Origin of the sequence: Rhizobium sp. rho-13.1 (assembly GCF_007000305.1) — a bacterium.
Classification (GTDB): domain Bacteria; phylum Pseudomonadota; class Alphaproteobacteria; order Rhizobiales; family Rhizobiaceae; genus Rhizobium; species Rhizobium rhododendri.
Genome location: NZ_SCFL01000021.1, coordinates 1 through 47,707, shown reverse-complemented (window position 1 = coordinate 47,707; position 47,707 = coordinate 1). Strand labels below are relative to the sequence as shown.

Below are 47,707 nucleotides of genomic sequence, written 5' to 3'. Positions count from 1 at the left end.
TTCGAGGCGATTTCGCAAACCTGTCGGAGCGCAAACTTATGGAATGTTTGAGCCGACTTGGCTATGACATCGAAATTACCGTGAAGCCGACTGCCGATCCAGTCGGCCATCTGACGCTCGCTGTTGCTTGAGACGCAAGCGGTCAAATGGAGCTGAAAACTGCGCGTTTGCTGCCGATGAGCAGGCGGGTGACAAACTGGTCAAGGGAATGTCACCGTTAGAAGCTTTTTGTCAGTGCATTTGCTGCAAGCTCCGGGCCTGGAGGCGAAAGGCTTCCCATCGCTGTAGATTGCGACTCCAACAGTTCCTTTGAGTCCGCTGCATTGAGACATGATCGTGGAAATTCCATAATTTACAGGAGTGTGGATTTGCCGACTGGAAAGGTAAAATGGTTCAACGTCGCAAAGGGCTTTGGTTTCATCATTCCCCATGAGGGTGGAGCCGACGTCTATCTTCCTCTTAAGAGCGTCGAGGCAGCAAAATTACCACGGCTCGAAACAGGCGTGACCCTGAACTACGCCTTAGCTGAGAGCAGGGGACGGAAATTTGCCGACAGTCTCAGCATCGTCTCATCGGTCGCTGTTGAAACATCGCCCGGCAAAGCGAAGGGCGAAGATGTACAAAAGTCGCTGGACACTGACGACGAATTTGAGCGCGAACGGGGTCTGCGACCAGTTTGAGTTGCTGGCGTGATGATTGTTGGGCGAGTGCGCCCGGACCGCCTCTCCTATTTGCCCGGTTCCGATAAAGGGTTTTCGAATTTCTTGCGAAGGCGTTCTAGCACTTCCTCTGCTGCGATTGTTTGTCGAGGATCGTCTAAAGGAGCGGCTAGGCAGCAGCCAATATTGAGGTCGGCAACCGAACCGTGAATGTTGTCCCTTTCGGGCTACTGGCGGTCGCCAACGTACCGCCAAGCTGTTTTACAAAGGCTTCAACGAACCGGGAGCCGAGACCGGAACCTTCAACCTTCAATGCAAGGCCTGATCCATTATCGCTGACCGTGAGCGTGACTTCACCATCTCTCCTGTGAAAACCGAGATTAATTTCGCCCTTACCTTTTGGGAAGGCATGCTTTATCGCATTTGTCGCGAGTTCATTTGCAATTAACCCAATGGCGACAGCGTGGTCAGGTAGAATGCTGAGGGGCTCTGCTGCCGATGTTACGGTAATGTCGGATGATTGTCCCAACAGGCTGAATTGGACACTTGCACTTATGCCCTCAAGGTAGGAAGGCATCGGCACCGGCCCAAGACTGCTCGATTGGGCGATTACATCGTAGAGCTGAGCGACCGCAGAAATTCGTGCCTGCATTGCCTGGTAACCTAGAACACAGGGTTCGCCTGCCCGCTTCAGTTCAAAGGCAACGAACGCGGAAATGATCTGAAGACTATTTTTGATCCGGTGCGCCAGCTCGGCTGCCAACATATCGCGGTGACGGTCAAGCAGGACCTCGTCCGTCGCGTCTTCGAACACGACCAGCAACCGTGTCATATGATTGCCTGGACGATATACCTTGCGGGCGTTCACTTTGAAGATACGGCGACCAATTCCGGGAAAATCGTCCTCGAGCAGGAAGCCGTCTATTGCTTCTTCGTGAGGAACCACACGCTCCAATGATTTGCGCAGGGCAAAGGTATCCCACTGTCCCTGACCGAGGGCTTCGAGCTTTCTCCCGACAACCTGGCTTGCCGTGGCGTTGAAGAGAGCGAGGAAAGAGCGGCTTGCTGTCACCACGGACATATCGGACTCGAGGATGACCAATGGATCCCGGATCGTGTCAACGATATTTTGGGCGATGCGCAAATTTCGCTCTGCCTCGATCTGACTGACCCGCGCCTCTGTCACGTCATCAATTGCCAGCAGTAGAAAATGAGAACTATCTCCCGAACAAACCACCTTTCGAGCATTCAAGAGCATCACCTTGCGTCCGAGGCCGGTAAATACGTGATCGACCTCGAACCCTTCGACGGAGTTTTCCGTGGGGAGAATGTCCTCAAGCAAACGCTTCAATGCATCGATATTCCATTGTCCATTTCCCAGATCGTAAAGCTTGCGACCAACCGTGTCCGGTTCGCTCACCTTAAACATCGCATAGAATGCGCGATTGGCTGAAATGACCGTGAGATCGCTGGTTAGGACCAGTAGGCCATCTCGTAGAGTGTCGACAATGTCTTGAGCGGAGATAGCGCCCATCGTGAAGTCCTGCATAATTTCTCTCGGCGTTGAAACGAAGCAACCATATGATGGCGGATTTTGGATACGCGCAAATGACACCTCACCTTTTTCATACTTGGTGGAGGACGCCGGCGCTTTCTTGTCGAATTCGGCTCACGAGCGCCAAGGTCTCTTTTAACGGAGGTATTCAGGCGATGAGGGTTTTCCAGCCGCGTCAGCGGCCGGAGTGAGTTCGTGACAAATGCTGGGCATTTGGGCTCGAAGGAATGCAGCAGCCGGAGGCAACCCGCGCCCCCAAAAGCGCTGTAGGGTTTGCCGGAGGCTCGTGGGAAACCTGATCAACGACGCGGATTGCAATTGCGTCACATGCCGATCTCCAGGCATATTCATTGCCAGAGACAATAGGGCGCCCATTGTAGGCGTCAGATCTTCGGAGGCATCCCCAGATACGACCTGAGCGCCCGTTCAGTGATCTCACCGGCCGTCGTCTTCCGTTTCAGCGCCTCCAGCTTTGTAGCGATGATCACCGTGCCGGAGAGACATATCTGAAACCGCTCCGGCTTGTCATCGACCGTGTTAGGATGGGCTTGGATCGTTTGCGGTGGCGGCTCAAAAGATTGCGGCTCGCCCACCGCCGCGTTGGACTTCGGTGGTCCATGCATTTCTCCATAGGAAGCCATTTTCCCGATGGAGTCGGCGATCAGGGAATCCAGATCCGACAGGTTCCGACGCGATTTCTGCAGTGGCGGAATTTCGCTCAAGGTCTCCTCCGTTTGCTCATTCAGCTTCGCCTATGGCCTTCGTAATGTCGGCGATGACGCTGACGATGTTGGCGCGTGCCTTGGCGACCTGATCGGCTTTGCCAGGGTCATTGCCGATCCGCGCAAGCGAACCGGCCTCTTTCGAAAACTGCTCGTAGACTTTTCGGGCGCGAACGAAGGTGGGAAGGGCTGGAAGCTTGTTGTCACGGATCATCTGGACAGCGTCCTGGAATGCTGTCGTCCTGGTGTCGATGCCTTCGACGCGATTGAGAAGGAGCTTGAGAGGCGCGCGTTTGAGGCTGGCTTTCGCCCATTCGAAAAGCTTTACGGTCTCGATCATTTCCATCACGTTGGCCTTGGCCGGCACGAGCGTGATGTCGCTTGCGACAATAGCGGCAATCAGGAGATCGTTGATCGAACCCTGGACGTCGATGAGGACGATGGATGCGGTCGCCGTCGTGAGGGCGAATTTCAGGTCATGCGGCGAGGATGCTGTGGTGACCCACAATGACGATGGAAGCGTGCCGACGCTGTTGCAGCGGTCTACCCATTGACGACAGGACTGCTGGGGATCGGCATCGATGACGAGAACACTGGCACCGTTCTCCGCGAGTTCGGAGGCAATCAGGAGGCACAGGGTCGATTTGCCGACGCCGCCCTTGGAATTTGCCAAAGCGATAATGGTCATTTTCAGGATCTTCATGTCGCGGTGAATTACTAGTTATATAGCAAATACAGATAGGCGATCGCTTTTGCAAGCCTGCTCGCTTGCACCACTGAACGCAGCCCCCGCGCCTAAGCCAGTGGAAGGCGTGGGAGCACGACCAGCAGTGCTGCAAGTTTGCGGAGCAGACGAGGGGTCTAAGTAGGGGCAGTTGTCTCCGTGACCCCGCTTCCGGTCGTTCAAGAGCTTTGACGAGATCCGCCACTTCCTTGAGTGGCGAAAGGGGTGATCGTCCTCGAACTGACGGGACTGACACAAGTGGCGTGCGGACCGGAAGTGAGAGAAGTGGCGTGAGGGAAACAGGTGGAGAAGGTGCCACAAGTGGAGCCACTGCTAGAAGTGTGCAAAGTGAGGCAAGTTGCATAAGCGCTTGTATATGAACGATAAAAGGGAATTATATGGTTGGCAGGATAGCAGTTTTCGGTGTACGAAAACCGGCATGTGCCCGATGGGCTGACGGGCTCGTCCGGCAGTCGCCAAGGGCGACCGGAGCGAGAAGGGATGAGCAAGACCTCGATTGCACATAGGCGGCCAAGCCGGAACAGATCGGTGCGCGTGAGATTGTCGGAAGCGGAATTTGCAGCGCTGACGAAGTTCGCGGAAGAGGCTGCACTCCCCACCAGCGAAGTGCTGCGGCGATTGGCGCGCGAAGCCGGAGGCTTTGGGCCAACCTTTGAGGGCGAGGTGGCGCAGCGGCTCAAGGCGACCGTGGTTCAGCTTCGGAAAGTGGGGGTTAACCTCAACCAGATTGCGCGGGCACTGAACAGTGGTCGCGTGCCCGGATATGAACATCTGCATGGCGGTGTGGAACGGCTTGCCAGGCTTGTCGTACAGCACGAGCGGGAGATTGACGCGTTGCGTGCAAGCAGCCGCGCGCGTGCGCGGCGCCTGGTGGGCAGTCATGTTTGATGTCGATGCTTTCCTGGGTGTCCTGGACGATATCGAGCGGCGGCGGAAGCGGCGTGCGTCCGCCACTTTCCAGGATCAGGATTTCGATGGCCTTGCTATCCGCAAAATCCGCCAGAAGCCCGGACCAAAGCGCAAGCGCCGCAGGGGCGATGGGACGCCCTATACGGGCAGCAGGCCGCGTACGGGGTTCATGCCCGTACCGATGGAGTTGGAGGATGAAGGACGCAAGCGCCGCGTTAGCGGGGGAGGCGGAGGGTTGGGCACCCTGGCGGCGGGACATGCCAGCTCACCTGCGAGGGCAAAGGCTGCTCCTGGCTCAAATATCGGCGAAGGTGCTGCGAGAGCCGCGCCGATCTGGACTACCGGCCTGGCCGAGCGCCTGGGCGTTGCGGCAGGGTCACAGCCGGCAGTGGTCAAGCTGGTGAGTTTTGCTGCCGGAAGTGCCCGTGTCCGCAAACTTCTTGCCTATCAGAGCCGTGATGGCGAATTGACCGTCGAACGCGAGACCGGTGAACAGGTTGCAGGCGCATCTTGGATCCAGGCGCTTGCCGACGAATGGGCAGAAGAATACGGGCGTCAGCCGTCAAAGGATGTGCTGCGGCTGGGATTGTTCGTACGATCGCACTCAGATGAGGCTGTGGGCGAGGCGTTGAAACAGGCGCTGCCTGGCCACCGCATCGCATGGCGGAGCGAGCCCGATGCTAAAGGGAAGGGACGATCTGTTGAAGTGGTTCTCAGCGCTGCAGCCCGTCCCCATCCCGGTGAAGCAAGCGCGCAGCGTATCTACGACAACCGAAAATCCCTGAGCAAGCTCGACAGGCTGCTGCAAGTGTCGTTCGGCGCTGGCGGACAAGTAGAACTCTATGGCTTTGCGCACGGAGTGGAAGGCGTTAGTCGCTACCTCGCTCAGGTTCGCAAGGGAATGCACCACGCCGTGCGCGCGGTTCGCCTGAACAAGGACGGATCGTTTGGCGAGGATGTGGTGGTCGGTGCCGGTGCAAGTTCGCTGGAGGAGGCGAAGGACTGGAAGCGCGACCTCCGTTCGCAAGAGCGCCGTGACGTCGCCCACGTCATTTTTAGCGCCAAGCCGGGGACGCCAAGGGATCGGTTCGTCGATGCCGTGCGTGCAACGCTTGCCAGGGAATTCGCCGGGCATCGCTATGCCTTCGTGCTTCACGAGGATCGGCAGCATCTTCATGTTCATGCCGCCATCAAGATGCTCTCGGACGCCGGCCAGCGTCTTCACCCGCGGATCCAGGATTTCAGGCGCTGGCGCAAAACTCTGGCCGAAGAGGCGCGTGAGCGAAACATTCCCATGGACGCGATGAGCCGGTTCGAGCGGGCAAACCCTCCCGGGTATAAGCTGAAGGACATCCAGCGCGTGGAAAGAGGCGTCGCATCGCAAAACGTGCGTCGGCGCGTCGAGGCGGCAAGGATGGGTGCTGTCCACATTCCGATACGGGAAGAAGGAAAGCGTCATGCTGTAGCCGCAGCCAGCGGCTGGAGCGACGTGGCGGCCATGGCTTTGCGGTCGCCTACGCAATTTGCACCAGATCCAGGCGTGTTGCGGCTCTACCGGGCGGAGCGACCTGGAACGCGGTCGTCGGTGCCACTCTTCACCCGCGATCTCTCGGCTGCCGCGGAATTGGCACGTCGGGATGGCGGAACGCTCGGGTTTGTCGATGTTCGGCCGACGGAGATGCATCGGATCACGCCGGCGCGCCGTCAACCCGCACTGGGTGGCGGTAACGACCACTTCGTCGTCGCGCGAGACCTTGCCGACAGGATGCGCCCGTTGGTGCCGGCGGAAGTGGTAACGGCAAGCGTCCTCCATTTCCGTGACCGCGGTGAGATGGCGGTGCGTGCGATGGCGCCGGAGTTCGAGGAGTATCAATCCATTTCATATCAGAAAGGCGGAACGCCAAAGGAGACAGACGACATGGCAAACCTGAAGGTAATGACTGCTTCATTTGCGGAGATGGACGCCCAGATGGAGGTGATCAAACAGCATCTTCCACCAGAACAGCAGCCCCAGATCGAAAAGCTCCACGGTAAGCTTCGAGAGGCCCAGCAGGATATGCTGGCGACGCAGGAGCGCATTGAGAAAAAACGGGGTTTGGTCCAAGGCGAGACCTTCGTGGCACCTGTCAGACATGAGTTCCGCGAATTCGTGGCCGAAGAGCACGGCGAGACAATCCGCTATAGTCATCGCAACGATCGCGGCAGGGCCGGCAGTGTCGCTTTCACCGATCACGGCGACAGGGTGGAGATTGCCGATTGGAAGGATCGGCAGGTGGTTTTGGCCGCGATGCAGGTTGCGTCCCGCAAATGGGGGGCGCTGACCATCAATGGCACTGAAAGCTACAAGGCGCTAGTCGTCGAGCTTGCTGCAGAATACGGATTTAAGATTGCCAACCCCGAGCTGCAGGACAAGCTGGCCGCTACCCAAGCACAAATGACAAGGGACCGCGCTGATCGGGGCGGCAATTCGGCTGGCGTGAGTACCGATGAGGCCAGTATCGAGGGGCAAGTCAAGGCTCAAGCTCAAACCCAAGCGGTGGGACGGGCGACCCCACAGCCGCCCCTCACTGATCCCAAGGCGCCGATTGTCGAGAGCGAGAAAATAAAGCCGGCCGATCGCGATCGTGAATCGATGCTGGCGGCGATGCGCGAGGCGGCAAGGAGGTGGGACAAGATCACGGTCAACGGATCCGAGCGCGAGAAGGCCCTCGCTGTCGAGCTTGCGGCCGAACATGGCTTCAAAATTGGCAATCCCGAGCTACAGGACAAATTGACGGCCGCGCGGGAAAAAGTGGAGGAACGTCGGCGACAAGAGAAGGCTGGCGAAGAAAGTCGACTTGGCCTTGCCGAGGGCTCCAGAGTCCAAGGGCCAGGTCAAAAGACGGACATAGAAATCGCGATCGCCCTTCAGACAATACGCGAGCGCACCGATGTCGAGGCCGAGCGGGAGGTGCGCCAAGCCGGACGCACCGCAGCCACCAACGAGCGGCCGATCGACGGCGGCGGAGACGACCACGCATATAGAACGCAGGCGGAAGCAAATGCGGCTGCGCGGGCCAAACAGGCTATCGACCAAAACCCGTCGACGCCCATTCCAGCCGACGTGACCCAGTCGCCTGAAATCGAGCGCCAACGGCAAGCCCAGCAAGAACTTCTGGCAGAGAAGGACGCCATCGCTAAGATGCAGAAGGAAACGCAAAGACATTCGCACAAGCCGCGTCAGCGGTAGTCGAGTGGTCCCGGGGGAGATGCCTTCAGGTATTCGCAAAAGGGACCCTCCGCGAACTGACGGATGGCCGTCTATCTATGCACAACTTGGCTTGGCGTTGAGCATTCGTTAGCCGGTTGGGCAGCTTGTCTGCGGCTCGCTCGTTCTCGACAGCGATATTTCTGAAGTGCCGCTCGCTGCCGAGCTATCCACATTTTGGAAACGTCGTCGGACTGGCCAAAGGCCAGGTAGCTGATTGCGGGCTAAAAATTCGGGAAACATGTAGTCTTCCGTGAGAAAATTCCACCCATTGAACAGAAATATTCAACGAAATCAGGTACATAAAGCTTCATAGAATCTTCATTTGCCAATTCACGAATTCGTGATCAGATTTGGTATGTTGCAGCGCAATACAGTAGCATGGGTGAAATATGCGACAAAATTGGGGTTTATTCGCCAGTGGCGTAAGACGACTGATGTCTGGCTCGGGGAGCCAAAAAAGCACGAAGTTCAAGTACAGCAAGTTGCTTCCTGATCAGCTTCCCGATGAGCGAAAGGGAGATCTCGGATTTCTTGATGGCAAACCCTGTAAAGGCAGCGCTGAAGAAGGGCTAGCGAGCGGAAATAGATCATTCGATCATGAATGTGCCTTCCATCTCAAGTGGTGAGGTTATCCTCGTACTACATGGTCAAAAAATCATTTTGTAAAAGAGTCGAATCCCCGCCGCTTTGTCTAATACTTCCGGCGCTGGTTTGAACATTGTGACCTAAAATCTGGTGCATACAGCGCCTAAAACGAACGGATGCCGGGTCAGTCTGTCTTGTGACAACTAAACCGGGACAAGGAGCATATCTTAAACCCACAAGAAATTTACCCTCTCCATCTCCTAATTTTAACACACACTTTGATTGATGACGATTGGAGATTCAAATGACTACAAGAACAATAATCACAATACCTGACCCAGCACTACGTCAGATTTCGGATGCGGTTGACCCCCAGGCCGCAGAGACGGCCGTTTTAATCGATGACATGCTGGAAACCATGTACAACGCATTTGGTGTGGGGCTGGCGGCTGTGCAGATCGGCATTCTGAAACGCGTTGTAGTTGTCGACGTCGGGGTCGTCCAGGAGGCGCGTCGGGATGCCCGGGTTCTCATCAATCAAGTGATTGTCGATACGTCCACGGAATGTTCGACTTTCAGGGAAGGCTGCCTTTCGCTTCCTGGCACCATGGTCGACATCGTCAGGCCAGCGAGGATTACCGTCGAATACGACACGCTGGGTGGCGGCAAGGAGACTCTCGAAGCCGAAGGCCTCCTTGCCACATGTCTTCAGCACGAGATCGATCATCTCAATGGGACCTTGATAACGGACCATGGTGCGCCAGTACCCCGCGAACCGCAGGAATCTGCGTGACGCAGAAGGCCTGCTTGCGCGTGTCAAGATCCGCCCCCTATCTCTGACGGTATGTTCGGCGCAGTCTCCCTATGGTCAGGAGAGGTGCCTGACATGTATCGTCGGCCGTGAGTGGACACACACAGAGCCAATTTTACAGTCTTGCACCGCGGTTGATGGACCGATGAACCGCTCTAATGACATGCCAATGCGGGCCCATCACCGCCATCTACCGAGTGCTTTGACATCTTCTCTCCATTGCCCGGCGACAAAGATGTAACCAGCCAGGTCGCGCTGCTGATTTCCAAATGAGATGAAAATCGCGCCACGATCAGTGGGGATAACGGCTGGCATTTGCGGTTGGGAAGCGACAGCTTCCATAACAGCGTCCCCTATCAGGTGAGTGCGATATCGCAGCCTCACTTTGCCAGAGTCACGGCCGCTCTTCACTCCCCATGGGATCTTACGGAAATCCTTGTCCGGGACTTTGTGAAACCTGCACCGCACATCAGGCAGAGCGCGTCAACTCCAAAGGGCGCGCTCGTGAAAGCTGGCTGAAGCGCGAAGCGCGTCACGTCAGTCTCCACTCTCAGGCGCGTGTCAACATCGCAAAAACTTCACGGACGGGCCATTCCCCTGAGCCGAGCGGGACCTACTTTTCAACTGTCAGAACCGAACATATTCCAGCGTTTTGTTGCGGAGGGCATTCGAAATGCTCCAGTCTCTTATCAGTCTTGAAAACCATGAAATTGAGGCCGTTATAGCGGCTGTGACCGCCTATTGCGACGAACGCGGCGCGCGCATCGATAGCGCGCATGGACGCAGGGCGATCACAGCCGCTGTCGACCTTGTCTCCACGCACCCACTAATCAATCTGCTTGCCGAACTGCGTCGTATACTTCCAGGCGAAGACGGTTTCGCTGGTTTGAGGCGTTTGTGATCCGACCGGTTGCCTGGTCCCTTGCTTAAAAAAGAAAAGACCCGCGCGAGGGCGGGTCAGTAAGGAACTCGAGATAGCGGGGAACGGAAGGTAACTATCTCGTTCGCTATCGATAGCCGACTTCCGTTACATCAAGATGTCAGCCGTCGCGCTTGCCATGCCTTTTTGACTTTCTTCGTCTTCATTGTGAGCGTGGTCATCAACGCCGAGTGATGCGAGCCTGCATTTGATTGCCAAGGCGTAATCGGTATCGAGGGTGTTCTTGTCGGCGACATCAGGATCGGAAAGGACAAAGAGCGAGGCCTTGACGATCCGTTTGCCCGAGGTCTTCGGGCAGCGGTCGACAACGTATTTAGAAAGGCCATCATCCTTACAGGAGAGGATCATGAAGCGCTCCAAGTCAGCGTGCCAGCTTCACCGTTTCGTTTCCATCCACGACTCGAATAGCAATCTATTTAACGTTCCCCGCTATGATATTCCATTTGCGCACCACCGCGAACTGCGATCAGTAGCCATGCAAACATGGCGCCAAATCGCGTGCCTGACGCCGCATAAGTCAGACCCTCAGGCCCATAGAACGGTGTCACGGCTTTAAGTTTACAGTGCCGCCCGCCATCCTACTCCTTATGGCTGACAACCGCCATCGCGGCGTCGGTTCCGCACGCCGACCTCAAAATCAGGGCCCTCCAGCATCGCGGCTACGGTGACTGGCATTGCGTGGCAAACCTGTTTAACCGATCAGTCCCACGGAATGATCGCCATGAGGCTTTCGTCATCCTGGCCGGGATATCGGCCGAGATTGGCATTGAGCTTGCCATAGCCGGTGTTGACGGTGAGGGTGAAGTAGTCGCCGCCGTTTTGGTTCTGCTTCTTCCAGATACCACCAATCTCGACCCGTCGACCACGCGGGCTTGTAGAGAACAAGCGATAAACCGGCGCTTTCGGATGTTCGCTTTTGTAGGGTTCGCCGGCAATATCGATGTCATAGGCGATCGAAGCGATGTTGCCTCGCAGGATTTTTCCATCGTTGGCAAACTCAACGTAATTCGTCATTTCTGATACGTTCGCAGGCATTTGGGATCTCCCTCTTTGTTTGGATTGAATAGATGCGGATAGTGGGCAAGGGCTGTGCTCCCGTCACTCACGTCTGGCGGGATTCGAGAACAGCACATGATTGGGATACGGGATGTCGGGGTAAGCCCAGAGCCCGGCACGCGACTGCTGCGCAATCCCTTCCTCAATGCCGTAGGGCATATAGACTGCCTTGCCGCTGGTTGTGAGCGCGGCAAAAGCAAACCCCTGCGTGATCAGCATGGTGCCGACGTCGAGCGCGTTGCTGCCGACATGCGCCGAGCAGATGACGAGTATGGTCGAGTGCTGGCTGGAGGTAGGGGTTGCTACCTCGGCGAGCGGAGCACAGGTGGGTTTAGTATCCTGGAAGATGGCTGCCAGCATCGCCAGAGAGACTGCACCACAGTCCTGCTTCTGGCCTGATTTGTCGGTATAGGTGGTTCCACGGATGCACGCCTGGACGCCGTAGAGGCGCATCGTCTGGCCTGCCTGTTGCCAACTATCCCCGGTCAGAAAGGTGACGCCGGTCTGCGGAACTGCAAACACATGGGATGACGGCTGGGCCGCCTCAGCGGTCACCATGGAACGCGGTATCGCCATCGAGATGCTCAGGGCAACCAGCAGTATCTTGGCGCCCGGCCTTGTCCCTGTCATTCCTGCACCTCCTTTGCCGAAATCGGCGCGCAGTCTACGCCGTCATCGGAGTTGGTGATGCAGCCGACATTGTAGCCAGCTCCGGAGATGAGGTAGGCACAGACACTGGTGCCGGCGCCGTCGCGCGTGCCGGCCGCGCTGCAGTCGAGACCGGATTTTGCAAGATTATAGAGCTTGCCCCCAGTGCCGCAGCCGAACTGACAGGCCTTGAGGATCGAGGACTGCGAGATCGTGGCACAAGTGCCCTGATAGCAGACCTGTTGCCCGATCAGGCTGGTCATGCCATTTTTCTGGGCGGCATTCCATTGGCCGCGTTGATAACGCTCCCAGGCGGCGACCTGCGCTGAAGGGTTGTTCAGAAAATCCTCGCGCGAACCGTCCCAATAGGCTTGCAACGTCCCGCTGTCGCAGAACTGAAATGCACCATAGCAGCGCGTCCCGTTGACGACGGGGGAAACACTGTTGAAATTCCCTTCGCTATGACTGACGTTGGACGCGTATTCGGCACATCCAGCCGGCATTCCGGCGTTCAAGAGACTGAGAGCGCTTTCGCCGGCAAATGCCAGTGATGCTGCAAAACCGAGCGACAGCCCAAGATTTGCCAGGAGATCCTGTCTGTTGGGCTGCCAGTTGTTGGCAGCCGGGGAGGGGGCAACAGATATCATCGAATTGGCTCAACCTGATATATGCCGATAAACGCCTTCCCGTCCTCGCCAATTTCCGCGGTTGTGAGTGTGGCGGCATCAGGCGACAGGACAGCGGTGCCACCGAGCGGCATTTGCGGATTTGCCATCCGCTCCGGTCGCACCGGTCGCGGCAGTTGCGCTGCTTGCGTATCGGGTCTGATCAACACCAGAAGGGCCGTACACATGCCTTGCAAATTGCAATCGCCGTTTGTCTGGGACAACAGCCAGGTACCCGAGGGCGTGGTGATACGCGCAGTGTAGATTTTGGCCTGTCCAGTGAGCTGGCGAATGCTGGCAAGATCGTCGTCGGTCCAGATGCCATCAGGATCATGCTTGGCATCCCTGGTGGTGAGTTTAAGCGCCAGCGTGTGACCACCCTGTGCCGTGGCGCGGTCGGTGGAGGTAAGGGCGAGGATCAGGAGCGGAGCGAGGACAGCAAGGGTACGTTTCATCTGGGAGCCTCAAGAGGATGTTTAGCGCGTCAGACGCCGGCAGAGCGCTACGGACTTGTCGAACATCGCGTCGACGAACGCTGTAAGAGCGCGCACCAGGAGGATTAGTTGGATCAGAGCCGTGCGGATAAGCCGAAGACTTGTGCTGGCCGAGGCGTAGAGACCTTTGAGGATACAGAGCGCCGCCGCACAGCAGAGCCCGACGAGCACTGCATTGAAGAGCAGATAAAGAGCCAGGACCAAAAACGTGTATGCGAGGTTGTCCATCGGGTGGGCGTAGACGGATTTCGCAGCCGTTGTGACCCATATCCCGGCGATCGTCGCCGTGCCGCTGATTGCAATCGTGGCAGCAACGATCTCGATCGGCCCCAGGCGATGAAAAAACCAGATCTCCTTGCCCATCGGCGTACTCCTTTCAAAACCAACTCCGGCGAAGCAGGCGCGCCCTGTCTGTCACTTCTGCAAATCAAACCATGCGCGTGTGGACGTGCCGTCTTTTTGCCTGATGTCGAAATACCAGGGTCTGGCCCTTCGCGGCCGTGGCTGACGATCGATCTCGGTCCGCTCGCCACGCTCGATCGTGTACTTGGCGCAATAGCTTGCCAAGTCACCGCCATGGCCGGATTGGTCGTCTGCCTCGACATAGCCACTCGGGCAATCCTCGAACGCCTCAAAGCCAGGCGCGCCGGTACCGGCTGCCTTGCAGGCCGGCCAGGAAAAGCCGGGCAACGCCATTGCGGCAATCAGCTTTTCCATTGGCGGTACACAGTAGGAGATACCATGCCAGCTCGGCGTCTGCGCTGCCACGCAAAGGACGATCTGACAGCCCCAATCCGCATCCGCGGCGTCAGCCGCGACGTTCTGGGAAAGCCAGACGGCAAGAACGGATGAGGCAAAAATGCCGCATCTGGCGATCGATGACATCTGCGCTCCTGGCATTTTACAAAGGCACTTGCGTTGTTATCATGTTTTTATATATATGCACTTATAACTCGGGAAACGCAAATGTCCATAGCCCCCATGCGCACTGCGATCGTTGTCGTGAACCTCGTCTTTCCCTGTCTGGCTTTGGCCAACGATGCATCGCCCAGTTCGGGCGCGTTCACAGTCAATGTCTCTTCCGACTGCGCTGACGGTGCGGTGGATGCAAAGACCATTCGCCAGCTCATCACCAGGGAAACGTCGCGCCAGGGGGTCGACGCCAGGTTGGCACTGGCAATTGCCGATCAGGAGTCCGGCTTCGGCGCCCACGTCAATTCGACCGCGGGAGCGCGCGGTCCCATGCAGCTCATGCCAAGGACCGCCGCGCGCTATCAGGTGACGGATATTTGCGACGCGGCCGAGAATATTCGGGGCGGCGTCAGCTACCTCAAGGATCTGACGGCGGCCTTTGGAGGCAACATTATGCTCGTGGTTGCGGCCTATAATGCCGGAGAGGGTCGTGTCGTTGCCGCAGGGGGCGTGCCGGATATTGCCGAGACCGTCTCCTACACGGCACTGGTTACCAACGCCTATTACGGCTTTGACAATTACCTGAAGGGCGGCAAGCGGGCCGCCAAGGCCGCCGCTGCGGGCAGTCGAGCCGTTGCTGCTGCCGGCGTGGACCTGCTGGCGCAAACGCCAGCCTCCGAGCAGCCAACCCCCATCCATCAAACCAGACTGCAAGCCGGCGATCACGACTGGATCGGCGGCTCGGTTCTGTACGTGCAGTAGTCAGGAAAGAAAGGAGCCCCAGATGAAGACAAGGCTATACAATCTCGCCCGATCGGTGATGTCGACCGGACGGATCAACGGAAACATCTTGGTGTTGGCAGGGGTCGCCGGCGCTGTGATGATGGGCAATGTCGAACTAGCCTATGCCGCCGGCGATATCTTCCAGCCGATCAATTCGGTGTTCACGACACTCCTCAATTTCATGACCGGAACGTTCGCGACGACAGCGGCGACCATCGCCTGTGCTGCCGTCGGCTACATGGCGTTGACGAGCCGTATCCCCTGGAGTTGGTGCTTTTCCATCATCGTTGGCATCGCCTTCATCTTTGGCGGCTCGCAGCTCGTGCAGTCCATGTCTTCCGGATTGGGTGGCTGATGAGCGAGGCAGAGGTAAGGGCGGAAGTGGCGCCGCTGGTTCTCGGTCTCACGCGGCCAAGAATGTTCTGGGGCGTGCCGATCGGCGTCTTCGTCGGCGAACTGATGATTGTCGTCATGACGTTCCTCAATACGAAGAACCTTGCGATGTTCCTTCTCTTCCTGCCCCTGCATGCCGCGGCTTACGTGATCACGGTTCGCGATCCGCACCTGGCGAACGTCGCTCTCGTGCGGATCGCCAAATGCCCCTGGACGAAGAACCGTCACTTCTGGGGCGGTAATTCCTATGAACCGTAATTCTTGGGAGCCAACCTGATGGGGGCGGCGATGCAAAAGTCCATCCGCAAGGATCTTCGGTTCGGAGCTGAAAGCGCCCGGGAAAAGCCGATCTCGGCGCATGTCCCCTACCTCAGGCATGTCGACGAGGAAACACTGCGAACCAAGGACGGAATGCTGCTGACGATCATCAAGATCGATGGCTTCTGTCACCAGACCGCCGATCAGCAAATCATCGATGTCGAGGCGACCGCGCGCAACACGCTGGTTCGGGCCCTCGCAGACAGCCGTTTTGCAGCCTACGCCCACATCGTGCGGCGTCGTATTCCCCCTCAACTCGGTGGTACGTTCGATATCCCATTCTGCAGGGCTCTCAATGATCGTTACATGCTGAGCCTAAAAGACAACAGCATGTATTTGAACGAGCTCTACCTGACGATCATCCGGCGGGGCTTCCAGGGCAAGGTCGGACTGGCGGACGAGATCTTATCGCGCTTGCGCAAGGCGTCCGGTGTATCCGAGCGGGCGATGGATCTGGAGGCCCGCCAGGAGCTGCGCGAGCATGTCGCCAACATCGTCAAGGGAATGGAACATTACGGCGTCCGGGTCCTGAAGGTGGTGGCGCGGGAGCGGCACGTGGCGTCCGAGCCGCTCGAGTTCCTGGCGATGCTGCTTAACGGCGGCGAGCCAGTCGCCATGGCCTTGCCGCGCATGCCTCTCGACCAATATCTGCCGACCCGCCGTATCACCTTCGGCCGCCGTGTCTTCGAAATGCGCGGCGCCAGCGACATCGAAACCCGGTTCGGCGCAATGTTGTCGATCCGCGAATACCCACCCTACACCGCGGCTGGCATGATCGACGGGCTGCTGAAGGTCCCAGGCGAGTTCATCCTGTCGCAAAGTTTCGCCTTGCAAGATCGTGCGCCAGTCCTGTCGGAGATGGATCGGATAGAGCGTCAGATCAGTGTTTCGGATGAGCGTGGCACGAGCCTTGGAAGTGCTATCTCGATTGCCAGGGATGAGTTGGTCAACGGCCGCGCCGTCATGGGCTATCACCATCTGTCGGTGATGGCGTTAGGGGCTTCGATCAAGGAGACCGAGGCCGGCGCCCAGGCCATCACCAAGGAATTGCAGAATGCCGGTATGGTGGTCGTGCGCGAGGATCTGAACAGCGAGCCGGTCTTTTACGCCCAGCTACCGGGCAACTTCTCCTATATCGCACGTCGCGCGCTGATTTCGTCGCGCAATTTTTGTGGACTGGCGTCGTTTCATAATTTTGCTCTTGGAAAACCCCGTGGAAATCACTGGGGACCGGCTGTTTCCTTGCTGCAGACGACGTCGATGACCCCCTATTTCTTCAACTTCCACAAGGGTGAGGTCGGCAATTTCATCGTCACCGGCCCGACGGGTTCGGGAAAGACCGTGGCGCTCCTGTTTTTGCTGTCGCAGGCAATGCGGGCAAGACCCCAACCTCGATGCGCCTTTTTCGACAAGGATCGTGGTGGGGAGGTCTTCATTCGTGCCTGCGGTGGTCAGTACGAGGTGCTGCAACCCGGCGTTCCAACCGGTTTCAATCCGCTGCAACTTCCAGACAGTCCTGATAACAGGGCGTTCGTCTATGACCTCCTCAGCTATCTCGTTCGCCCAAAGGATGATGCCGAAAAGCTGTCGGCCGAGCAGGAGAAAATCCTCTACCGAGCGGTCGAGCAGATCTTCAGCGTGCCGGTCCGGGAGCGCCTGTTCTCGGACGTCGTCCATCTGCTGCGAGGGGGCGAGGCCGCCGGGCGCGACGATCTGGCGTCGCGTTTCGAGGCCTGGTGCGATACCCGGGGATGGTTGTTTAACAACACGGTGGATCTTTGGGATGGCGAGCGCGGCATCTTCGGCTTTGATCTGACCGCCGTCCTCGATGATCCGGAAGTCCGCACAGTGGCGCTCGGCTATATCTTCTTTCGCATCGGCCAGATGCTGGATGGCGAGCGGCCGATGATGCTCTTCGTTGACGAAGGCTGGAAACTCCTGAGCGACGACCGGGCAGGCGCCTTCATCAACGACCAGCTGAAGACCATCCGCAAGAAGAACGGTATTGTCGGAATTGGCACGCAATCTGCACGCGATATCACCACATCGCGGATCGCCCATACGCTGCTCGAGCAAAGCCCGACGACCATCTTCTTCCCCAACCCGAAGGCGGATCGGGAGAGCTATGTCAAAGGTTTTGGACTTTCGGAAACCGAATTTGAGTGGGTGAGGTCGACCGCGTCGACAAGCCGTCAGTTCCTGGTCAAGCACGACCACGACAGCCTTATCGCGCGGCTTGATCTCTCCGCACTCCCGGACTTCATCAAGGTGCTGTCCGGCAGGGCTGAAACGGTCGCCGAATGCGAGCGTCTGCGTCGTCGCTACGGCGACGCCCCGGAGCTCTGGCTGCCCTATTACTGTGGCTGGAGCCAGGAGCCTGACAATCCTCCGGACGCAAGAGGTGATATGAGATGAGCGTCCGGAACCGAAATCTCAGCGCTTCTATGTGCCTGGTGGTACTGGTGGCGATGTCGGGGATCTCGCCGACGATGGCACAGGTGCCGGTCAACGACGCCGCGCGAACGACCGAAGAGACGAAGACGGCCGTCTGCGTGCAACGCGCACGGACCTTCAAACAGTCTTCCGTGGCACCGTCGCGAGGTGTCACGTCGAGTGTCACGGCGAAGGGGGATCTTGCCGGCATCCCACCGATCTCAGGTGCGGCCATCTCCGGGTCACCGCTTTCCGGGACTGCAATTGGCACTAGCGACCTGTCGATCCTTCTGGCCACCGGTTCAAGCGTCCAGGCCCTGAAAACCAGGAATATCGGCCAGGTGGTGAGCGCGCTCGCCGCAACGGCCGCCGCGATCAGCGCCAATACCTCGACACTTCAAAACCAGGCAGCGACAATCGGCAATGCCAACTCCCTGCAGGGCGCCTTCGACCAGAACACCACCGCGCGCCTGTCGAGCGCCCAGATCTGGAACCAGGCGATCCAGTCGGCGACGACAACGGTTCGATTGCGAAACCAGCGACTGGTCGACCAGGCAGCAGCGGAAAGCGCTGCATCGAAAGTCATGACCTACGATCCGGGCTCGGTATCGTTCATCAACGGCAATGAGTAGGAGAGTTCAGATGATGAAGCCATCCAATATCCTGTCCAAGCCCGCCTTGGCTCTGCTCATGGCGGCGGTTCCCTGCGGCAGTGTTTTTGCGCAGGTCCCCGTCATTGATGAGGCGACCCTATCCCAGGCAACGAAGACCGCGTCGAACACCGCGCAGATCATGTCGTCGAACAGCGATATCCTGCAAACGGTAAACAGGACACTTGCAGCGGTCACCGGAAACCGGTCGACCAGCGAAATCGCCGGTGCTGCCCTCGGCTCCGGGTTTTCGATCGGCAATGCACCCGATTTTTCCTCATTGCTCAGCGGTCAGATGTCCTGGGGCAATCTTGGTTCTTTCGGCAATACGGCCGCAACGATCCTGAACGGTCTCAATCTCGTCAGGTCCTTGTCGGGTGAAACAGCAAGCACAAATTTGACGCGCGGCGACAAGGCCTATCAGGGGTTGGTGAACACGGCGACAGCGCTGACGGCGTCGATTGCGGGAACGCAGAACAGCGCACAGCAGCGATCGTCCGCGTTTCAGGCTGTCCAGGGACAAATCGGATCGGCACCCGACATCAAGGGCTCCATCGATCAAAACTCGCAAGTACAGACCCAGACCGCACAAACGGTCAACGAACTCGTCGGGGCTGTCAACGCCGGAAACGCTGCTCTGAACGCCGAACAGATGCGCCAGCTGGCAGCGGAGGCGGCAACATCTGCATTCATGACCTACCATCCGAATGAGGTCTCCTTCGTTGGGCAGTGAAAGGGAGATGATGACGCGGGTGGGCCAAACCGTTTGCCTCGCGCTCGTGGTTGCGGCCTTTGCCGCGTTGCCCGGATGTGCTGGCCATAAGGAACTCAAGGCGCCGTGCTCGGCCGGGATAGGCTCCATCCTGTTCTCTGAGGCCTATGCCGGTGGCATCGACGACGATCATTGCGGACCGATGGTTCGTCAGCGCGGCGTTGTCGGAAACGATGATCGCAGCGGGGTGACCATGCTTTGAGCGGCGCGAGAGCATGAACCCCTTCGATATCCTGTTCGGCAAGATCGACGCCATGGGCATCAGCGCCGTGCAGTCCATGTACACGACGCTTGCCGGCTATCTCGGGCCATTGTTCCTAGCAGGGCTTACTGTCTATGTCGTCTGGTGGGGTTATGAGATGCTGTTCGGGCGCGCCCAGATGACCGCCGGGACGTTCGTCTGGAGGTTTGGTCGGGCGTTCATCTGCTACAGCCTGATCGTGTCATGGGCTACCTATCAGCCTCTGATCGTCAAGCCCTTGCTGGAAGCGCCAGATGGTATGGCGACCATTGTTTGCCAGTCGACCGGCGGCAGCGATTGCGGCGGGGACGGCAGTTCAGGTTCGTCGGTGACGCAGGGTCTGACCGACATCTGGAATAGCGGGATCGCCGTCGTCAAGACCATGGTGGATGCCGGCGGTATCACAGCCGTTGGCATGTACATCCTTGCCATCGTCGTGCTTGCGGTCGTCTGCATTCTTTGCGCCATCGCCGTCACGCTGCTGATGATCGGTAAGATGACCATGTTCATCCTGCTGGCGATCGGCCCGATCGTGCTGTGTTGCGCGCTGTTCAATCTGACGTCGCGGGTGGTGGATGGCTGGATTGCCAGTCTTGCGGGTTACGCGCTTCTGCCGATCATCGTCTATGTGATCCTCGGATTTATGTTGACGCTGCTGAAGGCCAGGGTGGATGCGCTGACTGCCGATGCCAGTGCGGCCAACATGACGACGCTGGCTCCTTTCATGCTGATGTCGATCGTAACGGCCTTCCTCTTGACCCATGCGATCTCGATCGCGTTGGCGATTGCCGGCGGGGGACCGAGAATTGACGCCCTCGGTGCGGCGGCGGCGGTAACGACGGTGAGGCTCGCTTGGAGAGCGGCTGCCATGTCCGGACAAGGCATCGCTCGGGCTGGCGGATATCTGTTCAACCAGCGGCCCGGTGCGCCGGCGACGATCGGAGATGGTGATCCCGCCGCAGCCCAGGTGCGAGCCGCCGCCGCCAATGCCCGCAAATAAGCATCCCTGGAGAGACATGAATGGGTAAGAACGACATCAGGGTGGGGGCGCTGGACGCGCCACTTGGAGGGATTGATCCCCGCTATTATAGTGAGGGAGACCGATGGGAGCGCTCGGTCTATCGGTCGGTCGCAATGTCTCGCGGCGTCTGGAGGACGGTCGCCGTGCTGCTCGGCGTCGCCTTGGCATCGTCGATCGGCCTGCTCTGGATGCTGCTGCCGCTCAAAACCTTCGATGTCGTCGTCCTCGAGGTCGACAAGACCACGGGCTACGTGGAAGTCAGCCGACCGCTGCAGGAGCGTGGTGATCTCACGCAGAATGAGGCGGTGACACGGGCCAACATCGTACGCTTCATCCGCGCTCGCGAAACCTACGATCCAAAGGAATTGCGGGACAATTTCGACTTGGCTTCGCTCTATTCGACCGGAAAAGCATCCGCCGATCTCGCAAATACCTATTCCAGCTCGAACATCAACAACCCTGTCAAACTCTTTGGGCCCAACACCGAAATCACCGTGTTCGTCAAAAGTGTCATCTTCCTCAACGACAACACGGCCGCCGTCCGCTTTTCGACGACACGCTCCGGCACGTCAGGGCCTGCTGTCACGGACCATTGGGTCGCCAATGTCCGCTTCAAATATACGTCCGAGCCGATGCGCAACGACTGGCGCTTCGACAATCCCCTCGGGTTCCAGGTGACCGAGTATCGGCGCGACCAGGAGACAGTGACAGCGGGGGAGGAGGCCCAATGAGGACACGGCATCTTCTTATCGGCAGTATCGCTGCGATCACCATGCTCGCGCGCTCACCTGTCGTTCTGGCGGAAGTGCAGCCGCAATCGGTCAGGGCGGACTCACGCATTCGTACCGTGCCTTTCCAGAAGGACAACGTCGTCTATCTCGCCGGCATGATGGGCGTGTCGACCATGATCGTCTTCAATGACGACGAACAGATCGCAACGGTCGCCATGGGCGACAGCCTGGCCTGGCAGGCCGTTCCGGATCAATCCAAGCGCTTCCTGTTCATCAAGCCGCTTCAGCCCGACGCACAGACCAACATGAACGTCGTGACGTCGAAGCGGGTCTACACCTTCTTCCTGAACGGCGCCAAACCCGGCAACACCAAAGCGGCGGTCATTAAGCTGCGTTTTTCATATCCCGACGACACCATGGACGCCAACCTCTTGGCCGCCGCCCGACAGAATGCCGCCATGCCCAACATTCGGGCGGCTTTGGCAAACCCCGGCCGGATCAACTATGACTATGGATACAAAGGTGCTGTCGATGCCAGGCCGACGTCGATTTTCGACGATGGCACGAAGACGTTTTTCCAGTTCAGCGGTGAAGTTCCGGCGTTCTTTGCCGTCAAGTCCGATGGCAGGGAGTCTCTCGTGAACTACCGGCGCGAGGGCGACTACATCGTCATCGACAAGGTGGCGCGCCAATGGACCCTGCGATCAGGCACTGTTGCGACCTGCGTGTTCAACCTGCAGCATCCGATCGGCACGCCGCCACCGCAAGAAAACAAGTGGTCAGACGGCCAGCCGCAGGAGATCAGCCATGGCCATTGATTTCGAAGAAGAGGCGCGTATTACCGAGACTGTTGCGCGGTCCCCCGATGCCAGCAGAGGCAGGTTGATCCCGGTGCTTCTCGCCTCCGTTGCCCTGGTGATCCTTGCCTATGCCGGCTATGTCAGCTTCATCAAGCCAGATAAAGCGAAGAAGACGGATACAAACGAAGCGTTCAAGACGGCGAGCCACGCCGCGCATCTGAACTTCGACACGGATAATCCGCCACCAGCCCCCACTGACAACAGGCTGGTCCTTGCGCCACCACCGCCACCCGCACCTGCAGTCGTCCAGCCACCTCCCATTGCCGCCCCTGTCGTTACACCACCGGCCATAGATGAGGCGGCGGCGCGGCGGGCCGCTGATGAGGCCGAGCGGGCAAAGAAACAAGAGGAGTTGCGCCAGGCGCGGCTCCGCTCGAACATGCTGGTCGTCGACCAATCTACCAGGGGTGAACGTGGCACGTCTGCTGCTGGCATCTCATCGGCGCAAAGCGCCGGGAACAGCGCAAGTGCCGACGAGAACCCGAACCGCAGGTTCGCGCAGGCCGTCGGGTCCGAGGATGTCGAGACCGTGACGGCCTCCCGCAACGATCGCATCGACGCCCTGATCCCGCAGGGAACATTGATCCGCGGAGTGCTCGAAACGGCAATCCAGTCCGACCTTCCCGGCATGGTCAGAGCCGTAATCTCGACCGATGTCTATTCCTTCGATGGCCGGCGGATCCTGCTGCCGAAAGGAACCATGCTGACGGGCGAATATAGAAGCGGTATGGCCCGCGGCCAGACACGGGTGCTGATCGTCTGGACGCGGGCGCTGCGCAGTGACGGAACGTCCGTTGCACTCGGGTCCTATGGAACGGACGACCTTGGGCGTTCGGGGCTCGCGGGCTCCGTCGACAAGCATTATCTCGAGCGCTTCGGTGCGGCAGCCGTGCTCAGCATGGTCGGAGGCGTCTCCTCCTTTGTTGCAGGCTTGAACAGCGACGGGTCAAGCAGTTCTGCATCCTCCTCATCAGGCTCGAACGCGCAGAGCCAGGCGCAACAAACCCTGTCCCAGACCATGGCGGAGATGGCCAACATGGCGCTGAAGGATTCAATCAGCATCCCTCCCACGATCTATGTCGACCAGGGAACCGAGATCATGGTGTTCGTGCGCAAGGATCTCGATTTCTCCTCGCTCTATCCCGATCCGGTCCGGCAAGCCGTCAATGACCTTCGCCGCGCGCAGATACGCCATTCGGTCGCAAAGCCCGGTCCGTGACGTGATAGAGCCTCAACCGCCGCAGGCCGAACGCTCGAAGTCCATGTGGGACAGCTTGCCCATTTACGTCAGGCAGACTGCTCAACCCATTCGCCGCTGGCTGGAGGATCCAGCCGTGATCGAAATCATGTGCAATCGCCCAGGTGAGATCTGGATTGAGAGTCTCGACAGCTGTCATATGAGCCGACACGACGTGCCAGCTCTCGATGCAAAGGCGATCACCGCACTGGCGCAGATGATTGCGGGAACGACGCAGCAAAGCGTCAACGAGGAAACCCCGCTTCTGTCAGCTGCCATGCCCCATGGCGAGCGGTTCCAGGCAGTGCTTTCTCCCGTGGCCGTCATGGGCGGCGCCTTTGCCATCCGCAAACAGGTTATCCGCGACATGACGCTTGACGACTATCTCGCGCTCGGCGGTCTCGATGGTATCCAGGTGAGCGGGGTCGGGGTGCCTGATGGGGAGGGCTTGAGCGATCTCGAACACGAGTTGGTCGCGCGCATGGTGGACCCGTCGCCGCAAGCACGGCGTGAGTGGCTCCGTTTTGCTGTCGAAAATCGCGTCACGATGTTGATTTCCGGAGGCACGTCGAGCGGCAAGACCACATTTTTCAACGGGCTGCTGAAGGACGTGCCGGCGTGGGAACGGCTGATATCGATTGAGGATACACGTGAGCTCAAACCCTCGCAGCCGAACTATCTGGCGCTGGTCACCTCAAAGGGTGGACAGGGCAGGGCCCGCACGACCATTCAGGAGTGCCTCGAGGCAGCACTTCGCCTGCGGCCCGACCGCATTTTCATGGGCGAGATCCGCGGCGCCGAGGCCTTCAGCTTTCTGCAGGCGGTCAACACCGGGCATCCAGGCTCCATCTCGACTCTGCATGCCGACAATCCACGTGGCGCCTATGAGCGCCTGGCAATGGCCACCATGCAGGCAGGCCTTGGCCTGACCAAGGTAGAGCTGATGGAGTTCGTGCGCTTCATCGTGCCGGTCGTCATCCAGGTGGCTCGCGATCCCGTCACCATGAAGCGCGGCGTTCGCGAGATTTATTTCAGCAAATGGAGCGATCGATGAGACGCTTCGAGAAGGTGGTGGTCCTTGTCGCAGGACCGATCGTGGGTGTCGGGGCCGCCTTCTACGCCTGGTCCGCCAGCTACGCCGCAGCCTCATATTTCTCCCTGAAAAGCTCGGCCATGTGGAAGAGTTTTGCCGGTGGTGACGTGCTGATGCCGGCAAGACAAGCCTGGTTCTATTTTGGCAATCCTGTTGTCACCAAGCTGGTGTCATCAGCAACGATGTCGACGCTGACCTTGAGTGCAGTCGTCGCTGTCGGGATAACGCTCGCAATCAAGCGACCCTGGCAAGTCCGGCCTCCCGCCGACGGATCGCGCTTTGCAACACTGAAAGATCTTGAGCGCGCGGGGCTACTGGGCGGCACGCCTGGCAGGTCCGTCCTGCTCGGCACCTTCGGCAAGGGTAACTCGGCGGTGGACGTCCGCTATAGCGGCGAAAGCCACTTCTTCGTCAACGGGCCCTCTCGCTCTGGCAAGGGTCGCGGCTTCGTCATGCCGAACCTTCTCGAATACGAGGGATCGGTCGTCGTGCTCGACGTCAAGCTCGAGAATTACACGCTGACCGGACCGGCGCGTCTGAAGATGGGACAACAGTGCTTTGTGTTTGCGCCGGGATCGGCCCGCTCTCATCGCTGGAACCCGCTGGACTTCGTCCGTGGATGGCCTGAGCGCTCGACGGATCTGGTCAATCTGGCGGCCAGCCTCTTGCCGATCGGCGACAGGGAGGAGGCCTATTGGAAACAGACCGCGCGTGGACTGCTCGCAGGCGCTCTCGGCTACGTGCTGGAGTCCCGCACAATGGAGGGCAGGCGAAACTTACGTTCCGTGCTGCGGCTCTTCTCGACCGGCCGGCCGTTCTCGGACGTGCTGAAAGACATCATCGACAATGAACCGAAGCTCGATCAATTTATTCTCGGCAGCTTTCGCCAGCATCTTTCACGTGACGAGGAACAACGGCCCTCGTTCGAGAGTCACGTGACGACGGCACTGGCGGCGTTCAACAACCTTTTGATAGCTGAGGCTTGTTCGGCAAGCGATTTCGACATCCGCGACCTGCGTCGCAAGCCGTTCTCGCTGTTCATTGCAGCCCCTGTGTCGGACTTCGCCACGGTCGAGCCGATCATCCGGCTTTTGATCCAGCAAATCCACGATGTGATGCTGCGATCCCTCCCGGCGCCCGATGAACCGCATAAGATCCTGATGATGCTTGACGAGTTCTACCAGTTTGAGCGCCTGCCGGAGATCGTCAAACGTGCTCCCCTGGTTGCGGGCTACGGACTGACGATCGCCCTTGTCGCCCAGAACATTCCACAAATCGATGAACGTTATGGACCGCAAACCCGAAATGCGCTGCTCGGCAACATGGACGTCAAGCTCAGTATCGCTGTTGGTGATGACGCAACCGCCAAGATCGTCTCCGACAATCTTGGCCGCAAATATGTGGAACGTGAAGGCTGGGGAAGACAGACAGGGCTTCTGTTCGGTAAGCAGGCGTCGACCGGCCGGTTTGAATTGGTGCCACTGATGGATCCCGGTTCCGTCCAGCGGCTGGATGATGACAGTACGATCTTGCAGGTGCGCAGCGGCTACGGCGCCATCCTGAACAAGCTCAACTTTTACAGCGATGCGCGGTTTGTCGCGCGACGGCGGGACGTCGCGGGATGGAAGAGCAAGCTTGTGATCCCAGAGATCAGGATCCACGCCGAGTGGCCGCTGTTTACGCCTCAGCCGGCGGAGCAGGCAGCGGAATTGCCTGCAGCAAACACCGAACAGCGGGAACCCGTGGGGGTTGACCACGAGATGGTCGTGCTGGAGCACGCGAGCGCCGTATTCGTCGAACCCGCGCTGCTCATGCATGTCTTTCGATCAGCGGTATCGGCCTTGGACGACCAGCCGACGGCCGATCTTTTGTTTCGGCTGAGAACAGCACCTCAAACGATTGGAAAACTCAAGGGTGGGAAGGGGCGCTTGGGCCGTCGGGACAGACGCATGAGGGAGCAGGCACTGGCGTCGGTCTGGCCACTGCGCAATGCGATCTCTGAGGCGCGCTGGGCTGTCATCGCGGCCCGACTTTCCGAAACGGCGGAGCATGAGGGCTTGTCTTTTACGCCCGGCGACAATTCATCCGAGGCGAGTGATATCGAGGACGACGAGCGAGAGGACGAGGCCAACCGTCTGCGGTTGGGGTTTTCATCGGCCAAAGAGGTCGTCGCCCAGGTTGCGGATATTGCGGAGGCCGCGACGAACAGCAAGCAGGTGAACGATCCAAACGCGCTTGCGGTCGCGCTGACCAGTTTCAAAGGCGCATTGGACCATTCGATGACGGAATTTGAGGAAGAAAACCGGCTTCCTATTTTCTGAACGGCAGTGGGCCCATAGCGGCCGTGCGTCCGATGTTGGCGCTATCCGGCGTGACAGCATTCCTCAGGGCATCATCTATATCGGAGTGGAGAGTGCAACTGACCGCTTAATTTTTGGCCAGTACCTTTGGCCGCAACAAATACAATGCATATAAAAAATTGGGTAGCAGGAAAAGCGGAGCTACAAAAGCGTATGCTGGCAGTGGCTGATTTGGGCTCCCGCCACCGGTATGGCTCGCAACCAGCAGCAGCGAACAATCCCACACGGCATGCAGAAGTATGACCGGATAAAGCGAACCAGTTCTCAAACGAAGCGCCATCAACATAAAGCCAGTCTGAAACGCCGCCACCGCCTGAAGGGTTGCGACTGTCCATTGCCCAGTCGGTAATGCATTCAGGACGTGAATGAACCCGAAAAGTCCACAACACACCCAGAGAGATGGCCATAGCCGGAGCTTCGAACGCAGCCCGGTAAACAATATTCCTCGGAACATCACTTCCTCAGACATACCGACAATAACCGTGTTGATGCCAATGAAAATCGCGCTACGCAGCGGCGGCAAACCGACTATTGCGACTAGGACCCCAAGTGCGGCCAGGTAGACCATGGGCAGCCAACTCAGCTTGAGCGACGTTCTCATCGAGAACGCAGAAAAACCCAGGTCCCACCACCGGAACGTGGAGATTACTATCGCCATAAAAACCACTGCGAAGACCATTGGCCACGCGATGCCTTGGCCGAAAAATTTGACCACAGAACGTTCGCTGCCCGCGCTTAAATGGGCAGCGACGCCCGTTATCACGAGCCATCCCAGCAATGTCGCCAGAGATAGCGGGAGCCGGTAGCGAACCCCGATACGCTTGAAATATTCGATCCTAAAAATGGGGTCTCCGTTCTTTTCCAGATGCTGAAAGTTTCACGTTCTATGATGAATCCGATTCGCGGAGACGGAGCAAATGACGCACTATTCCAACTGCCGCTTTTCAAACATAAATCGGCCACCAGTGTACTGCAGACGCCCTATCCAGTCTCCGATGAGGAATTCCCGTTGAAGTACAAACTGCCACTCGCCATTGCCGCGTCTGCCATCGTTCTTCTTGGCGTAGGTATCGGATACATCTGGGATCGCAACGGAGCCTACGGTCTCAACCCCATCCTGAGACGAGGCGGAACCTATTGGATCACCATCAATAAAGACGACCCTCGTCTTTCGCCGTCGATGCGTTTGGCTCTCCAGGACAATCCTCCCATCGGTATCGCTGGCGCTTACGAATGGCGGGAAGTGGAACCACCTCGGGGAAGATTTCAAGCTCGGGCTGGCATACCCTTCATAATCAGCGTAGAAGGCGGGCTCGATCTTCTTCTCTTTTCGTGGCCTTGCCTGGTCGTAGCGACGCCCCGCGACGTCATCGAGTGAGGTGTCGGTCATCATTGTATCCTTTGCCAGTTGCAGGAGTCCTTCGACAGATATGGAGACGCCAGCGGCGGTCTTTGCTCTGAGGGCATCGACGATGGCGAGACTATGCTGAGTTCGCGCGAGCCGTTCACGTAGGGCAACGTTCTGCATGTGCAGCATACGGTCGAGATCGGTCGCTTGCCCAGCCAACAGCCGCGCGATGTGCTGCAGACTCAGGCCAAGCCGCTTCAACGTAAGGATTTCGTTCAGCCGAGCGATTTCGCGGGCTCCGTAGAGCCGCCAGTTCGCGTCTGTCCTACGGGGATGAATGAGGCCAGTTTGCTCATATAGCCGTAAGGCGCGAACCGTTAAGCCAACACGTTTCGCGCATTGCGCCGCAGTCAAATGTATCTTCCTCGATGTCATTCCGCATGGTGGCTCCCAAATAGTCCTACCTGATCTAAGGTATGACGTTGGGTATGGTTCAAGCGGAAATTTTCGAGCTTTTGCGGCGGCCATGTACGCTTATGGCGCAGAGCTGCCAACATGTTGGGCGGCTGTCGGCCTGAAGCGGCACTCGACCCAGCGCCCTCAGTTGCGATAAGGTCGAACAACAACCTACAACGGACGTAACGAATGGCCTACGGAATCAGTGTTAAAAGCTGCAACGCCACGGCGGTTGAAATCAAGAAGCTTTGGAACGAAGCGAGGACCTTCGAGCCTTCCGCCTCCATGCAGGAATTAGGGTACCCGCCCCATCTGACGCTTGCAGTTCTAACTCAATGGCCTGTCGACATAAGCACGATCATGACGGCGGTGTTTTCAACGCAAGAAAAGTTGTCAATTACCTTTGACGCCGTGAAATATTTCGATAACGACCCTATGGTTCTATGGGCAAAACCGCGCCCGGATCAAGTGTTATCGCGCCTTCACGAGAGGTTGCACGACCATTTAGACCCGCTTACTTGTCACGAACACTATCGCGTCGGCCAATGGGTTCCCCACTGCTCCCTCGCAATCAAAGTACCGCAGTCTGCCAAACCGGCCGCTATTGAGTGGGCAAAGACCCGGAGGCTCGCGTTCACAGTCGAGTTCGATTTGGCGGATTTTGTGCGATTCCCGCCAGTCGTGGTTTACGAAGAGCTTCGGCTATTCTGAATGGCCGCTCTTGGAGATTCTGCCAAGCGCGGTGTCAGCTTGAAGCGGACGCGGCCCGAGGCTAAGCGATCTTGAGAGCGGCTAGGTCACCATTGCTCAAGGATGTCAAATTGACTTCAATCTTCTCGATCGGCCAATCCCACCAGGCAATTTCGAGGAGGTCGCTTATAACGTCCGCCGGATAACGCATTTTAATGACGGCGGCCGGATTGCCACCAACCATTGCGTACGGCGGCACGTCGCGAGTAACGACCGAGCTTGCGGCCACGATTGCGCCCGCACCAATGCTCACGCCGGGCATGATTGCTGCGTCGTGGCCAATCCATACGTCATGGCCGACGACCGTATCTCTGACAGGCAGGTCCTTGTAGCCAAATGTCTCGGGCTTGAAGACCCGAAATGGATATGTCGTGAAACCAGTCATTGGATGATTGGCCGAACTGGTTATGAAATAGCTGCCCCGAGCAATCTGCACAAATTTGCCAATCACCAGCCGCTCGCGACATGCGTGACCGAGATAGGGTGCAAGTGTCTGTGCCGTTTCTTCCGGTTTTCCAGAATGCGTGAAATAGCTGAAGTTGCCGACCTCAATACGCGGGTGGTCAATGACGTTCCTCAGGTAAACCGTGTCTGAGTAGACTCTGCCGTCAGGCAGAGTGATTGGGTGCATTGCGTCCGAATCAAGTAGCGACATGGAGAACCTTTTCGAAGGGCCGATTGCCGCGCAACGGGGAGGTCTCGGCAGGATGGACAAGCTTGAATAATCTGAGCCGATCAATGATATCGCTGCCAAGCGGCCAAATCCAGCCTTCTGGCTTCATCGCTTCCATGAATAGTTTTAATGAGACGTTCCGATTATATTGACCTCAATGACCACTTCTGGCGCGATGTTGTCAAAGTCTTATGTCCGATTTCGGGCCGAAGCGGCCATAGACACTCGGCCCGCCAGTCGTGTTAAAAAGTCTATCGTTCAGGTGATAGACCGTTTTTGGGGGTGCCGTGCAGAAGATCACATTCCAATACAAACCAGACGACGATCATCATGGTGAATTGACCGCTTTCGTCCAAAGCGGAGACTTCTCCGGAAAAAGCGCTGCATGGTTTAGCCTTGCCGAACTTCGTAAATTCGAGATGTCCCTTGGGGCATATCCAATAGGCCAAGGCGACGCCCCAGCGTTATTAGAGGGCGGCTTCTTCGAAGGTGACTCGATTGATCAGGCGCATCTCAGCCTCCAAATCGTTCCGATTGGCCTGAGAGGATTGCTGAGTGTGAAGGTCCTCTTGGCTACACCCGCACGGGAAACCATGCAGATTGAGCAAGGGCGGAATACAATCAGCGCCGAGTTTTCTGTAACTTACGGGGACCTTTCGCGTTTTCAGTCGTCGCTTCAAAGACACCTCAATGGAGAACGTGACGACGCCGTGTTAAAGCAGTCGTCGACTTAGGATGACAGAAGCTTTCGGCAGCGCGGTCATGCCCGACAAATCGCTTGCTGACGTGCAAGCACCTGTCATCGTCCAACTGACAAAGGGCAACGTCGTGGAAACATTCGCTGCTGTACTTCTGGGAGTTGGATGTGGGATCGCTCTGCTCGCAATAGCTTTTCGAGTTGGTTTCCGTAGAAAAGCCACAGAGATAGGGCCACGCCGCTCCGTACAGAACCATGACGTATTCGATAGAGACCCGAGCTTCTACAGTCCATTGGATAAAGATCATGGTGATTAGGTAGATGGGCTTGAGCAGGTCAGTTGGCATGGTTCGGACCCCAGGATTTCCCGTGGCAGCTGTTGTCTTGCGGGCCGGATGTCCAACCTATATGACTCGAGGAGCGAATATCCGCTCCCTCCTTTCCAATTGGCTTGGCTCCTGGCTTCAAGATCAGCATGACATCACGCGAAAAATACAACGCCTATCGTCGGGCCTGGTGGGCTAAATCGCTCGGTGATCACCTGACCGAATCTCGAGTATTCCTTCCACGGGACGCCCACGAATGGGTTATGAGTTTCGCGGCGGAGGTTGAGGAGCGAATGCCTGTCGTCCTGGGGAAGCTGGTTGTCGCGCAGATTGCGGCATCTGAGGGACGGGCGCAGGACAAACCCGTCGTTTCCGACCAACCGCGGGCTGAGTCTGCTGAAACCGTGAGCAGCGTCGAGGTCGGCTCAGCCGACAATCTTCACAAGCTATTTTATGTCGTGCTGGCTTCGCGTTTCCCTGATGATACAGGATCTACGCGTCTGCGACAGGTTGGTTTCCTGGCAGCGGTGGCGGCAGAGGTTGCCGCCGGCCGGAAGCCTACCGCCAGCTCGATTGCCAATTGCTCGGATAACCACGTCTCGCAGATCACTGGACTTGCAAAGACGATGAAGGAGAGGGGCGTCATTGACGTTAGGAGTGCCTCCTCGGTTCGAAAAGGCAAGGCCGCGAAGATCTTCAGTATCCGTCAGGACGCACTTAAAGCCTTGCACGCCGCTCACGTCGAGGTGACGGGACAAGCGATCGACGACATCACGCCTCCCTGATCCAATTGTTCAAGCTCAGTATGCTGACTCATCGACTGCGGGGCCCATGTCACGCGCTTGTATTCACCGCATCGTTTGTTATATTGCTCATTTAAGCGAGCTACCTAAGCCGCTTAAATTGAAAGGCTCCAATATCAACGATTTATGAGACCAGTCGCTCCCTTGGCGATTCGATCAATCAGGTGAAAGGATAGCGCACGGCAAAACGAAAACGACCTCGAAAGTTGCCGCTTTCAAGGTCGATCCGTCAAAGCTCAATGCTTGGATACGGGGTTGATCACCCACAAGAATGTCGCGATCATCTCCAAAAACCCTATTGTTGTCAAGCATCGACGCCATTTGGCGATCGGTTTTCTGTTGCCGTGTCCTTGGAAGAGGACGCGAATGATAAGCACGCCCAATTCTCATCATGAACGTACACATCGGCGGGTGAGTGCCGCCAGCATCAAGACTGACCGCATCCTCACGGCTTACCGAGCGGAAAAAGGAAGTGGGTGCAGCAAGAGCCATCCGTCGCGAACACAGGCCCTCCAGGTGGCCAAACGCTTTGCATCGGCAATCGGGTTGAAAGCCGCAAAGATTGCCCTCATCGACCAGCTGTTTGCATTCACCAAGGCCGTGGATTGGTCGGACATTGGGATAGATCCTGTCGTCTGGCCTTCGAATGAACTGTTGGCCCGGCGCCTCGGCATAAAGATATCGACGCTGAAATACCACCTTTCTGGCTTGGTCGACGTCGGTCTGATTTGTTACTCGGACCATCCCACATATCAACGGCGCGGCCGGCGCTGTGAAGGCGGCCATATCATCGAGGCCTATGGTATCAATTTATCGCCAATTGCTGCTCGCTACCGCGAATTGGTCGATCTCGCGGATGCCGCGGAGTTTGAAGCAAGGCAGTGCAAGGTTCTTTCTTATCGGCGCACGTCGCTCAGACGGTCCATTGCGGCAATCGTGGAGGCGGCGAGACGGGAATTGGGATCGCTGAACGAGACTTGGAATGCGCTGTTGGCCCGCCTTGACCGACTACGCGAGCGGCGCGCCCAGGGATCCCTGGAACTGACCGAGGTCGTGGACGCGCTCGAGGCCCTGCGCATTGAAGCGTTCGAACTCCTGGAGGCTCTATATGGGAGCCGAGATTCTAACACCGTGCTGGTGAAATTTCGGCCCCTACAAACTACAGCCGAAATTCTAGATTCTGAATCTTGTAGTGATCTGAGGAATTGCTCCGACGCGAACCGCATCAGCGAGGTCGGCGACATTGGTGCGAGGGCTTTTGAGAAAAAACCTTCGGAAGCAGCGGCTCTAAGAGAGCAAGGAAGGCAGCCGGTGGGCCGGGATGACGACGTGGTCTGCGTTTCATTGTCGCTCTTGCGGTCGGCATTTTTGCAACTATCGGAGATGGTGCCCGAAGTGTTCAGCCATTGGGAGGTGTTCCGTTCGTCAGGCGGGCTACTTTGCCGCCTTTGTCACGTCGACCCCCAGGTCTACCATGAGGCGGTAGAAGTGCTTGGGCAAGATCTCGCGATCGTGGCGCTGGCACTGACTGCTGAGCGGAGTGCCAATGGCTCGGTTTGCAATCCGGGTGGGTATCTACGGGAACTGGTCAAGCGGAGCAGGCGGGGGACACTCAGATTAAGTCGATCACTTTTCGGGATGGCCGCAGCAGGGCGGAGGGTACATTCGTAAGAGCACGAGGCGTTCCGGCGACTCGAAGTTGATCGTACGCAAGTTCGCCGGGATCGCGTTGTAGGCCAGATGAAAGGGCTACTCGTAGCTCTCTGCCTTTTGAAGCCGGAGAACGACCTCGTAGCCAAATGTTTTGAGCAGTATCCCCGCCGGTTCGTCCGAGGGAATGGTGACGTCGATAGAGTCGCTTTCACGGACTTCACCAGAGATCTGCAACGCCTGATCGAAGCAGTGAACCGACCATTCTGCAAATGATTGATAGCCCTGCTGTCTAGCAAATTGATCAAGTGCGAAGCCCCGCGCGCTGTGCTTGCCCAAACCGACATGGGGAACACTCACGACGATGTTATTACCGGCATCTTCCATTCGAACTCATTTCCTTCGTCGTCATTGATAGGCTGAGGCAAATCCGCCGCGGTTTTCGCCGATTTGTGGTGGTCGTTTAACGGTCCAGGGCTAGAGAGTTGTGATAGCTAGACAAGACGTCAACGTCTTGCCCACTTCGCGTGCGCGCCAGTTGATTTAAATGCTGTCTTGAGACCACTAGAATACCGTCCCCACGAGTTGAACAAATGCGCTCCAACATCTGAAAGTAATGGCATTGCGTTGTGCTGGACATATATATCCGTAAGGAACGCGGTCGCAAGAGTGGAATAGTTGCATATGAGCAAAAATAGCTCGAATGACATTGATATTATCGAAAAACGCTCAGATGGGTTCGACGGCGAACCCGGTCTTGCCGCGCGGTGTATTGCCGCCCTGTTGGTTCGTCACGGCATTCCAAAATATCGCCATGCGGTTACAGTTTCAGAAATTCTTGGGCTATCCTATTCAGCCGCCAATCGCCGTCTGACCATGAACGCTTCCTGCTCCTTGGAGGAATTGACACAAATTGCCGGACACTTTGGGGAAACATTGGAAGAGCTCATCAGTCTCGACACCACAGACGCACTGATTGACGCTTCGATTGTTATCAACAGTCACATCGTGCCCTGCCGGATCCGATTGGGAAATGCTGTGGGGCAGGTGCCTCCAGGCACTTTGATTGCAACCGAGATCGATGGTGCGTGGCGCGTCATGCCATCAGATGCCAAATCGACTATACCGGCACACGCTGTGACCCGTCTGTTGATCGAACCGACGAACTCACGTCGTCGGGTGGCGGTTCTCGACGATCACGTCGACACCGCAGAAACAATTGTCCGCTATATGGAGACGTCAGGTCTTGATGCGGTGGCTTTCAACGAACCTGAAGACTTGTGCGATCAGAGCGGGTTCGACGCCTATGTGCTTGATTGGATCATCGAGCGTGATGCACGCCGCCAGACGGTGCTCGAGTTGGTCGAAAAAATTCGCGCGCGTAATGCCCGCTGCCCAATCATCATATTGACGGGGCAGATCAGGACAGGCAATGCCGATGAAGCAAATATAGCCGCGGCTCTGGCGCGGCACGATCTGAAATTCTTCGCGAAGCCAGCGAGTATGCCGATACTCATCGCCGCCTTGAATGCCAGTTTCAAGAGTGCATGATCGCCAGCAACTGCTGGTCACGTACCGGTTTATCCAATATGGCGTCAAATAGTGACAGGTCATGCTGGGGGCGATGCCTTGCCGCTGTTATTGCGACCAATCTGGTCCGACGGTTCGGATCTAACTTGCGAATATGCGATGCCAGCTCACATCCTGTCATGACCGGCATGTCGAGATCGATCAAGATAATTGAATAACTGTGTGCGGCAAAAAAATTCAATCCCATCATGCCGGAAGCGGCAGTGTCGGCCGAGAATCCATGGTCCGCAAATACGCTTGAAAGCCCTTTCAAAACTTCGGGATGATCGTCGACAATCAGGACTCGTTTTTGGTTGTCAGATACCTTGTTGGAATGTTCCGGCGCTTCAACAGCAGGTATTTCCAGCTCGAAGCTAGTGCCGCCACCCGGCAAGCCTTTAAGTGCCATGCGTGCACCGAGCTGTCGCAACAAAGTCTGGACAACCGACAGGCCGATCCCTCTCCCGCTTCCAAGGCTCAGCAGGCCCTTTGCATTGATGCTGTTCTCAAGCACTCTGGGTGGCAATCCAGGCCCTGTATCCATCAATCGCAATATCAGCTTGCCTACCTTCTCGTCGAAAGGGGCGAGATCAACCTGAACATACCCGGACGGCGTATATTTAACCGCATTTGATATGAGGTTATGCAGCAATTGTGCGACGCGCTCACTATCGGCGACGACAAAATAGGCCTCATCGGGAAAATTTAGCCGCAACTCGAGGTGCTTGGCTGCTGCAGCGGCCTGATAATCGCCTACGACCCCTCGAACGAGTTCCCGTATCTCAAATGCGGCTGGTTGCAGCTCGATATACCCGCTTTGAGCACGGGCTAGCGTCAGCATGTCACGAAGCTGGGTAGTCAGGCTGTTTGCCGCCCGACGAATGCGCGCAGTCGTTTCGTCCCGGGTCCTTACGTCTTGAGGTCTGTCGAGAACATCCAACGCCGAGACGATAACCTGAAGCGGTGTTCGAAGCTCGTGGCTGATCATTGCAAGGAAGCTCATCTTGTCCTCGACAGCGGCTTCCGCTGCCTCTACCGCGCGCGTCTTTGCCAAGATCGCCCGCCAGTAGAATATTGAGATGATGAGAGAGGACAAAACGGCGCAAGCCAGCAGTGCGGCGATAACGAGGATAATTGAATGTGCGGTCCGGATGGTTTCGAGGGACTTTTCCTTTAAGCGGCTGTCTTGGTCCCAGGCTTCCTTGGACAATCTCAGCAAAAGATTGCCCACATCCACAAACGTTGGCATCAATGCTTTAGCAGCCGATGCCGATATTCCCGGCTTAATCGAAGGCAGAACGCGTGTCGCGAACTCGACTAGAAGCGGACCATCGCGTGAAAATTCGGCGATTTTCCGGTATCCGTCGTTTAGTTCAGAAGGCCGTACAATGATATCGATGCCGGATATGAGGACGTTGACGTGAAATGATACCCTTTCCGGTTCGACGGTAGATCCGTCGGCAATTGTCTTCAAATCCAGCCTGACGGTTTCGAACTCTCTCATGACCTGCGCTGTCGGCCAGTAGAAATACATTGGGTTCCGTGTGCTCATCTCGGACCACGGCATGTATTCGGCTCTCAGTATGCTCCAGTGAGAAGCGACGATGCCGACGGATACGGCGACGATCGCTGCTGGGAAACCGAACCACGCCAGATGAAGAGATTTCATTCCACCTCGATCCCGCATAGTTGCCAGACCATATTTGATGCACCGACCGGTGTGTCCAGCTCCGTCCTAAAGCGATCACGAGGAAACATGACGAAGATCGGCCCGAAATCTCTCACAGTCATGCGTACTCCGTCCTTGGTGGTCGCTAATATGGTGCCAAACTTGCTAAGGTAGTCCGCGTCCACCTCGACGCTGAAATCATCGAGCGCCATGAGGCGTATATTATTTCCCTTCGCTGCGACTACTTTGAGCAAATCGCTGAGTAAGGGCCCGACGAATTCGCTTTTGGGGGTCCAGGGTGTTGATGTCGTTACTGTGGATGTCGGTAAGGCAAGAAATTCACGCTCTGACAGTTCATAGGTTCTGTCGATATTATTTGTAGTTTTGCCAATCCTGCCGCTGATCGTCAGGAAGACGCCTTTTTTGCATCCGTTGGGGGTCAGAGCGGTCGCACCTGCCCCAGGTATATTCAGCATCAAGCCAACCGTCGCCAAAACGGCAGACATCATCGGCCTAAGCATTCTCTTCGGTTCTATGCAGCTCTCCCGGCGGCAGGTTGAGGGCAATTTCGCAAATATCATACAAATCACGAGCTATAGTAGGGCTGGGTCGAGATCGGGTGATAGCGGCCAAATCTCCCAAATGCCATACCTAAATTTTATTCATCTGTGTTGTGATCTGAGCTTGATACGCTTGGATAGATCCAGTATGTCGCATTATATGACTGAAAATAGGACATATTGACAGGAATTAGCGTATTACGCTTATACACAATTTTTGCCGCGTCCTTTGGTTGATAGGCGATATGAGACCGTCATCTCCGTCCAGTTATCATGGAATGGAAGGGCAAATATCACGTCCCTCCCGTCGCACCGCTGCATGGTCCGCAGCCAGCCGGCGTGTGACGCGTCTTCCTTGACGCGAAGGTAGTAAACAGGATCCACTCGACGTGACTTCCATCTTTTGCGTTCTGAGATCCGGCGGAGAATACACCGCCGACCATGTCTTGCGGCTTCAAGCTCAGGTGATGCATCACCTACCGAAAGCCGACTTTCGGTGTCTTTGCGACATTTGGATCGGGAGTGTCCAGACGCTCCCGCTGACTTACGATTGGCCGGGCTGGTGGTCGAAGATGGAGTTGTTTCGACCTGAAATCTCCGGAGACATCCTTTTCATGGATCTCGACACCTCAATAATTGGCCGCCTTGACGATATCGTCTCCGTCGGGCGCCTCGCTCTGATGCGCGATGTTTATCGTCCAGAGGGACTGCAATCGTCCATTATGTATCTGCCAGAGGCAGTTCGCGCTCCGGTTTGGTCCAAATGGATCAGCTCACCCGAGCATTGGATGGATACTTGTCGGAAGGGTGGCGATCAGGCGGTATTGGAACACTGTTGGATCAATGCCGCCGACCGCTGGCAGGATATACTGCCTGGCCAGATTGTCTCGTGGAAGTCCCAGGTGAGGCGGGCAAGTGCTGATGATGAAAGTGGCAATGGTTCGACCCCCGAAGATGCGCGCGTTGTGGTCTTTCACGGCAAGCCGCGCCCTTGGGAGATCGGATGGTAAAACACGCGCCGCCAATCATTGGCTAATGCCATGCATCGTACTGCGGCACACTTCGCGTGGCGCAGGCGGGCCTATCGCTTTATATCTGTAGGGTATTGCTAAGCCGCAATCTTCCCGATCTCCCGCTTTGCTGCTTGAACGAGAAATCCTGACCTGGTCAAACCATGTGCTTCTGCATAGGCGTCCACCTCCTGCAAGACATCCTCGGGGATCGTGATGTTTACGCGGACGGCCTTTTTTGTTTCTGTCTTTAGCGAAACAAGAATGGCGGTACCTGAAGAATTGTGAGGATTGGCCATAATGTCGGTGAGGGAAGATGCTTCAGGGATAGCCTCTCCGTCTTCGACAAGACCATCGACGTGAAAAGCCAAAGCCTCTTCGGCCATGCGACGAGCGTCATCCAAGTCAGTGCCGGCTGTTACGACACCTGGGAAGTCAGGAAAGGAAACACCGTAATCGCTTTCAGCTTCCTTGTGGATCAGTCCGATATAGTTGCGCATAGTGATTACCTCAGTTTTAGCCCAGATTGCTTTTCGATGCTCTTGAGCGTCCCCATCGGGATATCTCGCTTAGGATGAGGAACGGTTACACGGCCTCGCTTTGTCGGGTGTTTAAGCTGGACATGGCTGCCTTTCTTGGCAACCTCAAACCAACCATCATTCGTCAAAGCAGAAATGATATCGACGCTCTTCATAAGAACAATATACACACGATATGTGTATAATTCAAGGTAGTGTAAAGACGTTTCGGTTTTGCGGCAAGCCGATGCCATTCCGCGAAAAACAAGGCGTAATTGGTGGCGTCGCGTACGAAATGCACGCGCACCCACCGACCCGGGCAACAGCCTCAAGAGATTTACCGAGCCAACCTTTTATGCTCCGTCTCGGCGTGGCCTGGCAAAGTGCTCCGCAAAGGGTATCGTCTGCCCATCAACGAATTGAATCGATGGAGATCGCCTGATTCAAAAGTGTCGTTGGACGTAGGAACTTGTGCCAGCCAATCTAGCCTCATGATGATCACCCAACCCTACAACGTCTACATCGAGCGGACGGACAAGGCAGAGAACAAAGCGCGCTTTTATGCAATGTCGATAGAACCGACATTGTTCGGCGACGCGTCGCTGTTGCGACGGTGGGGCCGGATCGCATCAACCGGGCGGCAGAAAATCCATTGCTTCGAGAACGAAAGCCAAGCTGTGGAGCTGTTTCTAGCCATCGTCCGGCAAAAGCGAGCCAGGGGTTATAAGCCTAGGCTCGCTGAGCGAATTAAATTGTAAGCGCCGCCAAGAAGCATCACTTCCCCCACGGCTTACAAGCGAATGGGATGCGATTATGATCCGTCAGTCAGCAGGACCACGCCCAGCAGGGAGCAACCGTTTCCTAAGTCAGAGTTTGCAGAATGGATCCGTAGAAGTCCTGCAGATGTGAAATTTCACGAGATTTTCAGCCGCATTGACTGAAACGAACGGTATTAAAGTGCAGTTCAGTTGACACTAGCCGTTCTGAAGTCGAAAACAATTTTACCCGCACATGGAGATAGCAATGGCTGACGAAACCGAAACAGGCGCGCAAATTGATGTTGCAGCACCAGAGGCTCCAACTGAGGCGCCTGCGTCTAAAAAACAGCGCGCGCCTCGTCGTTCTAAAACCGAGATTGAAGCCGCTGCAGCTGCAAAGACACCAAAGGTTCGCCAGAAGCGGATTGGCAAGGCTGAAGTCGCACCAGTAAGTGGAACAACAACCGTACCTGTTGCCACGAAGAAATCAGTCGCCAAGGGTCCAGCAAATCCCAAGCCTGTCGCACAGCCGGCAACACCGCCAGCACCTCTCACCGCTGGTGATGAGATGGCTGATCTTCTTCAGCTTGAGGAAGAAAACAAGACGCTTCGTCAGGCTTTGGCCGAAAAGTTGCGCGCGGAAAATGCTGATCTGCGCAAGCGCCTCGGCGTTTGATTGATCTCGCTTCAACGTTGTTCGCCGCTCGCGCAATTGATCTTCGTTACCATCGAATAGCTTAGCTTTTGAAATATCCTGGCTCGGCTTCGAGCCGGGACGGAGAGCTGTCAGAATCGTCACATCTCTGCCGCTCAGAAAGAAGTCCTATGAAACCACCTTGGAAATATCTAGCGCAGCTGCTGTCCCGGCAAAGATCCTCCGGGACAGCGGACGAAGCAAGCGCGCCTGACAGCGCTCGAAAGCTTGTCGAAATAGAACTGCAGCCAGCTACGACTATCCTGCTCTCGTCCCAGAAGGCCAATGTTGGAACCGAGCAAGTGGACGAGGGCGAGCCTGAAAACCTCGCACCGGCACCGGCGTCTATCGAGAACGAAATGGTTCCCGAGACGCCTGATCTGCAATTGGACTACCCCGAAGCAGCTAAGGCCGAGGTGACAAAGGAGAAAGCGCAGTCCAACTCCGATCTGTTAGAGGAGCGGCTAGAAGTAGAGGCTGCTGTTCAGTTGCCGAAGCTTCGGCAGGCGAGGTTGAAGACCGCAAAGAAAGTCCGCGTCGGCTCGGCAGACGAAATTCCTGGCGCCGTCGCGGACTTGCCGGTTCCTGCCGCATCTTCCACCGCGGACCCTTTTTTTGAAAACGCCACAAGCCTGGATGAAGACATCAAACATCTCAAGGATCTGCTTGCGCAAAAGTTGCGTATTCAAAATGCCCAGCTCAGAGAAATGCTCAAGCGCTTCGAACGCACCTGAGTACGAAGACCACAATCAGAGAAGAAAATGAGAACACAGCAGCGCAGTTTCGTCGTCGAAATCAAATCGGCACGCCGGCGACTAAAAACACAGCCGAAATCCATCTGGGGCAATACCGATTTCGCGGCTCTGGTGAGGGATACCGAGGCAACCCTTCCGTTTATTCACAACGCCGACTCGGAAACCTTGGTCAGTCGTAAAAACGTGCCAAGCGACCTGGAAAAGAAGATCGAAGTCGCCGAGGTCAGCGAGGCCGGTGGAGAACCGCCTCGCGCGATGCCGCCAGTTGATTCCGACAAGATTGAGCCAAATCAGCACGATGCGGTTTCCAGTGATAGTCAGGTCGTGAAGGTGCCGGCCAGTGAGCCGACACGCCAGACAGCAAAGGCACTGCGTCTTCAAAGACGTCGCCGGTCTATTGCCGAGGATGTCCTCGCAACGCCTTCTGTCGTGATGGCGGTTGATGTAGCCGGGACCCACTCGGATGACTTGGCATTGCTCTCTGCCGAAAACCTCCGCCTGAAGCGGCTCCTTGCGGAACACCTGCGGCACCAGAATGCGCAGCTTAGGAAAATGCTGGAACGTTTTGGAGCAGCCTCACCGACAAATTGACGCGATGTTGAAGATCTGACTGATGGTCGGCGTCGTGGGGAAAGGGGCCATCAAGCGTCCATCGTCATGCCATTGCTTGAGCTAGTTTGTGAGCGATCCAGAGGTATCATGATCCCGAATGTCACTTCGTAGCGACCGACAATTCTGCCTAACGCATGTATCCCTCAAAGCACGTTCAAAGGTAATGAATGCCGTATTTCCTGGTCTCTCACACAGCGCTGGTCGAGGCGGATGATGAAGCAACAGCTGCCGCGAAAGTTTATGGAGAGATTTGCGCCAAAGATAACATAACCTTCACTGTTGCGGCCGATGAGAGCGTCACAACGAAAATCACGATCCGGCGCGCACGAGCATTTAAGTCCATGCCCTAGGCGCCTTCACGCGGGTCTGCTAAAGGCAGCATTCGGGTGGGATCCTGATGAAATTTATTAACGAGGATCCGCAAGCATTTTCAACGCCTTTGCGTCCGTCTTAGCCTCGCCTGTTCTGGTCGAGTTGGAAGCGAAGCGGACGGAATTGGCGACGGGGAGATCACACTTGCGCGGGATTCGACGCGCGAGATGGTCCATGTCGAGCACGCCATGGCCTGCCGCGCGGAAGTCTTGAAACATTCATGGAGCCATGGCGCCGACCGACATCATGTCGATCTTGCAATAGACAAGCAGGATATGGCAATTCGCACAAGTACATCAGCGACACCGCCGAGACCGGCTGGTCTTCCTGGAGAATAATCGCGATCTCCGCGTGAAGAATGGCATGTTTGGGACGGTAAAGGCCGTCGAGCCCGACGCACTACATGTGGAGCTCGACGGCAGTATGTTCTCGCCAGGGGATGGAGTTGGCCTGGTCAGGTTAGACAAAACTTCTTACCAAAGTCTTGATCATGGCTATGCGACGACACTCCACGAGAACCAGGGTGCGCTACCGGGATCAATCGACAAGGCGGTCACCACCACTGTCATGAACGCCACTTGCTGGGATTAGGGGATCGCCCTGATGTAGTCGGCAAGCCCGAAGGATGGCGTGGTATTGTCGATGCCAGTGCTCTCGCGCGTGCCAATCAGCAGGCGCTCACGACCTGGGCAGAAAGGAGGTGGCTGCCAATGCAAAGAGCGAGCTGCGTTGCACGATCACTGTTGTCGTGCTTCCTTCCGACACGTAACTAACCCTCTGTCAGCCACCAGATTTTACAGGCCCAAACAATGATAAGATCGGAACTCGTCCAAATCGTCGCTGCGCGCAATCCTCACCTCTACCACAGAGACGTCGAGCGGATCGTCGATATCATTCTTGAGGAAATTACCGAGGCATTGGAAGAGGGCGGGAGGGTCGAGCTTCGCGGGTTCGGGAGCTTCTCCGTGCGACACCGCGGGCCGCGCTCAGGGCACAACCCGAGAAACGGGGAAACCGTCTTCGTCGATGACAAATGGGTGCCATTTTTCAAGGCCGGAAAGGAAATACAAGAGCGCTTAAATTCCGAGAGTCCGTAAGCCGGAAACGTGTCGCGAAGCGAACCACAGGTCTTGCTGCTGTTGTTTTCGTGTCCAAAAGATCGGCATCAGGCTCTTGGGGGAAGCCAAGCCCTCAATGTTGGATTCGGAGCATCCTGGTGCTGCCGAGATTTCTCTTTAGCCAGCCACTTGGGAAACGGCGCGCCTTAACGTCATCTATTCTGCTCGCACTAGATGCCGACTGCATTTCGATCAAAGCTTTCCTGCCGACTGCACGTGGACTTTATGCCAAGAGTTGAGCAAATTGGCATACTGCTTGAAATTCAAGACCACACCGCAGTTGCCTATGAAAATTGAACATCGGCCAAGGTTCTCATCATCCTCGTCACGGCCGACGACTTACAGGAGTAATAGGAGGTTGTCCCGGAAGGTCTGCAAGTCACCAAACGGGCAACCTTAAGTATCGTCAGATGCCGAGATACCGTGCCTATTTTAACTCCACATCGATTGGCCAGATCGGTTACGGGCAGCTCTTCTTCAAGCAAAATCTGCAGCATTTGAATTCGTTTGGGATGCGCCATGGCCGCCAAAAGAGTGTTGCTGGAGACTATAAAAGTCTCGAAGTGTACCGAAGAAAACTCAGCCATAAAACACCAAATGTCGATCTTTACATCTGCGCTCATATAGAACGCTCGGATCGATTGGCAGCAGTTTATTGGACAAGGCCGCCGAATGTCTATTCAATAAAGCGGGCATCCAGCGCATTTCTCGTCGTGAGGTTGATCAGGGCTTCCCCCATATAGACTGCCAGAATGCTCGCATTTCTCTGGAGCGGTGTGAAAGACTAAAACTAGTATGAGTGGGCCCCCTCCGAGGAGACGGGCCTGTGACGCTCGGATGCCTCAGTTGCAAGAGGTATCACCTGCAGGAAATCATACGGCGTTACGATATTGCACGCCTCTCACGTGAGCGCGGACGGAACGGCGATTAAGTTCGTCGTGCTTTGGCACATTTCGATACACTGCCTATTTCGTCAATTTCATGATAGCTGGAGCCCCGGGACCACCTCGCGTCACAACCCTGAATAAGTTTCCGCCAAGCGCGGGGACTGAAAGCAGCATAAGAAGATCGAGTGTCAATGCCCAAGCCAGGCGATCTTGCGGGCCGCCATAACCATGCTCCAAAAGGACAGTACAAGACCACCTTCTTCACTCACGACATGATTTGGGAGCAATATCTATGGCCGGCAGACCTGGAAATGATGATGTCGGGCAACGGTTATGACTTCATCATGAAGCCCCAGCCAGTTATCAGGATCACCCCGCCGCTTCCGCCGCAGAAAAGCGTGATCCTTAACAAGACGGGCTCGACCAACGGGTTTGGTGGATATATTGCCATGGTGCCTGGCGAAGGCCTTGGAGTCATCGTTCTCGCCAACAAGAACTATCCGAATGAGGCGCGGTCAAGGCGACTTACTCCCTGATCAAGGCATTGGAGACGAAGTTAGGTTGGCTATTCGCCCACAAACGGCAGCTCTTGGCGCCTGGCATGCTTTGGCGCCATCAGGAGGTCAAGTTCGATCGAAGATGGGCCGAAACGATAAAAAAGGTCCTCTGCTCGCTCGTCATCGAGGACGTATTCCTAGCGAATTGGCCCAGGGAGTCGGCGACGCCCCTTGGTTCATTGGTCCGCCGGAAAGCTTTTTCGCTCACTTTATCTTCCATTTTGGACCCAGAAGGGTCTTAAGTATCTTGCGTTCCTTTCGACGTCGAAGACTGCGGTCGCTGATAATTGGGATCATGAGAATACGCTGCTGGACCGCCCGCCACGATCTCACAGCAATGTCATGAAGCTTGATGGAGAGCTGATCAGCCACGCCTATATCAGTGATATCATTGAGAATGAGAGGAGATACCGATGATCCAAGCGACAATCGCGCTAGTGTTTTTGCTCTACTTCGCGGCTGGACCCACGCCTGCTGGCGCAGCATCTCCCGACGAACCTTCTTACGGCCGAGAACTACAGGGGTTCAAATACCCCTATCCGGTGTCCGCTTATCGCTTCAATTCGCAGGGTGGTCACCTGAAAATGGCCTATATGGATGTCCGGCCCTCAAGTCCGAATGGTAAGATAGTCGTCCTTCTCCACGGCAAGAATTTCTGCGCGGCAACGTGGGAGGGCTCAATCAAAAGCCTTTCGGCGGAGGGCTTCCGGGTAATCGCTGTCGATCAGCTTGGATTTTGCAAATCGAGCAAGCCCGATGGCTACCAGTTCACGTTCCAACAGCTGGCGGGCAACACGCGTGATTTGCTGACCTCCCTTGGAATTCAACATTCAATTATCGTCGGACATTCGACTGGCGGTATGTTGGCCATTCGCTATGCACTGATGTTTCCAGATGCTGTCGATCAACTTGTGCTGGTCGATCCCATTGGTTTGGAGGACTGGAGGGCGAAAGGCGTTCCTTGGCTCAGTCTCGACGGATGGATGAAGCGTGAGCAAAGCGTGTCCGCTGACAGCATCCGAGCTTACGAGCGCTCTACCTACTACGCAGGCACTTGGGATGCGTCATACGAGAAGTGGGTGCAGATGCTGGCGGGGCTTTATCGAGGGGATGGACGCAAAGCAGTTCAAGCCAGCTCGGCGCGGCTCTACGACATGATTGCAACTCAACCAGTGTTTTACGAGTTTGAGAAAATCGCCAAACCGGTTCTGTTAATGATCGGTGACAAGGACACGACCGCCATCGGCAAGGACCTCGCGCCCGCGGCTATCCGGCCGACGCTTGGAAATTATCCGGTACTCGGGAGGCAGGCCGTGAAGCGATTTCAAAATGCGCAGCTCGTCGAATTTCCAGATCTAGGCCACGCTCCTCAGATCCAGGCGCCTGAACGCTTCAATAATGCATTGCTCGACTGGCTGAAGCAGCCGACAAAAGGCGGCTCCGTCATAAAATAGCCGGTGGCGCTGAAACTCAATCTGACCTTTTGAACTGGGACGGCATTTCACTGATTGATGCCGCCGCCCGTTTCCAGGGGCGCCATCGCTTAAATCTGGCGGACGTTCTCGGCTTTTGATTTGCCGGTCTTGCGATCCTGGCCGACCTCGTAGCTGACTTTCTGTCCTTCGCTAAGCGTACCGCCGCTGAGCAAAGCCGAAACGTGAACGAAGACATCACCGCCGCCATTCTCCGGCGTGATGAAGCCAAAACCCTTGTCCTCGTTAAAAAACTTTATGGTACCCGTCGCCATAGTCCATCCTCAAATGTTCGCGGCCGAATGCGGCAGCGAGGAGGTTATAACTAGGATCTCGACGGGATGAAATCCAAAAAAATAGGAGGCCAAGGCTCCAAGTTGTATTTGGAATGCGATGGCGAGACCAAAGGTTGACGGTGGGCTTGGCAATTCGCAATTCATTGGGGAAAGGATATTTCAGGCGTTGCAGCGCCAGCGAGAGTTGGACAGGATCGAGGTCCAATAATCGAAAGGCCTATCATGCGTTTGTTCGCTCCCGCACTTTCCCGAGCCCGCCTCGAGCAGTTGCTTTCCCTCAACGCTAAACATCAGCCTAGTTCGTCCGAAGTAAGTTTGAACATCCCGGAGCACGAGCAACAAAGCCAAGATGCTGCCAAGTCGAGGGAGACAGAGGCCCGCTAGGCATGAAGCTTGGATAATGTTATATATTTCAATATGTTAATGGGAGATACGTAATAGTATTTATGGAACTTTTTCACATATTGGGTGCAAGTGTATTCAGATCTTTTGCTGACGCGCTTGACTCAAAGCTTGTCAAAAAGGGACTTAAGCTCCGCAAAATCGATCTTCGACCGTAACGCCATTGGCTTGGCATTGGCCATCATTCCAACCACATGTATCCAACATCCATTGCGACTGTTTCGAATGCCGCAAATTTGGTGGATTGGAATAAAATACGTCTCGACAAGATCGCCTTTGTAACCAAACGATTCAACCTCTACGAGGGTGCTCATTAAAAATCTCTACCCATGCTAATTCCAGGAACTTTAGCCAATCTTACACCCGCCTGCTAGAACTCCTCCCAGTTCTCGCTGGCCGTGGCGACTGCCTGAGTGCCGCCGTTAAAGGCACCGGCAAGTTTCGAGCGCAGGGATCGCGCCGGGGACGCAACGGGTGACACTCCCGCATGAGGGGACCTCACCTGAATGGCCCGAACAGGGGAGTGAGGCGATGCAAGGTGAGGAGCTGAGCGGCTCGTGCCCCTAGCGGTCGGCGATGCATTCGCAGCGAAGCCTCCTGAGGTGGCTCCTAGGTTGAACTGGCCGAGCAGGTCGTTCAGCGCGGCCACCTCCTTGGTGAGGCTGTAGCTGGCGGCCGTAGACTGCTCAACCATCGCCGCATTCTGCTGGGTGCCTTGGTCGATCGTGTTCACAGCCGTGTTGATCTCCGCCAATCCGGTCGACTGTTCGCGCGCCGCTTCCACGATAGCTCGCACGTTTTGGTCGATCTCTTCAACTTCCTTGACGATCTGTTCAAGCGACTGACCAGTTCGTCCCACAAGCTCGACACCATTTTTAACCTGAGATCCAGATGTCGAGATCAGCGCCTTAA

Annotated in this window: 52 protein-coding genes and 2 pseudogenes; 31 read left to right on the top strand and 23 right to left on the bottom strand. The window is 56.5% G+C overall.

What is annotated here, in order from left to right; genetic code table 11:
• Together EQW76_RS29980 and EQW76_RS25810 are read left to right on the top strand one after the other, a co-directional pair.
• Nucleotides 1-131: XRE family transcriptional regulator (locus EQW76_RS29980; RefSeq protein ID WP_279309175.1), on the top strand; the 131-nt coding region annotated here is incomplete at its 5' end.
• 237 nt (nt 132-368) lie between these two features.
• On the top strand, nt 369-680 hold the full coding sequence (locus tag EQW76_RS25810) for a cold shock domain-containing protein (RefSeq protein ID WP_142832264.1): 312 nt from the start codon (nt 369-371) through the stop codon (nt 678-680).
• Nucleotides 681-828: 148 nt separating this feature from the next.
• Here the strand turns inward: EQW76_RS25810 and EQW76_RS25805 are convergent, their stop codons facing one another.
• The 3 genes from EQW76_RS25805 to EQW76_RS25795 all read right to left on the bottom strand — a co-directional run bounded on the left by EQW76_RS25805 (nt 829) and on the right by EQW76_RS25795 (nt 3,624).
• Nucleotides 829-2,208, bottom strand: a complete 1,380-nt coding sequence (locus tag EQW76_RS25805) for an ATP-binding protein (RefSeq protein ID WP_244617024.1) — start codon at nt 2,206-2,208, stop codon at nt 829-831.
• Between the two features lie 389 nt (nt 2,209-2,597).
• Nucleotides 2,598-2,936 carry a hypothetical protein gene (locus tag EQW76_RS25800; RefSeq protein WP_244615560.1) on the bottom strand — a complete coding sequence of 113 codons (339 nt, stop codon included), beginning with the start codon at nt 2,934-2,936 and terminating at the stop codon, nt 2,598-2,600.
• Nucleotides 2,937-2,952: 16 nt separating this feature from the next.
• Nucleotides 2,953-3,624, bottom strand: a complete 672-nt coding sequence (locus EQW76_RS25795; RefSeq protein ID WP_142832266.1) for a ParA family protein — start codon at nt 3,622-3,624, stop codon at nt 2,953-2,955.
• A 537-nt stretch (nt 3,625-4,161) separates the two neighbouring features.
• Between EQW76_RS25795 and mobC the strand changes: the two genes are divergently transcribed.
• The 3 genes from mobC (at nt 4,162) to def (ending at nt 9,218) form a co-directional block, all read left to right on the top strand.
• The gene (gene mobC / locus EQW76_RS25790; RefSeq protein WP_142832267.1) at nt 4,162-4,569 is read left to right on the top strand and encodes a plasmid mobilization relaxosome protein MobC; all 408 of its coding nucleotides are present in this window, start codon (nt 4,162-4,164) and stop codon (nt 4,567-4,569) included.
• Nucleotides 4,457-7,819 (top strand): LPD7 domain-containing protein, encoded by a 3,363-nt coding sequence (locus EQW76_RS25785; protein ID WP_244617023.1) that lies wholly within the window; start codon nt 4,457-4,459, stop codon nt 7,817-7,819. Before mobC ends, EQW76_RS25785 begins: the two co-directional genes overlap by 113 nt.
• Before the next feature lie 910 nt (nt 7,820-8,729).
• Nucleotides 8,730-9,218 carry a peptide deformylase gene (gene def, locus EQW76_RS25780; RefSeq protein ID WP_142832268.1) on the top strand — a complete coding sequence of 163 codons (489 nt, stop codon included), beginning with the start codon at nt 8,730-8,732 and terminating at the stop codon, nt 9,216-9,218.
• Between the two features lie 197 nt (nt 9,219-9,415).
• On the opposite strand, the pseudogene EQW76_RS25775 reads toward def, so the two are convergent.
• From EQW76_RS25775 to EQW76_RS25735, 8 genes and pseudogenes are all read right to left on the bottom strand, one after another.
• Nucleotides 9,416-9,551, bottom strand: a pseudogene (locus EQW76_RS25775) (IS110 family transposase); the annotation flags it as partial.
• Nucleotides 9,552-10,263: 712 nt separating this feature from the next.
• A complete protein-coding gene (locus EQW76_RS25765; protein ID WP_142832270.1) occupies nt 10,264-10,524 on the bottom strand; it encodes a hypothetical protein in 261 nt (86 codons plus the stop codon).
• Between the two features lie 351 nt (nt 10,525-10,875).
• Complete coding sequence (locus EQW76_RS25760; protein ID WP_111215387.1) at nt 10,876-11,211, bottom strand: DUF736 family protein; 336 nt, start codon at nt 11,209-11,211, stop codon at nt 10,876-10,878.
• A gap of 63 nt (nt 11,212-11,274) precedes the next feature.
• A complete protein-coding gene (locus EQW76_RS25755; protein WP_142832271.1) occupies nt 11,275-11,862 on the bottom strand; it encodes a thermonuclease family protein in 588 nt (195 codons plus the stop codon).
• Nucleotides 11,859-12,527, bottom strand: a complete 669-nt coding sequence (locus EQW76_RS25750; protein WP_142832272.1) for an acyltransferase — start codon at nt 12,525-12,527, stop codon at nt 11,859-11,861. The genes EQW76_RS25755 and EQW76_RS25750 overlap by 4 nt, the downstream gene beginning before the upstream one ends.
• Nucleotides 12,524-13,000 carry a hypothetical protein gene (locus EQW76_RS25745; protein ID WP_142832273.1) on the bottom strand — a complete coding sequence of 159 codons (477 nt, stop codon included), beginning with the start codon at nt 12,998-13,000 and terminating at the stop codon, nt 12,524-12,526. The genes EQW76_RS25750 and EQW76_RS25745 overlap by 4 nt, the downstream gene beginning before the upstream one ends.
• A gap of 21 nt (nt 13,001-13,021) precedes the next feature.
• Nucleotides 13,022-13,402, bottom strand: coding sequence for a hypothetical protein (locus EQW76_RS25740; RefSeq protein WP_202617217.1), 381 nt, complete (start codon nt 13,400-13,402; stop codon nt 13,022-13,024).
• Nucleotides 13,403-13,453: 51 nt separating this feature from the next.
• On the bottom strand, nt 13,454-13,924 hold the full coding sequence (locus EQW76_RS25735) for a hypothetical protein (RefSeq protein ID WP_142832274.1): 471 nt from the start codon (nt 13,922-13,924) through the stop codon (nt 13,454-13,456).
• 81 nt (nt 13,925-14,005) lie between these two features.
• Between EQW76_RS25735 and EQW76_RS25730 the strand changes: the two genes are divergently transcribed.
• The 13 genes from EQW76_RS25730 to EQW76_RS25670 are packed head-to-tail and all read left to right on the top strand — an operon-like array spanning nt 14,006 to nt 26,804.
• Nucleotides 14,006-14,713: a lytic transglycosylase domain-containing protein gene (locus EQW76_RS25730; RefSeq protein WP_142832275.1), complete on the top strand. Its 708-nt coding sequence runs from the start codon at nt 14,006-14,008 to the stop codon at nt 14,711-14,713.
• Nucleotides 14,714-14,735: 22 nt separating this feature from the next.
• Nucleotides 14,736-15,089 (top strand): TrbC/VirB2 family protein, encoded by a 354-nt coding sequence (locus EQW76_RS25725; RefSeq protein ID WP_111215401.1) that lies wholly within the window; start codon nt 14,736-14,738, stop codon nt 15,087-15,089.
• Nucleotides 15,089-15,385 (top strand): VirB3 family type IV secretion system protein, encoded by a 297-nt coding sequence (locus EQW76_RS25720; RefSeq protein ID WP_111215403.1) that lies wholly within the window; start codon nt 15,089-15,091, stop codon nt 15,383-15,385. The genes EQW76_RS25725 and EQW76_RS25720 overlap by 1 nt, the downstream gene beginning before the upstream one ends.
• Before the next feature lie 30 nt (nt 15,386-15,415).
• Entirely contained in the window at nt 15,416-17,860 is a 2,445-nt protein-coding gene (locus tag EQW76_RS25715; protein ID WP_142832276.1) for a VirB4 family type IV secretion/conjugal transfer ATPase, read from the top strand.
• Nucleotides 17,857-18,510: a hypothetical protein gene (locus EQW76_RS25710; RefSeq protein WP_244615562.1), complete on the top strand. Its 654-nt coding sequence runs from the start codon at nt 17,857-17,859 to the stop codon at nt 18,508-18,510. The genes EQW76_RS25715 and EQW76_RS25710 overlap by 4 nt, the downstream gene beginning before the upstream one ends.
• Before the next feature lie 10 nt (nt 18,511-18,520).
• Nucleotides 18,521-19,261 (top strand): type IV secretion system protein, encoded by a 741-nt coding sequence (locus EQW76_RS25705; protein ID WP_244615563.1) that lies wholly within the window; start codon nt 18,521-18,523, stop codon nt 19,259-19,261.
• Between the two features lie 7 nt (nt 19,262-19,268).
• On the top strand, nt 19,269-19,502 hold the full coding sequence (locus tag EQW76_RS25700) for a hypothetical protein (protein WP_244615564.1): 234 nt from the start codon (nt 19,269-19,271) through the stop codon (nt 19,500-19,502).
• 13 nt (nt 19,503-19,515) lie between these two features.
• Nucleotides 19,516-20,541, top strand: coding sequence for a type IV secretion system protein (locus EQW76_RS25695; protein WP_244615565.1), 1,026 nt, complete (start codon nt 19,516-19,518; stop codon nt 20,539-20,541).
• A gap of 20 nt (nt 20,542-20,561) precedes the next feature.
• Nucleotides 20,562-21,293, top strand: a complete 732-nt coding sequence (locus EQW76_RS25690; RefSeq protein WP_142832278.1) for a type IV secretion system protein — start codon at nt 20,562-20,564, stop codon at nt 21,291-21,293.
• Nucleotides 21,290-22,111, top strand: coding sequence for a TrbG/VirB9 family P-type conjugative transfer protein (locus EQW76_RS25685; protein WP_244615566.1), 822 nt, complete (start codon nt 21,290-21,292; stop codon nt 22,109-22,111). The genes EQW76_RS25690 and EQW76_RS25685 overlap by 4 nt, the downstream gene beginning before the upstream one ends.
• Complete coding sequence (virB10, locus tag EQW76_RS25680; protein WP_142832279.1) at nt 22,101-23,372, top strand: type IV secretion system protein VirB10; 1,272 nt, start codon at nt 22,101-22,103, stop codon at nt 23,370-23,372. Before EQW76_RS25685 ends, virB10 begins: the two co-directional genes overlap by 11 nt.
• Complete coding sequence (gene virB11 / locus EQW76_RS25675; protein WP_142832280.1) at nt 23,320-24,444, top strand: P-type DNA transfer ATPase VirB11; 1,125 nt, start codon at nt 23,320-23,322, stop codon at nt 24,442-24,444. Before virB10 ends, virB11 begins: the two co-directional genes overlap by 53 nt.
• Nucleotides 24,429-26,804 (top strand): type IV secretory system conjugative DNA transfer family protein, encoded by a 2,376-nt coding sequence (locus tag EQW76_RS25670; RefSeq protein WP_348539986.1) that lies wholly within the window; start codon nt 24,429-24,431, stop codon nt 26,802-26,804. Before virB11 ends, EQW76_RS25670 begins: the two co-directional genes overlap by 16 nt.
• Nucleotides 26,805-26,910: 106 nt before the next feature.
• Here the strand turns inward: EQW76_RS25670 and EQW76_RS25665 are convergent, their stop codons facing one another.
• Nucleotides 26,911-27,606: a CPBP family intramembrane glutamic endopeptidase gene (locus tag EQW76_RS25665; RefSeq protein WP_142832282.1), complete on the bottom strand. Its 696-nt coding sequence runs from the start codon at nt 27,604-27,606 to the stop codon at nt 26,911-26,913.
• Nucleotides 27,607-27,768: 162 nt separating this feature from the next.
• A complete protein-coding gene (locus EQW76_RS29975; protein ID WP_279309167.1) occupies nt 27,769-28,626 on the bottom strand; it encodes a MerR family transcriptional regulator in 858 nt (285 codons plus the stop codon).
• 210 nt (nt 28,627-28,836) lie between these two features.
• Here EQW76_RS29975 and EQW76_RS25655 point away from each other — a divergent pair, with 210 nt between their 5' ends.
• Nucleotides 28,837-29,358 carry a 2'-5' RNA ligase family protein gene (locus EQW76_RS25655; RefSeq protein WP_142832283.1) on the top strand — a complete coding sequence of 174 codons (522 nt, stop codon included), beginning with the start codon at nt 28,837-28,839 and terminating at the stop codon, nt 29,356-29,358.
• A 61-nt stretch (nt 29,359-29,419) separates the two neighbouring features.
• On the opposite strand, the gene EQW76_RS25650 is transcribed toward EQW76_RS25655, so the two are convergent.
• A complete protein-coding gene (locus tag EQW76_RS25650) occupies nt 29,420-30,052 on the bottom strand; it encodes a CatB-related O-acetyltransferase (RefSeq protein ID WP_143123368.1) in 633 nt (210 codons plus the stop codon).
• A gap of 305 nt (nt 30,053-30,357) precedes the next feature.
• On the opposite strand from EQW76_RS25650, the gene EQW76_RS25645 reads away from it, so the two are divergent.
• The 3 genes from EQW76_RS25645 to repC all read left to right on the top strand — a co-directional run bounded on the left by EQW76_RS25645 (nt 30,358) and on the right by repC (nt 33,567).
• Nucleotides 30,358-30,804, top strand: a complete 447-nt coding sequence (locus tag EQW76_RS25645) for a hypothetical protein (protein WP_142832470.1) — start codon at nt 30,358-30,360, stop codon at nt 30,802-30,804.
• A gap of 438 nt (nt 30,805-31,242) precedes the next feature.
• Nucleotides 31,243-31,878, top strand: a complete 636-nt coding sequence (locus EQW76_RS25640; RefSeq protein WP_142832469.1) for a hypothetical protein — start codon at nt 31,243-31,245, stop codon at nt 31,876-31,878.
• A gap of 273 nt (nt 31,879-32,151) precedes the next feature.
• Complete coding sequence (gene repC, locus EQW76_RS25635; protein ID WP_244617022.1) at nt 32,152-33,567, top strand: plasmid replication protein RepC; 1,416 nt, start codon at nt 32,152-32,154, stop codon at nt 33,565-33,567.
• Between the two features lie 78 nt (nt 33,568-33,645).
• Here repC and EQW76_RS25630 read toward each other — a convergent pair whose 3' ends face one another.
• Nucleotides 33,646-33,933, bottom strand: a complete 288-nt coding sequence (locus EQW76_RS25630; protein WP_142832468.1) for a hypothetical protein — start codon at nt 33,931-33,933, stop codon at nt 33,646-33,648.
• Nucleotides 33,934-34,230: 297 nt separating this feature from the next.
• On the opposite strand from EQW76_RS25630, the gene EQW76_RS25625 reads away from it, so the two are divergent.
• On the top strand, nt 34,231-35,097 hold the full coding sequence (locus EQW76_RS25625; RefSeq protein WP_142832467.1) for a helix-turn-helix domain-containing protein: 867 nt from the start codon (nt 34,231-34,233) through the stop codon (nt 35,095-35,097).
• Here EQW76_RS25625 and EQW76_RS25620 read toward each other — a convergent pair.
• Together EQW76_RS25620 and EQW76_RS25615 are read right to left on the bottom strand one after the other, a co-directional pair.
• Nucleotides 35,084-36,784 (bottom strand): ATP-binding protein, encoded by a 1,701-nt coding sequence (locus EQW76_RS25620; protein ID WP_161991033.1) that lies wholly within the window; start codon nt 36,782-36,784, stop codon nt 35,084-35,086. The genes EQW76_RS25625 and EQW76_RS25620 overlap by 14 nt on opposite strands.
• Nucleotides 36,781-37,293, bottom strand: coding sequence for an oxidoreductase (locus tag EQW76_RS25615; RefSeq protein ID WP_142832465.1), 513 nt, complete (start codon nt 37,291-37,293; stop codon nt 36,781-36,783). The genes EQW76_RS25620 and EQW76_RS25615 overlap by 4 nt, the downstream gene beginning before the upstream one ends.
• A gap of 623 nt (nt 37,294-37,916) precedes the next feature.
• On the opposite strand from EQW76_RS25615, the gene EQW76_RS25610 reads away from it, so the two are divergent.
• A complete protein-coding gene (locus tag EQW76_RS25610) occupies nt 37,917-38,354 on the top strand; it encodes a hypothetical protein (RefSeq protein WP_244617021.1) in 438 nt (145 codons plus the stop codon).
• A 98-nt stretch (nt 38,355-38,452) separates the two neighbouring features.
• Here the strand turns inward: EQW76_RS25610 and EQW76_RS25605 are convergent, their stop codons facing one another.
• Nucleotides 38,453-38,854 carry a type II toxin-antitoxin system HicB family antitoxin gene (locus EQW76_RS25605; RefSeq protein ID WP_142832463.1) on the bottom strand — a complete coding sequence of 134 codons (402 nt, stop codon included), beginning with the start codon at nt 38,852-38,854 and terminating at the stop codon, nt 38,453-38,455.
• 5 nt (nt 38,855-38,859) lie between these two features.
• Nucleotides 38,860-39,048, bottom strand: a complete 189-nt coding sequence (locus EQW76_RS25600) for a type II toxin-antitoxin system HicA family toxin (protein WP_142832462.1) — start codon at nt 39,046-39,048, stop codon at nt 38,860-38,862.
• A gap of 315 nt (nt 39,049-39,363) precedes the next feature.
• Here EQW76_RS25600 and EQW76_RS25595 point away from each other — a divergent pair, with 315 nt between their 5' ends.
• The 6 genes from EQW76_RS25595 to EQW76_RS25565 all read left to right on the top strand — a co-directional run bounded on the left by EQW76_RS25595 (nt 39,364) and on the right by EQW76_RS25565 (nt 44,604).
• Nucleotides 39,364-39,630 (top strand): WGR domain-containing protein, encoded by a 267-nt coding sequence (locus EQW76_RS25595; protein ID WP_142832461.1) that lies wholly within the window; start codon nt 39,364-39,366, stop codon nt 39,628-39,630.
• A gap of 265 nt (nt 39,631-39,895) precedes the next feature.
• A complete protein-coding gene (locus EQW76_RS25590) occupies nt 39,896-40,306 on the top strand; it encodes a SyrB-like regulator (RefSeq protein WP_142832460.1) in 411 nt (136 codons plus the stop codon).
• Between the two features lie 149 nt (nt 40,307-40,455).
• A complete protein-coding gene (locus EQW76_RS25585) occupies nt 40,456-41,058 on the top strand; it encodes a hypothetical protein (protein ID WP_142832459.1) in 603 nt (200 codons plus the stop codon).
• A 27-nt stretch (nt 41,059-41,085) separates the two neighbouring features.
• Complete coding sequence (locus EQW76_RS25580; protein WP_142832458.1) at nt 41,086-41,670, top strand: hypothetical protein; 585 nt, start codon at nt 41,086-41,088, stop codon at nt 41,668-41,670.
• Between the two features lie 1,202 nt (nt 41,671-42,872).
• Nucleotides 42,873-43,160 (top strand): integration host factor subunit beta, encoded by a 288-nt coding sequence (locus EQW76_RS25575; protein WP_142832457.1) that lies wholly within the window; start codon nt 42,873-42,875, stop codon nt 43,158-43,160.
• Nucleotides 43,161-44,259: 1,099 nt separating this feature from the next.
• The gene (locus EQW76_RS25565) at nt 44,260-44,604 is read left to right on the top strand and encodes a serine hydrolase (RefSeq protein WP_143123369.1); all 345 of its coding nucleotides are present in this window, start codon (nt 44,260-44,262) and stop codon (nt 44,602-44,604) included.
• Nucleotides 44,605-44,633: 29 nt separating this feature from the next.
• Here the strand turns inward: EQW76_RS25565 and EQW76_RS29965 are convergent.
• Nucleotides 44,634-44,845 (bottom strand): annotated as a pseudogene (locus EQW76_RS29965) (hypothetical protein).
• Nucleotides 44,846-45,038: 193 nt separating this feature from the next.
• Here EQW76_RS29965 and EQW76_RS25555 point away from each other — a divergent pair.
• Nucleotides 45,039-46,079 (top strand): alpha/beta hydrolase, encoded by a 1,041-nt coding sequence (locus EQW76_RS25555; RefSeq protein ID WP_142832455.1) that lies wholly within the window; start codon nt 45,039-45,041, stop codon nt 46,077-46,079.
• A gap of 89 nt (nt 46,080-46,168) precedes the next feature.
• Here the strand turns inward: EQW76_RS25555 and EQW76_RS25550 are convergent, their stop codons facing one another.
• From EQW76_RS25550 to EQW76_RS25540, 3 genes are all read right to left on the bottom strand, one after another.
• The gene (locus EQW76_RS25550) at nt 46,169-46,372 is read right to left on the bottom strand and encodes a cold-shock protein (protein WP_142832454.1); all 204 of its coding nucleotides are present in this window, start codon (nt 46,370-46,372) and stop codon (nt 46,169-46,171) included.
• A 527-nt stretch (nt 46,373-46,899) separates the two neighbouring features.
• On the bottom strand, nt 46,900-47,109 hold the full coding sequence (locus EQW76_RS25545; RefSeq protein WP_143123367.1) for a hypothetical protein: 210 nt from the start codon (nt 47,107-47,109) through the stop codon (nt 46,900-46,902).
• Between the two features lie 56 nt (nt 47,110-47,165).
• On the bottom strand, nt 47,166-47,707 hold a 542-nt coding region (locus EQW76_RS25540), incomplete at its 5' end, for a methyl-accepting chemotaxis protein (protein WP_244615589.1).

What these genes read in the sequence shown, in the direction of transcription:
- EQW76_RS25805 (WP_244617024.1), bottom strand. Translation starts at nt 2,208, where the DNA reads ATGCAGGACTTCACGATGGGCGCTATCTCCGCTCAAGACATTGTCGAC.
- EQW76_RS25795 (WP_142832266.1), bottom strand. Translation starts at nt 3,624, where the DNA reads ATGACCATTATCGCTTTGGCAAATTCCAAGGGCGGCGTCGGCAAATCG.
- mobC (WP_142832267.1), top strand. Translation starts at nt 4,162, where the DNA reads ATGAGCAAGACCTCGATTGCACATAGGCGGCCAAGCCGGAACAGATCG.
- EQW76_RS25785 (WP_244617023.1), top strand. Translation starts at nt 4,457, where the DNA reads ATGGCGGTGTGGAACGGCTTGCCAGGCTTGTCGTACAGCACGAGCGGG.
- def (WP_142832268.1), top strand. Translation starts at nt 8,730, where the DNA reads ATGACTACAAGAACAATAATCACAATACCTGACCCAGCACTACGTCAG.
- EQW76_RS25765 (WP_142832270.1), bottom strand. Translation starts at nt 10,524, where the DNA reads ATGATCCTCTCCTGTAAGGATGATGGCCTTTCTAAATACGTTGTCGAC.
- EQW76_RS25760 (WP_111215387.1), bottom strand. Translation starts at nt 11,211, where the DNA reads ATGCCTGCGAACGTATCAGAAATGACGAATTACGTTGAGTTTGCCAAC.
- EQW76_RS25755 (WP_142832271.1), bottom strand. Translation starts at nt 11,862, where the DNA reads ATGACAGGGACAAGGCCGGGCGCCAAGATACTGCTGGTTGCCCTGAGC.
- EQW76_RS25750 (WP_142832272.1), bottom strand. Translation starts at nt 12,527, where the DNA reads ATGATATCTGTTGCCCCCTCCCCGGCTGCCAACAACTGGCAGCCCAAC.
- EQW76_RS25745 (WP_142832273.1), bottom strand. Translation starts at nt 13,000, where the DNA reads ATGAAACGTACCCTTGCTGTCCTCGCTCCGCTCCTGATCCTCGCCCTT.
- EQW76_RS25740 (WP_202617217.1), bottom strand. Translation starts at nt 13,402, where the DNA reads ATGGGCAAGGAGATCTGGTTTTTTCATCGCCTGGGGCCGATCGAGATC.
- EQW76_RS25735 (WP_142832274.1), bottom strand. Translation starts at nt 13,924, where the DNA reads ATGTCATCGATCGCCAGATGCGGCATTTTTGCCTCATCCGTTCTTGCC.
- EQW76_RS25730 (WP_142832275.1), top strand. Translation starts at nt 14,006, where the DNA reads ATGTCCATAGCCCCCATGCGCACTGCGATCGTTGTCGTGAACCTCGTC.
- EQW76_RS25725 (WP_111215401.1), top strand. Translation starts at nt 14,736, where the DNA reads ATGAAGACAAGGCTATACAATCTCGCCCGATCGGTGATGTCGACCGGA.
- EQW76_RS25720 (WP_111215403.1), top strand. Translation starts at nt 15,089, where the DNA reads ATGAGCGAGGCAGAGGTAAGGGCGGAAGTGGCGCCGCTGGTTCTCGGT.
- EQW76_RS25715 (WP_142832276.1), top strand. Translation starts at nt 15,416, where the DNA reads ATGCAAAAGTCCATCCGCAAGGATCTTCGGTTCGGAGCTGAAAGCGCC.
- EQW76_RS25710 (WP_244615562.1), top strand. Translation starts at nt 17,857, where the DNA reads ATGAGCGTCCGGAACCGAAATCTCAGCGCTTCTATGTGCCTGGTGGTA.
- EQW76_RS25705 (WP_244615563.1), top strand. Translation starts at nt 18,521, where the DNA reads ATGATGAAGCCATCCAATATCCTGTCCAAGCCCGCCTTGGCTCTGCTC.
- EQW76_RS25700 (WP_244615564.1), top strand. Translation starts at nt 19,269, where the DNA reads ATGATGACGCGGGTGGGCCAAACCGTTTGCCTCGCGCTCGTGGTTGCG.
- EQW76_RS25695 (WP_244615565.1), top strand. Translation starts at nt 19,516, where the DNA reads ATGAACCCCTTCGATATCCTGTTCGGCAAGATCGACGCCATGGGCATC.
- EQW76_RS25690 (WP_142832278.1), top strand. Translation starts at nt 20,562, where the DNA reads ATGGGTAAGAACGACATCAGGGTGGGGGCGCTGGACGCGCCACTTGGA.
- EQW76_RS25685 (WP_244615566.1), top strand. Translation starts at nt 21,290, where the DNA reads ATGAGGACACGGCATCTTCTTATCGGCAGTATCGCTGCGATCACCATG.
- virB10 (WP_142832279.1), top strand. Translation starts at nt 22,101, where the DNA reads ATGGCCATTGATTTCGAAGAAGAGGCGCGTATTACCGAGACTGTTGCG.
- virB11 (WP_142832280.1), top strand. Translation starts at nt 23,320, where the DNA reads ATGACCTTCGCCGCGCGCAGATACGCCATTCGGTCGCAAAGCCCGGTC.
- EQW76_RS25670 (WP_348539986.1), top strand. Translation starts at nt 24,429, where the DNA reads ATGGAGCGATCGATGAGACGCTTCGAGAAGGTGGTGGTCCTTGTCGCA.
- EQW76_RS29975 (WP_279309167.1), bottom strand. Translation starts at nt 28,626, where the DNA reads ATGACATCGAGGAAGATACATTTGACTGCGGCGCAATGCGCGAAACGT.
- EQW76_RS25655 (WP_142832283.1), top strand. Translation starts at nt 28,837, where the DNA reads ATGGCCTACGGAATCAGTGTTAAAAGCTGCAACGCCACGGCGGTTGAA.
- EQW76_RS25650 (WP_143123368.1), bottom strand. Translation starts at nt 30,052, where the DNA reads ATGTCGCTACTTGATTCGGACGCAATGCACCCAATCACTCTGCCTGAC.
- EQW76_RS25640 (WP_142832469.1), top strand. Translation starts at nt 31,243, where the DNA reads ATGACATCACGCGAAAAATACAACGCCTATCGTCGGGCCTGGTGGGCT.
- EQW76_RS25630 (WP_142832468.1), bottom strand. Translation starts at nt 33,933, where the DNA reads ATGGAAGATGCCGGTAATAACATCGTCGTGAGTGTTCCCCATGTCGGT.
- EQW76_RS25625 (WP_142832467.1), top strand. Translation starts at nt 34,231, where the DNA reads ATGAGCAAAAATAGCTCGAATGACATTGATATTATCGAAAAACGCTCA.
- EQW76_RS25620 (WP_161991033.1), bottom strand. Translation starts at nt 36,784, where the DNA reads ATGAAATCTCTTCATCTGGCGTGGTTCGGTTTCCCAGCAGCGATCGTC.
- EQW76_RS25615 (WP_142832465.1), bottom strand. Translation starts at nt 37,293, where the DNA reads ATGATGTCTGCCGTTTTGGCGACGGTTGGCTTGATGCTGAATATACCT.
- EQW76_RS25610 (WP_244617021.1), top strand. Translation starts at nt 37,917, where the DNA reads ATGGAGTTGTTTCGACCTGAAATCTCCGGAGACATCCTTTTCATGGAT.
- EQW76_RS25605 (WP_142832463.1), bottom strand. Translation starts at nt 38,854, where the DNA reads ATGCGCAACTATATCGGACTGATCCACAAGGAAGCTGAAAGCGATTAC.
- EQW76_RS25600 (WP_142832462.1), bottom strand. Translation starts at nt 39,048, where the DNA reads ATGAAGAGCGTCGATATCATTTCTGCTTTGACGAATGATGGTTGGTTT.
- EQW76_RS25595 (WP_142832461.1), top strand. Translation starts at nt 39,364, where the DNA reads ATGATGATCACCCAACCCTACAACGTCTACATCGAGCGGACGGACAAG.
- EQW76_RS25590 (WP_142832460.1), top strand. Translation starts at nt 39,896, where the DNA reads ATGGCTGACGAAACCGAAACAGGCGCGCAAATTGATGTTGCAGCACCA.
- EQW76_RS25585 (WP_142832459.1), top strand. Translation starts at nt 40,456, where the DNA reads ATGAAACCACCTTGGAAATATCTAGCGCAGCTGCTGTCCCGGCAAAGA.
- EQW76_RS25580 (WP_142832458.1), top strand. Translation starts at nt 41,086, where the DNA reads ATGAGAACACAGCAGCGCAGTTTCGTCGTCGAAATCAAATCGGCACGC.
- EQW76_RS25575 (WP_142832457.1), top strand. Translation starts at nt 42,873, where the DNA reads ATGATAAGATCGGAACTCGTCCAAATCGTCGCTGCGCGCAATCCTCAC.
- EQW76_RS25565 (WP_143123369.1), top strand. Translation starts at nt 44,260, where the DNA reads ATGCCCAAGCCAGGCGATCTTGCGGGCCGCCATAACCATGCTCCAAAA.
- EQW76_RS25555 (WP_142832455.1), top strand. Translation starts at nt 45,039, where the DNA reads ATGATCCAAGCGACAATCGCGCTAGTGTTTTTGCTCTACTTCGCGGCT.
- EQW76_RS25550 (WP_142832454.1), bottom strand. Translation starts at nt 46,372, where the DNA reads ATGGCGACGGGTACCATAAAGTTTTTTAACGAGGACAAGGGTTTTGGC.
- EQW76_RS25545 (WP_143123367.1), bottom strand. Translation starts at nt 47,109, where the DNA reads ATGAGCACCCTCGTAGAGGTTGAATCGTTTGGTTACAAAGGCGATCTT.